Annotated in this window: 44 protein-coding genes and 4 tRNA genes (1 of these 48 running past the window's edge); 23 read left to right on the top strand and 25 right to left on the bottom strand. The window is 42.7% G+C overall.

The features are described from left to right. Positions 1 to 334: 334 nt before the first annotated feature. The 10 genes from Q0788_RS04940 to Q0788_RS04985 form a co-directional block, all read right to left on the bottom strand. The gene (locus Q0788_RS04940; protein ID WP_296209777.1) at positions 335 to 652 is read right to left on the bottom strand and encodes a DUF6122 family protein; all 318 of its coding nucleotides are present in this window, start codon (positions 650 to 652) and stop codon (positions 335 to 337) included. Positions 653 to 861: 209 nt separating this feature from the next. Further along, positions 862 to 936 (bottom strand) — tRNA-Thr (locus Q0788_RS04945). A 103-nt stretch (positions 937 to 1,039) separates the two neighbouring features. Continuing rightward, positions 1,040 to 1,113: transfer RNA gene (locus Q0788_RS04950), tRNA-Gly, on the bottom strand. A gap of 84 nt (positions 1,114 to 1,197) precedes the next feature. After that, a tRNA-Tyr gene (locus tag Q0788_RS04955) sits at positions 1,198 to 1,281 on the bottom strand. A gap of 67 nt (positions 1,282 to 1,348) precedes the next feature. Then, a tRNA-Thr gene (locus Q0788_RS04960) sits at positions 1,349 to 1,424 on the bottom strand. 192 nt (positions 1,425 to 1,616) lie between these two features. Next, positions 1,617 to 3,113 carry an anthranilate synthase component I gene (gene trpE, locus Q0788_RS04965; RefSeq protein ID WP_298808374.1) on the bottom strand — a complete coding sequence of 499 codons (1,497 nt, stop codon included), beginning with the start codon at positions 3,111 to 3,113 and terminating at the stop codon, positions 1,617 to 1,619. Positions 3,114 to 3,287: 174 nt separating this feature from the next. After that, positions 3,288 to 4,511 (bottom strand): FHA domain-containing protein, encoded by a 1,224-nt coding sequence (locus Q0788_RS04970; RefSeq protein ID WP_298808376.1) that lies wholly within the window; start codon positions 4,509 to 4,511, stop codon positions 3,288 to 3,290. 157 nt (positions 4,512 to 4,668) lie between these two features. Further along, entirely contained in the window at positions 4,669 to 5,520 is an 852-nt protein-coding gene (locus tag Q0788_RS04975; protein ID WP_298808377.1) for an RsiV family protein, read from the bottom strand. A 202-nt stretch (positions 5,521 to 5,722) separates the two neighbouring features. Further along, the gene (locus tag Q0788_RS04980; RefSeq protein WP_057758477.1) at positions 5,723 to 7,318 is read right to left on the bottom strand and encodes a peptide chain release factor 3; all 1,596 of its coding nucleotides are present in this window, start codon (positions 7,316 to 7,318) and stop codon (positions 5,723 to 5,725) included. Between the two features lie 205 nt (positions 7,319 to 7,523). Beyond that, positions 7,524 to 8,426, bottom strand: coding sequence for a hypothetical protein (locus tag Q0788_RS04985; RefSeq protein WP_298808378.1), 903 nt, complete (start codon positions 8,424 to 8,426; stop codon positions 7,524 to 7,526). A 268-nt stretch (positions 8,427 to 8,694) separates the two neighbouring features. Between Q0788_RS04985 and Q0788_RS04990 the strand changes: the two genes are divergently transcribed. The 4 genes from Q0788_RS04990 (at position 8,695) to Q0788_RS05005 (ending at position 13,849) form a co-directional block, all read left to right on the top strand. After that, a complete protein-coding gene (locus tag Q0788_RS04990) occupies positions 8,695 to 9,108 on the top strand; it encodes an Ohr family peroxiredoxin (RefSeq protein WP_298808379.1) in 414 nt (137 codons plus the stop codon). A gap of 267 nt (positions 9,109 to 9,375) precedes the next feature. After that, complete coding sequence (gene polA / locus Q0788_RS04995; RefSeq protein WP_298808380.1) at positions 9,376 to 12,354, top strand: DNA polymerase I; 2,979 nt, start codon at positions 9,376 to 9,378, stop codon at positions 12,352 to 12,354. A gap of 364 nt (positions 12,355 to 12,718) precedes the next feature. After that, positions 12,719 to 13,177 (top strand): hypothetical protein, encoded by a 459-nt coding sequence (locus tag Q0788_RS05000; RefSeq protein ID WP_298808382.1) that lies wholly within the window; start codon positions 12,719 to 12,721, stop codon positions 13,175 to 13,177. A gap of 288 nt (positions 13,178 to 13,465) precedes the next feature. Continuing rightward, complete coding sequence (locus Q0788_RS05005; RefSeq protein WP_298808383.1) at positions 13,466 to 13,849, top strand: hypothetical protein; 384 nt, start codon at positions 13,466 to 13,468, stop codon at positions 13,847 to 13,849. Positions 13,850 to 13,962: 113 nt separating this feature from the next. Here the strand turns inward: Q0788_RS05005 and hemH are convergent, their stop codons facing one another. After that, positions 13,963 to 14,982, bottom strand: coding sequence for a ferrochelatase (hemH, locus tag Q0788_RS05010; protein WP_298808385.1), 1,020 nt, complete (start codon positions 14,980 to 14,982; stop codon positions 13,963 to 13,965). A gap of 468 nt (positions 14,983 to 15,450) precedes the next feature. Between hemH and Q0788_RS05015 the strand changes: the two genes are divergently transcribed. From Q0788_RS05015 to Q0788_RS05030, 4 genes are all read left to right on the top strand, one after another. After that, positions 15,451 to 16,821: a homoserine O-acetyltransferase gene (locus tag Q0788_RS05015; protein ID WP_298809017.1), complete on the top strand. Its 1,371-nt coding sequence runs from the start codon at positions 15,451 to 15,453 to the stop codon at positions 16,819 to 16,821. Next, entirely contained in the window at positions 16,818 to 17,426 is a 609-nt protein-coding gene (gene metW, locus Q0788_RS05020; RefSeq protein ID WP_057758464.1) for a methionine biosynthesis protein MetW, read from the top strand. The genes Q0788_RS05015 and metW overlap by 4 nt, the downstream gene beginning before the upstream one ends. A gap of 413 nt (positions 17,427 to 17,839) precedes the next feature. After that, entirely contained in the window at positions 17,840 to 18,421 is a 582-nt protein-coding gene (locus Q0788_RS05025; protein WP_057758462.1) for a tetratricopeptide repeat protein, read from the top strand. A gap of 229 nt (positions 18,422 to 18,650) precedes the next feature. Then, the gene (locus Q0788_RS05030; RefSeq protein ID WP_298808387.1) at positions 18,651 to 19,709 is read left to right on the top strand and encodes a rhodanese-related sulfurtransferase; all 1,059 of its coding nucleotides are present in this window, start codon (positions 18,651 to 18,653) and stop codon (positions 19,707 to 19,709) included. A gap of 149 nt (positions 19,710 to 19,858) precedes the next feature. On the opposite strand, the gene serA is transcribed toward Q0788_RS05030, so the two are convergent. Further along, a complete protein-coding gene (gene serA, locus Q0788_RS05035) occupies positions 19,859 to 21,085 on the bottom strand; it encodes a phosphoglycerate dehydrogenase (RefSeq protein ID WP_057758460.1) in 1,227 nt (408 codons plus the stop codon). A 336-nt stretch (positions 21,086 to 21,421) separates the two neighbouring features. On the opposite strand from serA, the gene Q0788_RS05040 reads away from it, so the two are divergent. Then, positions 21,422 to 22,858 carry an FAD-binding oxidoreductase gene (locus Q0788_RS05040; protein ID WP_298808389.1) on the top strand — a complete coding sequence of 479 codons (1,437 nt, stop codon included), beginning with the start codon at positions 21,422 to 21,424 and terminating at the stop codon, positions 22,856 to 22,858. Positions 22,859 to 22,950: 92 nt separating this feature from the next. Here the strand turns inward: Q0788_RS05040 and Q0788_RS05045 are convergent, their stop codons facing one another. Beyond that, on the bottom strand, positions 22,951 to 23,580 hold the full coding sequence (locus tag Q0788_RS05045) for a BLUF domain-containing protein (RefSeq protein WP_298808392.1): 630 nt from the start codon (positions 23,578 to 23,580) through the stop codon (positions 22,951 to 22,953). A gap of 537 nt (positions 23,581 to 24,117) precedes the next feature. On the opposite strand from Q0788_RS05045, the gene Q0788_RS05050 reads away from it, so the two are divergent. The 4 genes from Q0788_RS05050 to lspA all read left to right on the top strand — a co-directional run bounded on the left by Q0788_RS05050 (position 24,118) and on the right by lspA (position 30,431). After that, a complete protein-coding gene (locus Q0788_RS05050) occupies positions 24,118 to 25,755 on the top strand; it encodes a carbon-nitrogen hydrolase family protein (protein ID WP_102094613.1) in 1,638 nt (545 codons plus the stop codon). Between the two features lie 179 nt (positions 25,756 to 25,934). Further along, entirely contained in the window at positions 25,935 to 26,483 is a 549-nt protein-coding gene (locus Q0788_RS05055; protein WP_298808394.1) for a protein disulfide oxidoreductase, read from the top strand. 449 nt (positions 26,484 to 26,932) lie between these two features. Further along, on the top strand, positions 26,933 to 29,794 hold the full coding sequence (gene ileS / locus Q0788_RS05060) for an isoleucine--tRNA ligase (RefSeq protein WP_298808396.1): 2,862 nt from the start codon (positions 26,933 to 26,935) through the stop codon (positions 29,792 to 29,794). After that, positions 29,787 to 30,431: a signal peptidase II gene (gene lspA, locus Q0788_RS05065; protein ID WP_298808398.1), complete on the top strand. Its 645-nt coding sequence runs from the start codon at positions 29,787 to 29,789 to the stop codon at positions 30,429 to 30,431. The genes ileS and lspA overlap by 8 nt, the downstream gene beginning before the upstream one ends. Positions 30,432 to 30,583: 152 nt before the next feature. Here lspA and Q0788_RS05070 read toward each other — a convergent pair whose 3' ends face one another. Beyond that, positions 30,584 to 31,240, bottom strand: coding sequence for a cold shock and DUF1294 domain-containing protein (locus Q0788_RS05070; RefSeq protein WP_298808401.1), 657 nt, complete (start codon positions 31,238 to 31,240; stop codon positions 30,584 to 30,586). A 183-nt stretch (positions 31,241 to 31,423) separates the two neighbouring features. Between Q0788_RS05070 and Q0788_RS05075 the strand changes: the two genes are divergently transcribed. Next, positions 31,424 to 31,921: a peptidylprolyl isomerase gene (locus Q0788_RS05075; RefSeq protein WP_201607374.1), complete on the top strand. Its 498-nt coding sequence runs from the start codon at positions 31,424 to 31,426 to the stop codon at positions 31,919 to 31,921. Between the two features lie 65 nt (positions 31,922 to 31,986). Then, positions 31,987 to 33,027 carry an aldo/keto reductase gene (locus Q0788_RS05080; RefSeq protein WP_298808405.1) on the top strand — a complete coding sequence of 347 codons (1,041 nt, stop codon included), beginning with the start codon at positions 31,987 to 31,989 and terminating at the stop codon, positions 33,025 to 33,027. A 173-nt stretch (positions 33,028 to 33,200) separates the two neighbouring features. On the opposite strand, the gene Q0788_RS05085 is transcribed toward Q0788_RS05080, so the two are convergent. Continuing rightward, on the bottom strand, positions 33,201 to 34,001 hold the full coding sequence (locus tag Q0788_RS05085) for a 1-acyl-sn-glycerol-3-phosphate acyltransferase (RefSeq protein ID WP_201578967.1): 801 nt from the start codon (positions 33,999 to 34,001) through the stop codon (positions 33,201 to 33,203). Between the two features lie 306 nt (positions 34,002 to 34,307). On the opposite strand from Q0788_RS05085, the gene hflX reads away from it, so the two are divergent. The 4 genes from hflX (at position 34,308) to Q0788_RS05105 (ending at position 38,543) form a co-directional block, all read left to right on the top strand. Next, positions 34,308 to 35,735: a ribosome rescue GTPase HflX gene (gene hflX / locus Q0788_RS05090; protein ID WP_298808411.1), complete on the top strand. Its 1,428-nt coding sequence runs from the start codon at positions 34,308 to 34,310 to the stop codon at positions 35,733 to 35,735. Positions 35,736 to 36,110: 375 nt separating this feature from the next. Continuing rightward, positions 36,111 to 36,545, top strand: a complete 435-nt coding sequence (locus Q0788_RS05095) for a CidA/LrgA family protein (RefSeq protein WP_160021507.1) — start codon at positions 36,111 to 36,113, stop codon at positions 36,543 to 36,545. A gap of 16 nt (positions 36,546 to 36,561) precedes the next feature. Beyond that, positions 36,562 to 37,251: an LrgB family protein gene (locus tag Q0788_RS05100; RefSeq protein ID WP_298808416.1), complete on the top strand. Its 690-nt coding sequence runs from the start codon at positions 36,562 to 36,564 to the stop codon at positions 37,249 to 37,251. Positions 37,252 to 37,736: 485 nt separating this feature from the next. Then, entirely contained in the window at positions 37,737 to 38,543 is an 807-nt protein-coding gene (locus tag Q0788_RS05105) for a lytic transglycosylase domain-containing protein (protein ID WP_298808419.1), read from the top strand. A gap of 171 nt (positions 38,544 to 38,714) precedes the next feature. Here Q0788_RS05105 and tsf read toward each other — a convergent pair whose 3' ends face one another. From tsf to Q0788_RS05155, 10 genes are all read right to left on the bottom strand, one after another. After that, complete coding sequence (tsf, locus tag Q0788_RS05110; protein ID WP_057758434.1) at positions 38,715 to 39,596, bottom strand: translation elongation factor Ts; 882 nt, start codon at positions 39,594 to 39,596, stop codon at positions 38,715 to 38,717. Between the two features lie 373 nt (positions 39,597 to 39,969). After that, positions 39,970 to 40,761, bottom strand: a complete 792-nt coding sequence (rpsB, locus tag Q0788_RS05115; protein WP_057758431.1) for a 30S ribosomal protein S2 — start codon at positions 40,759 to 40,761, stop codon at positions 39,970 to 39,972. A gap of 465 nt (positions 40,762 to 41,226) precedes the next feature. Next, positions 41,227 to 41,676 (bottom strand): chemotaxis protein CheX, encoded by a 450-nt coding sequence (locus tag Q0788_RS05120; RefSeq protein WP_057758429.1) that lies wholly within the window; start codon positions 41,674 to 41,676, stop codon positions 41,227 to 41,229. A gap of 35 nt (positions 41,677 to 41,711) precedes the next feature. Then, a complete protein-coding gene (locus Q0788_RS05125) occupies positions 41,712 to 42,161 on the bottom strand; it encodes a chemotaxis protein CheX (protein ID WP_057758427.1) in 450 nt (149 codons plus the stop codon). Positions 42,162 to 42,191: 30 nt separating this feature from the next. Continuing rightward, positions 42,192 to 42,554 (bottom strand): response regulator, encoded by a 363-nt coding sequence (locus tag Q0788_RS05130; protein ID WP_057758425.1) that lies wholly within the window; start codon positions 42,552 to 42,554, stop codon positions 42,192 to 42,194. Positions 42,555 to 42,615: 61 nt separating this feature from the next. Further along, on the bottom strand, positions 42,616 to 44,799 hold the full coding sequence (locus tag Q0788_RS05135) for an ATP-binding protein (protein WP_298808424.1): 2,184 nt from the start codon (positions 44,797 to 44,799) through the stop codon (positions 42,616 to 42,618). Positions 44,800 to 44,881: 82 nt separating this feature from the next. Next, on the bottom strand, positions 44,882 to 45,745 hold the full coding sequence (locus tag Q0788_RS05140; RefSeq protein WP_298808427.1) for an ABC transporter substrate-binding protein: 864 nt from the start codon (positions 45,743 to 45,745) through the stop codon (positions 44,882 to 44,884). A gap of 355 nt (positions 45,746 to 46,100) precedes the next feature. After that, on the bottom strand, positions 46,101 to 47,360 hold the full coding sequence (locus Q0788_RS05145; protein ID WP_191114724.1) for a multidrug effflux MFS transporter: 1,260 nt from the start codon (positions 47,358 to 47,360) through the stop codon (positions 46,101 to 46,103). 355 nt (positions 47,361 to 47,715) lie between these two features. Then, positions 47,716 to 48,528 carry a crotonase/enoyl-CoA hydratase family protein gene (locus Q0788_RS05150; protein ID WP_114701169.1) on the bottom strand — a complete coding sequence of 271 codons (813 nt, stop codon included), beginning with the start codon at positions 48,526 to 48,528 and terminating at the stop codon, positions 47,716 to 47,718. A 223-nt stretch (positions 48,529 to 48,751) separates the two neighbouring features. After that, a complete protein-coding gene (locus Q0788_RS05155) occupies positions 48,752 to 52,354 on the bottom strand; it encodes an ATP-binding protein (RefSeq protein ID WP_298808434.1) in 3,603 nt (1,200 codons plus the stop codon). 607 nt (positions 52,355 to 52,961) lie between these two features. On the opposite strand from Q0788_RS05155, the gene cysM reads away from it, so the two are divergent. The 4 genes from cysM to Q0788_RS05175 form a co-directional block, all read left to right on the top strand. Beyond that, positions 52,962 to 53,918, top strand: a complete 957-nt coding sequence (gene cysM, locus Q0788_RS05160; RefSeq protein ID WP_298809018.1) for a cysteine synthase CysM — start codon at positions 52,962 to 52,964, stop codon at positions 53,916 to 53,918. 142 nt (positions 53,919 to 54,060) lie between these two features. Then, positions 54,061 to 54,885: a 3'-5' exonuclease gene (locus Q0788_RS05165; protein WP_298808437.1), complete on the top strand. Its 825-nt coding sequence runs from the start codon at positions 54,061 to 54,063 to the stop codon at positions 54,883 to 54,885. 61 nt (positions 54,886 to 54,946) lie between these two features. Continuing rightward, positions 54,947 to 56,518 (top strand): 23S rRNA (uracil(1939)-C(5))-methyltransferase RlmD, encoded by a 1,572-nt coding sequence (rlmD, locus tag Q0788_RS05170; RefSeq protein WP_298808440.1) that lies wholly within the window; start codon positions 54,947 to 54,949, stop codon positions 56,516 to 56,518. Positions 56,519 to 56,941: 423 nt separating this feature from the next. After that, positions 56,942 to 57,671, top strand: the beginning of a protein-coding gene (locus Q0788_RS05175) for a bifunctional (p)ppGpp synthetase/guanosine-3',5'-bis(diphosphate) 3'-pyrophosphohydrolase (protein WP_298808443.1). The gene runs 1,808 nt beyond the window's last position; 730 of the gene's 2,538 nt are visible here — the first part of the coding sequence; the start codon lies at positions 56,942 to 56,944; the stop codon falls past the right edge of the window.

The raw sequence follows: 57,671 nt of genomic DNA on the forward strand, positions 1-57,671 counted from the left end.
CCGATTGTACCGACGTTGACGTGTGGCTTGTTACGTTCAAACTTGGCCTTTGCCATGGGTATTTCCTCTTTTTTTGGTGAATGATCAATAAAAAGCTGTTTAATGGCTCATAATAGAATTAAATCATCATAAACCTAGCTATCAACCGCACGAACCACTGCTTAAACAATGCTCCGAACTAATTCTTGTATCCGTTATTATACGCTGACTTGTCTTAAATAGTCATACATCTCTCAATCGAAATCAACTTCTCTCTCACTAGTAGATATAAAGCTCGATTGATTATAACCTTTCTTATAACCGTATAATTATCTTGATATGCAAGGTCGCGATATTAGCTGACCGACATCATCAAACAATCCGTAAAATCCGTTAACATATGGAACAACAATCCAATTCCAATGATGTTAAAAGGCTTACGAAGAAAGAGTAAAACAAAATACACTAGCATCGCATAATAAGTATGTAACGGATGAAAATTAATGCTACATCTATTTGCCTGAAATATTGGGTTTGCTACCAGATGATCTATATCAACCAACATGGTCGCAAGCAAAATCAGATATGCTTTTTTCCACTCTTTTCTAAAAAACGCAATCGCGATAAAAAGAGGAAAACCAAAGTGCAAAAAATAATGTATGAATGTCTGCATACTGACCTATTAGTTTTAGTCTTCTCTATATAAGACCATCAAAACCAATATTTATTAATATACTGACAGCACTAAAAGGCAACACCTCAGTGTCACCTTTGAATCATTGTCTACCGCACTACTGTTATATATTTCAATATTCTATAATTTCGATATCGACGCAAAGTTATATAAATAGCAAAACAAGCATAAAAGGTATAAACAATAAATGGAGCTCATATCGAGAATTGAACTCGAGACCTCTCCCTTACCAAGGGAGTGCTCTACCGCTGAGCTATATGAGCGTATATTGAAACCTTTGATTTGCACTAAAAAAAATATCACGATGCAGCAATAATTACTGACTCTCGTGATGATTTATTGTTATGCTTTGCGATGGTGTATATATGGAGCGGGTGGCGGGAATCGAACCCGCGTCATTAGCTTGGAAGGCTAAGGTGTTACCATTATACCACACCCGCATTTACTCTTATTCAGGATAACTCTAATCGAGAGTTATGAGATATAGAGAGTATGCTTGGCGCTATGACAAACTTTAGAAAATATGGTGGTGGGGGAAGGATTCGAACCTTCGAAGCTTTCGCGACAGATTTACAGTCTGTTGGGTTTGACCGCTCCCCAACCCCACCTTAGGTTGCTTTGAACAAAAATGACTTACATTTAAGACAAATTCATAAAAAGCTACTTTAAGAGAGATGGTGCCGACTGCCGGGATCGAACTGGCGACCTACTGATTACAAGTCAGTTGCTCTACCAACTGAGCTAAGTCGGCTTGTTCTCTTAAAGTGGTGGCTATTCTATCAAATTTTTTGAGATGCGCAAGTACTTTTTCATCTTTTTTTAAATTAATTTGATATAAATATTTAAGTTACTGATTAAGCTAGTTTTTTTATAAATAAAAATATGACGATAAATTGGCTTTTTACTTGCAGCCTTTATTTTTGCCATATCACCGGCCATTTAATTAGCGAATACGTAAGCCATTACAGGCCATTTCTACCGCTTTTATTAAGGCCAATGCTTTTTTATTGGTTTCATCCCATTCTTTTTCTGGCACAGAATCAGCAACAACCCCTGCTCCGGCTTGAATATGTATTTCACCACGGCGCATCACGGCAGTACGGATAGCAATGGCCGTGTCCATATTACCATTCCAACCTAAATAACCGACTGAGCCACCAAACACCGTTCGACGTACTGGTTCTATCTCATCGATAATTTGCATGGCGCGGATTTTGGGTGCACCCGATAGCGTCCCAGCTGGGAAAGTGGCACAAAACACATCTAATGCATCCTTATCAGCTCGTATCGTACCCTCAACATTAGATGCGATATGCATTACTTGTGAGTAGCGCTCTATAAACATCTTTTCTGTGACTTTGACACTGCCATACTCGCAAACGCGGCCAATATCATTGCGACCTAGATCAATGAGCATCAAATGCTCGGCTGTCTCCTTCTCATCATTTAACAGCTCTTGCTCAAGCGCTAGGTCTTCGGCCTCATCTCGGCCACGTTGCCGTGTCCCTGCTAGCGGCCTTACCGTAACCTTGCCATTTTCGATGCGGGATAGGATTTCAGGAGAAGCACCGATAATATCAAAGCGTTTGTGGTCATCGAGTGTATAGCCATGTACCAAAAACAGATACGGTGATGGGTTTAGATAGCGAAGCGCACGATAGACGGCTAGAGAGTCGCCTGTATAGTCCGCTGTCAAGCGCTGCGCTGGCACTACCTGCATGACGTCACCTGCGGCAATGTAATCCTTTATTTTATCGACATCGCTACAGTATTTTTCGGCACCTGTTTGCGATATAAATTTAGGCGTAGGCATTACAGGTGCTCGCAAGTTGGACGGCTCTGCTAGCTTTTCCTCGATTTGTTCTAGCTCACGGATAGCTGAACTGTAGCCATCCTCAGACTGGCAATCAGCATAGACGATGATTGATAGCGTATTCTCTAAATTATCAAATACAATAACGCTCATCGAAAGCATCAGCCACATATCTGGCATCGACATTGGATTGGGCGCATCAGACAAACCGACACTTGGCTCAATAACACGTACCATATCGTATCCAAAGTAACCGACTAGACCGCCGCTAAAGCTCGGCATGGTCGGCACATCTTCAGCAGTCGGCATTTGATACTGCGCCATCAGCTCACGCAGGTAATCAAAGGGATTCTCTACTGCCTCTGTATCGATATGATCGTTTCGTTTGGTCGTCATATTGCCATCAGCGTACTGCAAAATCAGATCGCTACCCAATCCAATCATGGAGTATCTCGCCCAGCGCTCACCGCCTACTACAGACTCAAATAGATAGGCAGAGCCATTCAGATCACGCACTTTGGAGAATACAGATACGGGAGTCTGCGCATCCATCAGACGCTTTTTTACTAGCGGTGCGTGACTAAAGCCTCTATCTCTAAAAGCTTGGTATTCTTCAAAAGTCATCATAATAGCGCTCTCTTAGCACCTTATAGGCAATAATAAAACTATAAGGTGCTCTATAAAATATAGCGCCAATATTCGCTAAAATATCGACGCTATAATGAGTCATTTGTTTAAAAAACAGTACGCACACAAAGGCCTCTGTCAAAAATTACGACAAAGACCTAGTGTAGAGTTGAATTATGCACCGCCCATATTAAACAACCATAAGGCCAAACCGATAATTAGAATGGTCACAAATACCCATATGAACCAGCCGCCGCTCGCTTTTTTCTCTACATGACCTGCATGAGCAGGGTTGCTGATTTCTTGATCCATCGCATTATTGCCCTCGGTACCAAGATCGCGCGGCTGCCCTAAATTAGCCGTGCCTGAAAACTGTGCACTAGCTGCTTGTTTGGCTTTTAAAACTTCAGGGTCAGCTTCCTCTTGTAACTCTGTTTTTGTCGTTTTGTCGTGTTCGTCTTGGACTGCTGGCTCTTCATGCACTGCTGGCTGCTCTTCTACCACTGGCGCGCTATCAGTAGATGCTGTCTGTAATGGCTCTGTAGACGTCACAGCCTCTGTTTCAGTTGCTGTTGGTACAGATGTGTCATCTACCCATTCTGTGGCAACTGGCGTTTCTTCTACTGGCGTAGGCGATGTCGCATCCGCGTCAGACAGTACTTCATCAATCCCTGTTTCTTTGACAACTGGCTCTGTAGCAACGGCTTCTTCAGTAGCTAGCTCTTCAACAGCTGGTTCAACGGTTTCGTGCGTAGGGGTTACTGATTCTTCGGTCATATCTGAGCCGGCATCTACAGGTAAAGGCTCTACAGGTACAGTATCATCTGTAGCAGGCAACATTTCTTCGATGCCAGTTTCTTTGATCACTGGCTCGTTGCCTGTTTGTTCTATGATCGGCTCTTCTTCATGAACCCTTTCTTCAACTACTTGCTCTTCGGTCACAGGTTCACTAGCAGGAGCTTCTAGCACAGTAGCCGTGTCAGCACTCTCATGTGTATCTGCTACTGGCTCTTCTGTGGTCACTGGCGCTAGCGTTTCACTCTCTGACGTCGTCACAGGTACAGTAGATTCCTGTACTTGAAAGCTAAAACTTGCAAAGCCAAGCGTATCGTTTGCCTTTAGATGACTAGATTCATTACCTTCGATACGTTGTTCATTGATAAACGTGCCATTAGAAGAATCTAAGTCCTTCACATACAACTGACCATCTAGCACACTGAGCACTGCATGGTTGCGAGAAACCTGCTTACTACCTAGCACTACGTCGTTATCACTACCACGACCTATAGATAAGCTATCACTAACTGTCAGCGTTAAGTCACCTAGCGCTTCGGTCAATGCATTCAGCTGCCAAGTTGTACTTGCTGCCGTATTCATACTATCTGTCTCGTTTGTCATGTTATAACTCCTTATTTTTCTATTGAATATCCAATGATGCTAAAAATAATAACTCTAAAATATTACTGCCAATTTATGATAAGTATTGTCGCTATTTCTTTAATAGAATTTGCCTAGTACAGTTTATTAAGTACTTTCCTCAAACACCATACAGTATTTACTTTGGTATAAAGTGAGGTTTTATAACTTTGTCGAGCTTGCTATAGGGGATATTAAGGACAGGCATACCGTAAGCATATGGACCAATAGAATAATGCTGATAAAGAATGCTAACGCCTGTATCTGTCAAAGTCACATTATTGCTCAACGTAAATGGCCAGTTTTTCTCATAACTGCTCACGTCTTCGGCAACCGTTTTAACCCACACTTTATAAGCATCATAGGCAAGCGCTTCAAAACGAGGTTTCTTACCTGAGATAAGCATGTCGTCAAGCGTGACTTGCTTTTTGGTACTTGGATCAAATATCAGGTACTCGCTATAAGGCATGCCGTGAGCACCGCCAGTATAGACATAGGAGCTGATCTCAAACAGTTCAAAATCATCGACATGACCTAGATAATTGGGCGCTACCATCAGATTATAACCCCACGACACATCATCAGGCATATCTTGAAATTGTGAGCTCACAAAGCTATCAAGAGCAGCCGTAACTTCTTTTTCGCTGATTTTACCCTTAATAGGTGCTGACTCTGTCATCTGACTATTGGCGACTAAGTTATCGATACGGGCATTGGCAATCTCATCTATCCAGTTTTGACTGCTTTTGAGATATTTAACTTCAATCTCTGGACAGTTATCACGCTTGTCACACATCTCTTGTATATTACTGGGTAGTTGATACGGTAGATATTCCGTACTGCTAATGAAACTTCCTGCATTTACCGACATACTAACGGCACTTAACAGTAGGCTGCTAGTCAACATAGCAATTGAACGTCTCTGGCTTACCTTTATCGAAAATAGATCAGCCGATATAGATTTATCATCAGTTTGAGTCGTAGTGTGCATATGTCCTCTTTTACAAATATAAAATGCCATCCAATATTCTACCGTAACAATTGCAATGTATTGTAGGAAGACTGTTCACGTTTTTGAGGTGGTGTAAGCGAACGGTTATCTGACTCTCACTATTTGAGTCGTAAACACAGGCAATAAAAAAGACACGGCTGGCGTGTCTTAATCAATGAACAATATAGAAATATAAATAAATTTAATGTTCGCGAGTGCTACTAAAAGTCACTTCTGGATAGCGGTCTTGCATCAGCTGTAGATTGACACGTGATGGCGCAAGATAGGTTAGATAACCGCCCCCATCTAATGATAATTGGTCATGGGCTTTTTTCTTGAACTTCGCCAATGCTACTTCATCATCGCAATGAATCCAGCGTACCGTAGCTATCGATACTGGCTCAAAGGTACATTGAACTTTGTACTCTTCTTTGAGACGATGCGCGACGACTTCAAACTGTAGTACACCGACTGCACCCAAAACCAAATCATTATTAATCTGCGGCATAAATACCTGCGTCGCACCCTCTTCACTCAACTGCTGTAGGCCTTTTTGCAATGCTTTTGATTTAAGCGGATCTTTTAGCACCACACGGCGGAACAATTCAGGAGCAAAATGCGGAATACCCGTAAAGCTCAACTCTTCGCCTTCAGTGAAGCTGTCACCGATAGAGATGGTGCCATGGTTATGCAAGCCAATGATATCACCTGGATAGGCTTCTTCTAGTGCCTCGCGGTCACCTGCTAGAAAGGTCAACGCATCGGCAATACGTACGTCTTTACCCAGACGCACATGTTTCATTTTCATGCCCTTCTCGTACTTACCAGAGCACACTCGCAAGAACGCAATACGGTCACGATGACGTGGATCCATATTGGCCTGAATCTTAAAGACGAAGCCCGTAAAATCTGTCTCGGTGGCTGATACTTCACGCTCAGTCGTTGGATGAGCTTTTGGCGGCGGTGCATATTTGACCAAGGTATCAAGTACCATGTTTACCCCAAAGTTACCCAATGCCGTACCAAACAATACTGGCGTCATCTCGCCAGCCAAAAATGCTTCAACACTGAACTCTTCTAACGCCATCTGTACCAGCTCAAGCGACTCTTCAAAAGCGTCAAACATTAGCTGTCCTAGACGCTCACGGATATCTGGATAATCGTAGCCTTCTCGGGTCTCAGAGACCGTCATCTTGCCGCCATTACCTTTTTCGTAAAAGTAAGTTTTATTTTCAGTCAAATGATAGACACCGATGAAGTCTTGACCCATACCGATAGGCCAAGTCACTGGGATACATTTGATTTTCAACACTGCTTCGATTTCACTAAGCAACTCAAGCGGCTCACGAATCTGACGATCTAGCTTGTTGACGAATGAGATGATAGGCGTATCGCGCATACGACATACTTCCATCAGCTTGATGGTTCGTTCTTCCACACCTTTTGCACCATCGACCATCATCAGCGCACTATCCACTGCGGTCAAAGTGCGGTAGGTATCTTCACTAAAGTCGGCGTGACCTGGGGTATCTAGTAGGTTGACCATGTGGTCTTTATACGGAAACTGCATGACAGACGTCGTAATCGAGATACCACGCTCTTGTTCCATGCTCATCCAATCTGAGGTTGCATGACGATCCGTCTTACGGCCTTTTACTTCGCCCACTACCTGAATCGCTTGACCCCATAACAGGAGTTTTTCGGTCATGGTGGTCTTACCAGCATCGGGATGCGAGATAATGGCAAAGGTGCGACGCTTAGCAACTTCTTTATTTAATTTCTTTGGATCTACGCTCATAATTTTCAGCTTCAACAGTTATGTGATTTAGAAGTGACTCTAAATAAATAAAATAAATAATGGGCGTATTGTAGCGGATTTAGCATCAGGGTGCAGAATTAGCGTATAAAAAAACACGCCCCGTTATTTCAACGAAGCGTGTTTTTGGGCTTTTAAATTGCGATTATCATGCTTGAGTAGCACGACTAATAGCCACCAATCCATCTCAATAGTAGCGTTCGATTTGCTCAGCTAAGAAGTCGCCAGCTACCTCATTGACGATTGTACAATCGACTACGTCAAAACGACTGTCTGTATTCGGATCAGTGCTACCTTTGGCGACATAGTTTGCTTCATAGACGTCCTTTCCGTACTCAACACCGCTATATTCATAAGCAGGCTGATCATCGTACTCAAAAAACATAACTTGCGCGGCTTTTTGCTGATTGCCTATGCCCACTCCGAATTGAGAAGTTCTATGATCTCTATCTGCACTAAAGCGGGTTTTGGCCACTTCAATCCATCTTTCTATTGAGGCGTATCCAGTCTTGTTTTTCTCATTAAATGCCAAAAATGAGCGCTCACTGGTTACTACGGGGATGTAACAAACTGACCCTTCAGGAAAAGCAACATTGGTCGGAATTTCAGAATAGTTGTTTAAGTCGGTAATAATACCGTATCTATTGTTCACGTTTGTACTAGCAACATAGCTGTTCGCACGTAACCCTGATAAATTGAGCGCCTTATAAGTGGTTTGGTAGTCTAGCTGGTTGTTGGTGTTTTTTTCATAAATGGGGCGTTTAACCGTCCGATTATTAACCTCAATGTCTTTATTTTCAAGTCGACCCTCGAAGTCATCTGCCAGCACGGTTCTGTCTAAATCATTCAGGCTTTGGTTGCTATAATTGTTGATGAGATTGGTTGTTTTGATCTCGCGCGCACCAGTACGATACGTTTCATCAATTCGCGCAATCGCCGTAGCATTGGCTTTGCTATCATAACTATTAGCAAAGCTTGTCAATGTAATCTCGCTACTAGCCGTCCCATAAGCGCCGTCTTCTTCCTCGCATCCTATCAAAGCAAGCGTCGTCAAAAAGCAAACACTAGGTATCGCAATCCATCTATTCATCAAACAATGTCCTTATGATTCAGATTTCTATTATCCGTACTGATAATGTATATATGGCTCATTACCGCTATTGTACCTCTTTGGCGGCTGTACGATAAGCTCGTAAATATAAAAACGAATAAAACTGTGTCCGAAATCTCATTTACAAACTAGCAGTATATATTTACTCTCTATGCACTGAGCTGCGTGAGCGATTTGTTATGCTAAGTTTCATATTAAGACTTACCACTCAAATATAAACATAAAAACTCACAACAAAGGATGTGTCATGAAATCTCTATATTCTACCAAATCTACTGTTACGGGCGGCCGCATGGGTACAGCAACCTTAAGCGATAGCGATCTTGAAATCAATATGGTACCACCAGGCGGTAATGAAAAAGGTAATAATCCTGAGCAATTACTCGCTATGGGTTATGGTGCTTGTTTTGATGGCGCCTTAGGCGTAGTCAAAAAGATGGAAAGCGCAACATTTGGCTCAACTGTTGAGACCTCTGTAGACCTATTACAAGGTGACAATCACGAATATAAGCTTGCCGTAAAAATCCATGTCATCGCTGACAATACAGACCTATCTGCTGACGAGATCCAAAGATTGGTCGAAAAAGCGCATGAAGTATGCCCGTATTCGAAAGCGACTAGCGGTAACATCGATGTCGAAGTCTCTTCAGAAGTAAAATAACGCATTTAGAGACTCGTTATTAACGTCTATTAAATTATAAATAGTCGATATTCATCAGATATTAAAAGAACTCAGTTTATCTGGGTTCTTTTTTTATTTTTAGCAATTTATTTATCCTAGACATGAAATATCGAAAACTCCAATATAGATTTCAATAAAAAAGAACACGATAGAACATCTCGTAACGGTTAAGCAGTTCGGCACGCGCTAATTTTATCGTTATAATAAGCGTATATATTTTTATCTAATAGCTGATAAGTGACTTTTATGACTGATGACATAGCTGACAATACCACCGATAACAACCACAACTCTCACCAAGCGCTTGACCCCAAAGCATTACCAAACTTCGATACCATGCCTAACGTGGCGCTGATGGATACCAGTCATGTAGACAAAGATCAGCCGCCTTTTATTTTGGTTGATGGCTCCTATTATCTGTTCCGCACTTATCACGCCCTACCAAAAACCATGCAAAACTCGCAGGGCCTAATCACCAATGCGATACGCGGTACACTCAACGCGCTACTCAAGCTGATGCGTCGCTATCACCCTACCCATATGGCTGTCTGCTTCGATACCAAATCACCGACTTTTCGTCATCATATGTCTGCTGATTACAAAGCTGCTCGTCCGCCCATCGATGTCGAGCTAGTAGAGCAAATCCCTTATATTCATCGTTTGGTTACTGCCTTAGGTATTCCACTGTTGCGTATTGAGGGTGCAGAAGCGGATGATATCATCGGTACACTTGCCCATCGTGCTGTCGAGCAAGGCCATCATGTGGTCATCTCAACGGGTGATAAAGACATGATGCAGTTGGTCAACGACTGCGTAATATTGGAAGACAGCTTTACAGGTAAAGTCACGGATACACCAGCGGTAATCGATAAATTCGGTATTAACCCAAATCAAATGATCGATTTCTTAACGCTAATGGGCGATGCCTCTGACGGTATCAAAGGCGTACCTGGTATCGGTAAAAAGACTGCTAAAGACCTACTCGTTGAGTATGGTGATATCGAAAACATGCTCAAACATATTGGCTTTATCAAAGGTCGCGGGGCGAAAGGTCTGATCGAACACGCTGACGATATTCCTTTTAATCGAAAGCTTGCCACCATCGTCACTAACTTAGCAATCGGTCAAGATTGGAATGACCTAAAAATCAATACTGACCCTTGTGCGCATATAGATGAATTGCGTGACTTATATAATGAGCTTGAGTTTAGAAATGAGCTGGCATCGCTTGATCATCCAAATCACCCTGCCAATGGCTCTAAAAGTGTTGCTGATAGCCAAGCCGATACGGAGTCACAGGCACAGGTGGCAAAATCACTCCAATCAACCAAGAGCGACAACATCAAAGACAGCGCTAACCATGATAAAGCATGGCACACTGTACTCGATGAGCCAGCGTTTGATAGCTTGGTCGAATTGTTAGAAGCTGCTCCGCATTTTGTCATTGACACCGAAACCACTAGCGTTCATTGGCGTGACGCACAAATTGTCGGTTTATCCTTTGCGTTGCAAGCACACGAAGCCTATTACATTCCACTTACGCATAGCCTAGAAGGTGATGAGCTAACTGCCAAGCAACTTGATCGCGATACAGTTTTAGCTCGCTTAAAACCTGTCTTAGAGAACCCAAATATCGGTAAAATCGGTCAGCATCTAAAGTACGATGCGCACATCCTCGCTCACTACGATATCGACCTAGTTGGCGCCATACATGAGCAGCCAAATAACTGGGCAATGGATACGATGCTTGCCAGCTATGTCATCAATGCGGCAGCTACTCGCCACGGTATGGATGATTTGGCACGTCATTATTTGCAAACGCAAACCATCAGCTTTGAAGATGTGGCAGGTAAAGGTGCTAAGCAAGTTACCTTTGATCAAGTGGCCATCGATATCGCGAGCGATTATGCTTGTGAAGATGCTGATATTACCTATCAATTATTTGACGTGTTCAGCGTTGAGCTGGCTAACGATGCCAATAATGCCAAATTGCTACACGAGCTAGAAATCCCAACGGCAGAGATACTTTGCCAAATGGAAGCGCATGGTATTTTGATTAAACGTTCATTCTTAAACGAGCTATCAAAACGCTTCGATGAAGAGATTATCGCACTAGAGAAGCGTGCCTATGAAGTAGCAGGTGAAGAGTTTAACTTAGGCTCTCCTAAGCAGCTCGGTGAGATGCTATTCGAAAAGCTAGGCGTGGCTGGTGGCAAAAAAACCAAGTCTGGTCAATACTCGACTGGTGAGGCTGTACTATCAAAAATTGATCATCCATTGGTCGATATTACGCTAGAGTATCGCGGACTGTCCAAGCTCAAAAGCACTTATACTGATGCGCTGGATAATGTCGCAGACAGCGAAACCGATCGTGTACATACTAGCTACCATCAGGCATTAACGAGCACTGGGCGTTTGTCATCGACAGATCCTAACTTACAAAATATTCCAATTCGTACTGCGACTGGTCGCTTAATTCGTCAAGCTTTTATCGCACCAGAAGGTCGCGTTATTTTGGCAGCGGATTATTCACAAATTGAATTGCGTTTAATGGCGCATTTCTCAGGTGATAAAAACCTAACTCACGCCTTTAACGAAGGGTTAGATATTCACGCGGCCACTGCTGCCGAAGTACTTGGTAAGGATGTCGCTGACGTCACCTCAACCGAACGTCGTAATGCTAAAGCCATTAACTTTGGTCTACTATATGGTATGAGTGCCTTTGGACTTGCCAAGCAGCTACAGATGAGCCGCGGCGAAGCACAAGACTATATCGATATGTACTTTGAGCGCTATCCGGGTGTCAAAAACTATATGATCAATACTCGTGCCAGCGCTCACGAACAAGGCTATGTCGAGACAATATTAGGCCGTAAACTCTATACGCCTGATATCACTCACAGCAACCGAATGGTCAAGCAAGGTGCTGAACGCGCGGCGATTAATGCGCCACTTCAAGGCTCAGCAGCAGATTTAATCAAGCTTGCTATGATTGCCGTGGATAAGGTGTTGCCAAAAGAGCAAGCTAAAATGCTGCTACAAGTCCACGATGAATTGGTGTTCGAAGTCGATGCAGATAAGGTTGATGGGATTAGCCAGTTGATTACTGATGCGATGCAAGATGTATTAACGACTACGGCAGTAGAAAAAGGCTGGAACGTTGACTTTGCAGTACCTTTATTGGTCGAGACTGATAGTGGTCAAAACTGGGATGAGGCGCACTAGACATTAACTGTCATTTAATTAAGCATATAAGGTACAGTTATTCATATACCTTGCAGATATGAGAGTTTTTGATAACTGATGCTACAATAAGTCATTATATATTGTTTATATTAACAATCACTTATGACCAGTTAGTTATATTTCATAACAGTAATATCTAGGTATGGGGTTTATAATAGGACATCTGTTAAACCCTAACTATTCGATATTTTTGCTTTAAAGTGAGCCTTTGGGCTCACTTTTTTGTTTTTAACACATTCTTTTTGATACGCAGGAGCCAGTTATTTTGAGTTCAGATGGCATCATTGAAGTCCCTGGCATTATCCTTTTGATAATATGCCTATTGCGCAGTTCACAATATGTTATGAAAAGTCATGTCAAACAAATTAAGGCTTTTTGGCTAGCAGCCGTACTTATATTTGTCTCTGTCATTCGTCGAGAGTTGAACTATCTACCAGACTTACTGGTTCCAAGCGACTTTTCGATGCTTGGTCAGTCTTATGACTGGTGGGAGGACAGCGTCCTTACCATTATCTATCTCGTCGCACTTGGTTTACTGGCCTATTCGAGACATTATCTATGGGCAGTGCTAAAAAACGTGCCCGTTTCGCTCTATCTTAGCGTTACTGTACTGGCTATCATTCAGTACATGGGCGAGAACGCTATTATGTTTCCTCATACATTTGGGGAAATTGTCGAAGAGCTGGCTGAGACTGCAATCTACGGTATTGCCTTGACCTATTTATGGCGATTCAAACTGGCTGACTATCAGTCGTATCTGGTTCAGAAGTTAAATTATAAGTTCGACCACGCCAATAATTAAAACTATAAGTTTGATTTCTTATTTAGCGACTTTGCTACCCTACAAAGACTTAGCATAAATCTCATAAACAATTACGGCTACTCATTTTGAATAGCCGTTTTGCGTTCTAATCACCGTCTTACATTTTTTGAACATCCTGTCACACCTTACTACTAGTGAAAAGTTGAATAAGCGTACAAACTGAGAAGCATATAATCTACATTGCAATGAGCAATGCTTTAACAAGCTAGCGCGATATTTTTACTTCTAATGATGGCAACATCTAATAACTACAACAAGGAATTATTCATGGAAAACTCAAAAAACCCACTACCAGAAGAGATGGATCATATTGACGGTAATCGTCGTGACAATAATAACAACGTCGATAACTCAGATAATTTAGATAACAATAATCAGGATGAACAAGACAATCAATTGGTTGATTTGGACAATCCTATGCTGCATACCATTGATAACGATGATGTGATTGATAATAGTGCGGGATTTAACAACTCAGAAGTCGGTAGTGATGCGACCCAAGGACTAACACCTGCGCATCGTCAAAATATCGATGAGTCTCGTGTCGATGAGATTTTGGTTCAAGACAATCTTGATGACAGTGATTATCCAGATGCGATGGATATTGTTGATAGAGAAGCAGCCGAACGTAGCAACGATGATGATTTTTAGAACTTAATACGATTGTTGACCTACCCCTCTAAACCAGAAAAGCACGCTTAACTATATTAAGCGTGCTTTTTTATTCTACTATTCAACTCACCAATACAACTACGCTCGACTAACTAAACCCAGCCATCTAACGTGCCAGCCCAACCTTTTACTAGAGGCAAGCTCAGCGCTTCAAGCAATGCAATATGTGTTTCATCAAGGTTTAATGCAGGAATATAATGGTACTCTTGCCCGCCTGCTTCAAGAAAATTATCACGGTTTTCAATGGCTAGCTCCTCTAGTGTTTCTAGACAATCTGCCGAGAACGCCGGACTAATCACCTGTACCGAGCGCACACCTGACTGACCCCAATCTTCCAACACTACATCGGTATACGGCTTGACCCACTCTTGCTTACCAAAGCGTGACTGGAAACTGATAATCCATTCGTCATCGTTCAGGCCAAGTTCATGTGCCACTTGCGCAGCGGTACATTTACAACGCTTAGGATAAGGATCGCCTTTATCGGCATAAGGCTGCGGGATACCATGAAAACTAAACATCAATTTTTCAGGCTTGCCATGCTTCTCTTGAAAACGGCGAATAGAGTTGGCCAAAGCTTGAATATATAGTGGATGGGCAAAGTAGTCTTTGACAATCGTATAGTTTGGCAAGTTGCGTTGCTTGAGTGTCCACTTCGTCAGCGCATCATATACCGCACCGCCTGAAGAGGCAGAGTACTGCGGAAACAATGGCAGTATAACAAAGTGATCAACCCCTTCACCACGTAGCGCATCCATGACGTCAGGCAAACCAGGATTACCATAGCTCATCGCAGGATGCACAGAGACACGAAATGGTGCCACACTATCGACCAAACGTGGTTCTAATAGCTCAACTTGGCTTTTTAGTATTTTACGAATCGGTGAATCACCTTCCCAGATACTGGCGTAAGCCTTTGCTACGCGCTTAGGACGACTTGGTAAGACAAATAGATTCAGAATAATAGCCCATAGGAATTTGGGAATCTCGATCACTCGTGGGTCTGACAAAAACTGTTTGAGGTAGCGACGTACGGCAGGTGCCGTTGGCTCATCTGGGGTACCAAGATTCACTAACAAAACGGCAATACGTGGGGGCAATTTAGGTTTCATAGCAGCACTTTATTAGCAGTAAGTTATTAAGGGTGAGGTCAAAATAATAAGAGACGATACTGTTAAGACACAGTTGAATGAACACCTCATTAGTGTAGCATTTTATCCATTAATGACGCGGGCTAAAAGCGCCCCTATACAATTTGATACGCAGTTGCTATTTATTAACTCTTGATTACTTGATACTGACGGCTTACTCGTTATTCATTTCTAGCGCACCTTCTATAAAAACTATGATCGATACGCTCGAAAGGCGCGCTCGACGGTTGTACTCCAACGCGCATCACCATACAATAGGCAGGCCCAGTTTATAAAAACCGTGTAGGTAAAATAGCCTGTTAACAACGTGCCATTTTGCTTTTATTTTATTGATGATTGTAGTCTTGCGAGGTAGCTTTGAACGCACGCTCTGATAATACCAGTGACCAGCATCCTAATTCACAACCTCATCCTAATAGCTCAGCCAATATTGACAGTGCTGCAGGGTCGGTGGGTGTCGTTACGCCTCAGAATTTTCATTTCGCTGAGCCCTTAACGTTAGAATGCAACCGTACCCTGCCCTCGTTTGACTTGATGGTAGAGACTTACGGTACGCTCAATCGCGATAAATCAAATGCGATTCTGATTTGCCACGCGTTATCGGGCAATCATCATGCAGCCGGCTTTCATAGTGCTGATGACAAAAAAGCAGGCTGGTGGGACAATATGATTGGCCCTAATAAAGCGATTGATACCAATCAGTTTTATGTGGTCTGTGTCAATAATATCGGCAGCTGTTTTGGTTCAACAGGGCCTACCACTATTAACCCTGATAGCGTTGGTTCGGATAGTGTTAGTTCGGACAGCCTTGATGCAAATAGCAGCGATGAGCCGCAAGTGTATGGCCCTGATTTTCCGCTGATCACCATCAAAGATTGGGTAAAAACCCAAGCAATGCTTTCAGATCGTTTAGGCATCGACGTTTGGCACGCCATTGTCGGCGGCTCAATGGGCGGTATGCAAGCGCTACAATGGTCTGTTGATTATCCAGAGCGATTAAAGCGCTGTGTGGTCATCGCCAGTACGCCAAAGCTATCTGCTCAAAATATCGCCTTTAACGAAGTAGCGCGCCAATCTATATTATCCGATCCTGACTTTAAAGATGGTCGCTATATACAAGAAGGCACTTATCCTCGTCGCGGACTGATATTGGCGCGTATGGTTGGCCATATTACCTATTTAACTGATGACGCGATGAAAGCCAAATTTGGCCGTGATTTAAAATCAGGTAAATTCATGTATGGCTACGATGTCGAGTTTCAGGTCGAAAGCTACCTACGCTATCAAGGCGAGCGCTTTAGTGAAAACTTCGATGCCAATACCTATCTGCTCATGACCAAAGCCTTAGATTACTTTGATCCGACGCGCGACTACCCATCAACCGTAGTAAAAGACACTACAGAGTCGGCAGTGCAAATAGAAGACTCAATCGCAGCGTCAGTCAAATCTAGTAAAGCGAATGCACAGAGTGAGTTAGAAGATGCAGTAACGACGATTGAAGATATTGAGTCTGATCGTCAGCAAGAGCTTTCTGCGCTCAAAGCAGCCTTTGCTCATACACAATGCCAATATCTGGTTGTGTCATTTACCACTGACTGGCGATTTTCACCTGAGCGCTCGCAAGAGATTGTCGATGCGCTGATGGCCACTGGCAAACCAGTCAGCTATATCAATATTGACGCGCCGCACGGACATGACTCATTCTTGTTTGATATTCCTCGCTACATGGGTGCGGTTAAAGGGTTTTTGACTGCACCATTTATTACCCCTAGCCGCCCAGCCACAGGAGAGCGCTCATGAGAATGGACCACCAACTGGCAGAGCGCTGGATTGCGCCGCAAGCACATGTACTGGACTTAGGTTGTGGTAATGGCGAGCTGCTTGCCCACTTACAGCAAAAACTAGGCGTGACAGGTTACGGACTAGAGATTGATGAAGACAAAATTAATGAAGCAATTGGCAATGGCTTATCAATTGTCGAGCAGGATCTCAACGATGGTCTAGCGCGCTTTGCTGATAACAGCTTTGACACGGTCGTCATGGCACGTGCCCTACAAGCAGTAAAAGCACCTGATGAGTTGTTGCTTGATATGCTGAGAGTTGCCCGTGAAGCAGTTATTACCTTCCCTAACTTTGCGCATTGGCAAAACCGTATTCATTTAGGGCTAAAAGGTATGATGCCTGTCTCTGAAGCACTGCCTTACGAATGGTACAACACACCAAACATTCACCTATGTACTTTCAAAGATTTTGAGCTGTTATGTGCGCAGCATGATATTCATATTATTAATCGTTTTGCCGTTAGCGATTCTGAAAAAGGTCATACACCTTTGATGAAGGCGTTAATTAGGCAAGCGCCTAACTTGTTAGCAGACGTTGCTATCTACCGAGTGACAAAAAAATAACCGTTAAATCATTAGCTATCTTGAGACTTTAGAGACTACTAAACAGTGCTCCACGGGCTGGTATTAACCTTAATAGATTGTTAACTTAATATGATTTTTTAGTAACTATCTGATTTTGTTAAGGACAATCAGGTACAAACGTCTATTAGACCTTGTAATTAGTATTTGAGTTTCGTAAGTTTGGGTGTTAAGCTAGCAAAATATTGTCAGCCACCCCACTATTACGACCGTTTGTCTAATCAGTTAGGGTGAAATCTCTGATTTAGAGATGACAACCCCCTTTTGCTAATGATTAGGTAAGTTCATATCGCAAGATTCCACCTAATTGTTATCGCCGTCTAACTGTCTTTAGCGAGACAATGTTTAGCGGTACAATTTTTTTTGCTTATTAACTGCCTAATTTTGGAGCTGCTATGAAATTATTAAAAGCTGCGTTGTTTACTGCATTATTTTCTTGTGCTGGTTTAGCCAATGCTGAGTTAATATCAAACGTACCGCTTGATACCTCACGTTTTGAGCTTATGCCTGTGAGCGAGTTGTCTAGTCGTGCCGCCCAAGGTAACGATCACGCTCAGTTCTATTTGGCCAAGCGTTTGCAAAAAGGTGAAGGCATTGCGCAAAATACCCAACAAGCAATCCAGTGGTACACCAAAGCCGCTCAGCAAGGCGTTGCCCCTGCTCAGTTGAATCTTGCTATCATGTATTTGCGCGGCGAAGGCGTACAGCCTAATTTGCAACAAGCACGTCTATGGTTAGAAAAAGCTGCAATGCGTGGCGATAACCGTGCCAGTTACACGCTTGCGCTATTAGATGAAAAGCAAAAAAATCTGGTCGATGCCTATAAATGGTATGACTTGGCTGCCCGTGATGGCATGCTAGATGAAAAAGTCCGTAACAAGGCACGTGGTAAAATTGGTCAGTTGGCATTGAACCTATCAAGTGATGACATCGCCAGTGCTCGTAGCAAAGCAGATACTTGGTTCCAGAGTAAATAGTATCTAACTTTCGTACTACGAATTGAATATAAAAAAAGCTCAGTATTTTACTGGGCTTTTTTGTTTTCTATAACATCAAGCCAAGCATTACAAACTATTCAAAACCCATCTAAAATTTGCTACACTACGCGCGCATTAACCAATTCCACAATTGAGATAATGTTATATACCTATCTACTTTTTTATTATCATTGCACTAGGTTTGCGACCTAGCCAGCAGGAGAAAGACATGAGCATCAACAAAGAACCCGCGATAACTGACAACAATTCAGCCCCTGTATACGATAGTGTAACTAATAATATCGTCGTTGCCGCACTATATAAGTTCACGCGCTTTGCTGATTTTGAGCAATATCGTGAGCCTATCCTAAACACTATGCTCGATCACGATGTGAAAGGTACATTGTTACTTGCAAGCGAAGGCATTAATGGTACGATTTCTGGTACGCGTCAAGGTATCGATACCGTACTTGCCTACCTACGTAGTATTGAGGCAATTGGTACGTTTACCTTCAAAGAATCCTATACTGATGCACAGCCTTTTTATCGCACTAAGGTGAAGCTGAAAAAAGAAATCGTTACTATGGGTGTAGAGAATATCGATCCATTGGAGTCCGTTGGTCGCTATGTAAAACCAAGCGAGTGGAATGCGTTAATTTCAGATCCTGAAGTCACCTTGATCGACACGCGTAACGACTATGAAGTGCAAATTGGTACTTTCCAAAACGCAGTCAACCCAAACACTGAAACGTTCCGCGAGTTTCCAGAATACGTCTCAAAAGAGCTTGATCCAACTAAGCATAAAAAAGTCGCGATGTTCTGTACAGGTGGTATCCGCTGCGAAAAATCTACTGCCTATTTACGTGAGCAAGGGTTTGAAGAGGTCTATCATTTAGAAGGTGGCATCCTAAAATACCTCGAAGAAGTCCCTGCCAGTGATTCTATGTGGCAAGGCGATTGCTTTGTTTTCGACAACCGTGTATCGGTCAATCACAACCTAGAAAAAGGCAGCTACGAGCAGTGTTTTGCATGCCGTATGCCGATCACTGTCGATGACATGCAAAACCCTGCCTATATCAAAGGCGAGTCATGCCCACACTGTATCGACAAGGCAACCGATGAGCAAAAAGCCCGTTTCCGCGAGCGCGAACACCAAATGCAGCTAGCCAAGAAGCGTGGGGAAGCCCATATCGGTAGTGACGTGATGGATGTAATCGAAAAACGTAAAGCCGCTAAGACAGAAGCGCGTTTACAAGCGGAAGCTGCAAACAACACTAAAGCCAATTAAACTTAGCATTAGTACAATAAAAAAGAAGTGAAATAAAAAAGAGAGGCTCTAATCAATAGAGCCTCTCTTTTTTTATGACAAATCTTCAATGCGTATCAAAACTATTAGCACTGATATAGTTAATCCAATCTGAAAGCGGATTGACTATATTAGAATAAGATACGTACGCGGATAGTCTCTTCTACATCTTTTAATTGGTCTAGTGCAGCGGTCGAATCATTGTAATCGACATCCATCACTAGATAACCAACATCACCTTCTGTCATCAGGCTCTGCGCTAGGATGTTAATGCCAGCTTCAGCAAACAAACGGTTAATCTGAGACAGTACGCCTGGCACGTTTTTGTGAATGTGTAGTAGACGATGCGAGTTTTCTTTGAACGGAATAGAAACTTCTGGGAAGTTAACCGCAGTCGCCGTATCACCTTGGTCAGAGTATCTAACAAACTTATCTGCTACTTCTAGTCCGATATTGGCCTGTGCTTCTTGTGTTGAACCACCGATATGCGGCGTCAAAATCACATTATCAAACTTACGTAGTGGTGACTCAAACTCTTCGTCAGCTGATTTTGGCTCTTTTGGGAACACATCGATAGCCGCGCCCAAAATTTTACCAGACTCAAGCGCATCTGCTAGATCATCAATTTCAACACACGTACCGCGAGCCGCATTGATAAAGTAACTGCCTTCTTTCATTTGAGCGAATTGCTCAGCTTTCATCATATAGCGAGTGCTTGGTACATCAGGTACATGCAATGTCACGATATCAGCCGTTGATAGTAGCTCTTCTAGGCTACCAACTTGTACCGCGTTGCCTAGTGGCAATTTGGTCACGGCATCATGATAGATGACTTTCATACCGAAGCTTTCTGCCAAGACAGACAGCTGCGATCCGATAGAGCCATAACCTACGATACCGATAGTCTTGCCACGCACTTCATGTGAATTGGTCGCAGACTTACCCCAGCCGCCGCGATGTACGGTTGCATTCTTTTCGGGAATACCACGGTACAGCATAATGGCTTCTGCCAATACTAGCTCAGCTACCGAACGGGTGTTCGAGAATGGCGCGTTAAAGACAGGAATACCAAGATCACGAGCGGCGTCTAGATCTACTTGGTTGGTACCAATACAAAAGCAACCAATGCCGATAAGCTTGTGTGCGTGCTCAAGCACTTCACGCGTCAACTGAGTGCGCGAACGAATACCGATAAAGTGAGCATCTTTGATCTTTTCGATCAGCTCGTCTTGATCTAAGGCGTGACTGATATTCTCGATGTTGTGATAACCAGCTCCTTCCAATACTTTTAGGGCATTGTCATGTAGACCTTCAAGCAATAAAAACCGGATTTTGTCTTTTTGTAGTGATAACGCCATATGAGAACTGTCCTATAATTGTTTTATAAGATTACCTGTTGGATAATCTATGATGGATGAAACGAAAACAGTCCCGATATCTTACACAAAATTTGAAGTCGATGTTAGCAGATTAGATGAATTATTGGTTATCAAGCCTGAAAAATTTTTATGCTATAGTGAATTATTCTGTTTGAAACCGATCGAATCAACTATTTCTTACTTACCTCTTATTATAGGTAAAAATTATCACCCACTTATTACTTCTACGAGCTGACTCATCACTGAATTTATAGTTATTTCACTATATAATAAGCAGTCCCAGCATCGTGCTTACGCCAATATTGAGATTTGACCATGACGCCAACTACCGCTCAAAACACATCCGAAACCAATGCCGTGCAAACCATCTTGAGCACGCTCACTGATACCCATGATTTCGACCCGACCCAAATCAAAACCGATGCTGAGAGTCTAGAGCATTGGGGCAAAGACTGGACCAAGCACTTTGCTCCTGCTGCTGCTGCCATCATCTTTCCAAAGACCACTGAGCAAGTACAGACTATCGTCCTGCTTGCCAATGAGCACAACGTCGTTCTAACCCCAAGTGGTGGTCGTACAGGTCTGTCTGCCGGTGCCGTCGCCGCCAATGGTGAAATCGTCGTCAGCATGGATAAAATGAACCATATCGGACAGTTCTATCCTGCCGATCGAATAGTTGAAGTCGAAGCCGGTGTGGTTACTCAGCAGTTGCAAGAATTCGCTGAATCAAAAGGCTTGTATTACCCTGTCGACTTTGCCTCAGCAGGCTCTAGTCAAATCGGTGGCAACATCGGTACCAATGCTGGCGGTATCAAAGTCATTCGTTATGGCATGACCCGTCAATGGATTATGGGGCTGACTGTTGTCACTGGTAAAGGCGATATCTTGCAGCTGAATCGCGGCATGGTAAAGAACGCCACCGGTTATGACCTGCGCCAATTATTCATCGGTAGTGAAGGCACACTTGGCCTTGTCACTCATGCGCAAATTAAGCTTGAGCGTCAGCCACAAGACTTAAACGTCATGGTGCTTGGTATGGACAGCTTTAACGATGTGATGAACGTACTCTCTGCCTTTCAAGCACAAATTGATTTGACGGCATTCGAGTTCTTTGACGATGTAGCGATTGATAAGCTGATGGCACATGGTCAAGTACAAGAGCCGTTTGAATCACGTACCAAGTTCTATACGCTATTAGAGTTTGAAGCGCCTTATGAGCCAATTATGGACAAAGCGATGGCCATATTTGAGCATTGTATGGAGCAAGGTTGGGTTGTCGATGGGGTGATGAGTCAAAACCTAACGCAAGCGGCAGAGCTGTGGAAGCTACGTGAGTATATTTCTGAGACCATCTCAGTATTTACCCCTTATAAAAACGATGTGTCTGTGCTTATCAGCCATGTACCAACCTTTATCGAAGAGATTGATCATATTGTCAGCAGCAACTATCCAGACTTTGAAGTGTGTTGGTTTGGACATATTGGCGATGGTAACTTGCATCTGAATATTTTAAAACCAGAAAACATGAATAAAGATGATTTCTTTGCTGAGTGTCAGGTCGTCAATAAATATGTGTTTGAGACGGTACAGAAATATGGCGGTTCGGTGTCTGCTGAGCATGGGGTTGGTATGACAAAGAAGCCGTACTTGCACTATAGCCGCAGTGAGACTGAGATTGAATACTTAAAAGAAGTCAAAAAAGTCTTCGATCCAAACAATATTATGAACCGTGGTAAGATTTTTGATATGTGATGAGCATACTAAACTCTTAACCCAAATAAAAAAGACGCTAACCCGAGAGGCTGGCGTCTTTTTTTGGCTTTATAATTTGCAAAAACTATAATCTATAAATATAACAGTATCAGTGCGACGACCAGTAATATGCTCAAAAACCCTTGAATAATCAGAAACGCCTGATGCGGAGCCGCGATATGGCGCACCATATTACCCAATGCATTATAAGTAATGCCTGCCGCCTTAATATGGGGTGGACTATCAAAAGTTTTGATAATTTGCAAAAACTGCTCAGTTCGATCAGACGACCAACCATGCGGCGCAAATGGTAAAAACGGAGATAGTTGTACAGCCTGTTTTTTGGTCGCGGGCGACCACAACCAACGCTCCAAAAACAGCAAGCGCATACGCCAGTCGGCAAAGCTGCGATGATTGATGACTTGTAATAGCAACACTTCTACATTTTTATGACGATTATCTACAAAGATACGCTCTTGCAGATTAAATACGTCTGACTTTTTACCTTCAATACATTGCAGAAAATGACCATTGCCGTAGCATAGCGTGCCTGTGATGTTATGCTGCTGATTGTAGTTACGTGCGTGGCCTTCTACTTCATCAAAAATAGAGGTGCTCAAACGCGAGCCAAGAGTCAGCGTACTGACATAAACCAATTGAACCAAAGCGGAGTCATCTATGTCATTCCACTTCATGATTCTATTGGTATGATTTAAAGGCATAATAAAATAATCCTAAGAAGCCGATGAGATACGGCTAAACGAAACAAGCAACACAATACTATGCCTGAGTTGAACCAAAAAATTGACTCACAAAAACGTAGCAAATATTTACTACGTGAGACTGTTATTACCGTTACAGCTTGCTATGATAACAAGCAAAACAAAAGGTGCTGATAGATATTATTTAGATTCTATATTGAGATAATAAATAGCAAGAAAGTTGCAGGTACAATGATAATGCAGAGTTAGGCGCTTATCGGTGCTCACAAACCTAATAGGTATAAAGCAATATAGAATGCGGCGTTCGCTATCCTTTAGCCCTCTATGTTAGCCAAAAACAGTACTAAATATAATGAGTAAAACGGTCTAAGATATCAACATAACCTATTGTAAATACGGCAATAAATTATTGTAACGACAATATCTTCCTATTGGAATGTTTTTATTACTTTTTTGCACAAAAATCGGTACATCAACGTGCCATGATCCCATTATTTAATCACACTACATTCAATAGCTATTTAAAACAGGAAACTTATGAGTAAGATGGAAAAACTAGATGATTTTCACCTCACGATTGCTGAGATTAAGAAAAAAGATTACCCACAATTAAAAGCTTTAATGGATCGTGTCTATGTAAACTTGGGTGGCGCTTGGTCAAAGACAACCATTCATACTTTGATTGACGCTTTCCCGGAAGGTCAGATTGCTTTGTTTGATCATGATCAGCTGATTGGTATCGTGCTCTCTATGCGCGTTGACTATGCCAAATTTTCAAACCCGCACACCTATGACGATTTGATTGGGCAAAAAGAAATCATCAGAGACAACCCTGAAGGTGATGCCATTTATGGTTTAGATGCGCTCATCGACCCTGATTATCGTGGCTACCGTCTCGGTCGTCGTCTGTATGATGCACGCAAGGAGCTATGCCGACAGTTGAACTTCCGCGCTATTTTAGCTGGCGGACGTATACCTAACTATCATAACCACAAAGATCTGACTCCAGGCGAATATATTGATGCCGTTGAAAGCCGTGAAATTCACGATTCAGCTTTGTCGTTCCAGCTATCTAATGGCTTTATCGTTAAACGTATTTTGACTGCTTATCTGCCAGATGACAAACAGTCAAAAGGCTTTGCCACCTTGCTTGAGTGGGCAAATATTTATTATGAGCCTAAAGACTATAAGCCTAATACTCGCAAGTCTGAAGTACGTATTGGTGGTATTCAGTGGCAGATGCGTGAAGTCGAATCACCTGAAGAATTACTACAACAGGTTGAGTTCTTTGTCGATATCATGGCTGATTACAACTCAGACTTTGCCTGCTTACCTGAGTTTTTCAATGCGCCATTGATGGGTCTATGTGAAGAAACCGATCAAAATATTGCCATTCGATTTTTGGCGGGTTATACCGAGTGGTTCAAAAATGAAATCTCGCATTTAGCCGTCAGTTATAACGTCAACGTCATTACCGGTTCGATGCCATTACTAGATGAAGACGATACCTTATACAACGTCAGCTATCTGTGCCGCCGTGATGGCACGGTTGAAGAGCAACGCAAAATTCATATTACTCCGCATGAGCGTAGCGCTTGGGTTATCGAAGGTGGCGACGAAGTCAAAGTATTTGACACGGATGCGGGTCGTATCGGCATCTTGGTCTGCTATGATGTTGAGTTCCCTGAGCTTGCACGTCTAATGGCACTTGATGACATGGATATCTTGTTTGTGCCCTTCTGGACCGATACCAAAAACGGCTATCTACGTGTCCGCCACTGTGCGCAAGCCCGCGCTATCGAAAACGAATGCTATGTGATGATTTGCGGTTCAGTCGGTAACTTACCGCAAGTTGAGAGTTTGGATATTCAGTACGCTCAGTCGTCGATTTTCTCCCCGTCAGACTTTGCGTTCCCACATGATGCGATTATGGCAGAGACCACTGCCAACACGGAGATGGTTTTCTTCTCTGATGTAAACTTGGACAAGCTGACTCACGTTCGTCACGAAGGCTCAGTACATAACTTAATCGATCGCCGTGATGATTTGTTCAGTTTAAAATGGAAGCGCAAGGCCAAAGTGCCAGCGAGCAAATTAAGTGATGAGCAGCGCCGTGAAAATTCAGGCAGCGTACTTATTGGTGATCCATTACAAAACCGAGCGCAAAAGCCATAATAGGTTGACGTAGTACACTTATAGTAGACTTTATAAATAATACGGCTGATTTTTTTCAGCCGTTTATTTTTATCTACTGTCTACTCTTCGTGCAATGATCATATAGGCAATCACGATAAGATAAGTAGTGACGATAAGCCATCATCTGAAAATAACTTGTAAACTAAAAAGCGGATGTCATGACGACTGATATTGAGCAAAAAGAAGTAAAGCCAAAGAAGCAGCCGAAGCCGAAGATAATTTCGATACTTAAAACGATAATGCTATACGGTCTCATGTTTGTCGTGATCTATAGCGTGGTCAATTGGTGGCGACAGCCTATCATGCCTGCCAACCCTCAGTTGCAACTGACCGATTACCAAGGACAAACTATCGATCTAGCAGCGATGAGCCACGATCGGCCTACACTGGTATACTTCTGGGGTACGTGGTGTTCAGTCTGTAGTTTTACTTCGCCCACCATCAATAAGTTAGCAGCAGATAATTATCCCGTGGTCACTGTTGCCGTACAGTCAGGCTCAAATCAAGAATTACGCAGCTATCTCGATCAACATCAGTTTGATTTCACCACCATAAATGATCAACAAGGCAATATCTTTGCAGATTGGCAAGGACAAGTCACTCCGTCCTATGTGGTATTAGAGAATGGCGAGATGACACAAGGTCTAACAGGGATTCAGCCATTATGGTCATTGAAACTGCGCTTATGGTTAGCATCTGTTTTTTAGCAGTTGAGCCGTGCTTTATGCTTCAATAAATAAGTATTCAAGGAGCTTATAGCTACGTCCGTGCTGAGGATATACAACACAGATAAACGATTGATATTGGACAAAATTGGACTGACCTCGCACAGCTCTTTTTACCCTACCCTTTTTGTCATATAATAGCTGCCGATCTAAATATTTTTTTGAATTATTTTACTAGCATATTTTATGTTGCAATCGTCTCGTTACCATTTATTATTGACGTAACTATTTACCGACTAATGAGCGACAATGGGTATTTATTGACATGATGGTTGATAAACCGACTATGATGAGCAATATACCTACTATTAGTAATTAAGCATTATCAATACCGCGTAACCCTCAGTACTATATTGAACTACATTGAACATCGAGCCTTGTATCCGGTTTTAAACCGACACACAAACCTACCTTTTAAAAAGATACCTTCTATGACTGATAAGAGCACTGACACACCAAGCCAAGATTACAAAGACACGCTGAACCTTGCGGATACGCCATTTGCGATGCGCGCAAACCTTGCCAAACGCGAGCCAGATTGGCTTGCTGCTTGGGAAGCAGATGACGTCTACGGTAAAATTCGTCAGGCGCGTGCTGGTTCAACCAAATATATTTTGCACGATGGCCCTCCATACGCCAACGGTCAGATTCACTTGGGTCACGCAGTCAATAAAGTACTAAAAGACATTATTATAAAATCAAAAACTTTGTCGGGGTTTGATGCGCCTTACGTCCCTGGTTGGGATTGTCATGGTCTGCCAATCGAACAAAAAGTCGAAGCTAAGGTTGGTAAAGTTGGTCAAAAAGTGTCTGCGACCGAATTCCGTGGTCTATGCCGCGAATATGCGAGCACTCAGATTGAACTGCAAAAAGCAGACTTCAAACGTCTAGGCGTGTTCGGTGATTGGGACAATCCTTATCTGACCATGAACTTTCATCAGGAAGCTAATATCGTACGTGCGCTTGCCAAAATCTATGACAATGGTCATGTGACTCGCGGTATGAAGCCAGTCAACTGGTGCTTGGACTGTAGCTCTGCCCTAGCAGAAGCTGAAGTAGAATATCAAGACAAAGTCTCTGACGCGATCTATGTCAGCTTTGATGTGCTCGGTACGGACAAAGTAGCCGCATTGGCAGATATCGCAGATAACATCGCTGCTGTTATTTGGACCACCACGCCATGGACACTACCTGCCAACCAAGCTATCTCAGTACATCCAGAACATAACTATAGCGTGGTTGCTACCGAAAAAGGCAATCTGGTACTCGCAGCGGATCTTGTCGAAACTGCATTGAGTGAGCTAAAACTAGAAAATAATGGCATCTTAGCAACTGTATCAGGCAGCGAGCTTGAAGGCCTACATGCCCAGCATCCACTGATTGAAGACCGTCAAGTACCGCTCATCTTGGGCGATCATGTGACTACTGATAGTGGTACTGGTCTGGTACATACGGCCCCTGGTCATGGTTTAGACGATTATATCGTTGGTCTAAAATACAACTTACCAGTGGAAAATCCGGTAAGCGGTACGGGCGTTTATTTAGATAGCGCTGCTGTATTTGCCGGCGAGCATATCTATAAAGCCAATCCAAAAATCATCGCTGCCCTACATGAAAATGGCCATCTAATCAGCCATACCAAAATTGAGCATAGCTATCCGCATTGCTGGCGTCATAAGTCGCCAATTATTTTCCGTGCTACGCCTCAATGGTTTATCAACATGGAAACCAAAGGCTTACGTGCTCGCGCGCTTGCTGACATTCCATCAGTAAGTTGGACGCCAGCGTGGGGACAAAACCGCATTGAAGCCATGATGACGGGTCGCCCTGACTGGTGTATCTCACGCCAACGTACGTGGGGCGTGCCGATTACTTTCTTTACGCACAAAGAAACGGGCGAGCTGCATCCAAACACGCTTGAGCTGATGGAAACTGCCGCGCAAAAAATCAATGAGGGCGGTGTTGAAGCGTGGTTTGACGCCAGCTGTGAAGATTTCTTGGGTAGTGAAGCGGCTGATTATGATAAAGCAACGGACACATTGGACGTTTGGTTTGACTCAGGCACGACGCATTTTGCCGTACTTGAGCAGCGCGATGAATTGACCAACCCAGCTGACATGTATTTAGAAGGTTCTGATCAACATCGAGGCTGGTTCCAAACGTCATTACTGACGTCGGAGGCCATGTATGAGCGCCCACCGTTTAAGCAAGTATTGACCCATGGTTTTGTGGTCGATGAAAACGGTCGTAAGATGAGTAAGTCATTGGGTAATATCATCACGCCGCAAGAAGAGATCAACAAAACGGGCGCAGACATGCTGCGTCTGTGGATTGCATCCAGCGATTATCGTTATGAGATGAGCGCTGGTAAAGCATCATTTAAAGGGGCAATAGATCAATATCGCCGCATCCGTAATACACTACGCTTCTTACTTGCCAATACCGATGACTTTGATCCAGCGACTGATAGCATTGATATCAATGAATTGGTCAGCCTTGATAAATTTATCATTGAGCGTGCGCAAACCGTACAAGCACAAATCATGAGCGCTTATGATGCGATGGACTTTCACCAAGTCACCCAGCATGTGACGGCGTTTTGTTCGCAGGACTTGGGTAGCTTCTATCTAGATATTATCAAGGATCGTCAGTACACCACGCAGGCGGATGGCCAGCCTCGTCGCTCTGCACAGACGGCCATCTACCATATCACTCATGCGCTGATTCGCTGGATCACACCGATCTTGTCATTCACGGCGCAAGAGGCTTGGGAAGTACTGAACCAACGTGAGGCTGATAAAGGCGGCTATGTATTCACTCAAGAGTGGTACGAGTTCCCAGCATTTGAGCTAAGCGCCATCAGCAATGATGACTGGCAGCGTATTATGTTTGCCAAAGATATGGTAAACAAGCATATCGAAACCGCACGTGGCGAAAAAATTATCAATGCCAACTTGTCTGCCGATGTGAGCCTATACGCTGACGGTGCCATGTATGAAAGCCTCGCTAAGCTTGATGAAGAGCTTCGTTTTGTACTAATTACTAGTAACGCTGCACTAAAGCCAATGAGCGAAGCACCTGCTGATAGCATCGCACAGACAGATGAAGCGACCGACACCAATACTGAAGAGGCTGTAGATTTAGTGGTCCAAGTAAGTGCCGCTACTGGTACTAAGTGCGTACGCTGCTGGCACATTCGTGATGACATCGGCACAGATAGCGCGCACCCTGAAATTTGCGGTCGCTGCGTGACCAATGTCAGTGGTGACGGCGAGGTGCGCCATTATGCCTAACCCAACAGACTCATCTGACAACCAGCACAATAAGCCGTCGCAAGCTGAAGTCGATAAATCGCCTCAGCCTGCTCATGCGACTACAGGTAGCTCGACCACACCTAGAAGCCGTCTGAATAAAGTGCCAAAAATGGTCGCTAACGGTAGTCGTGCTTTTATGTGGTATGCGCTGGCGCTGATTATCATTGTCATAGATCAGTGGACCAAGTGGCTGGCTGAAACCAAGCTGACCTTTCATGATCCAGTGCCAGTGATCGAGCCATTTCTTAATTGGACACTCGCTTATAATTATGGCGCAGCATTTAGCTTTTTGGCAGATGCGGGCGGTTGGCAGAAGTGGTTCTTTTCAGGGCTGGCATTACTCATGTCGCTATTTCTAATCATTTATTTGATTAAAGCACCACGCAAAGCTACGCTGTTATCTTTTGGTCTAGCCTTAGTCTTGGGCGGAGCAGTTGGTAACCTCATCGATCGTCTATTACATGGTCATGTGATTGATTTTATCCATGTGCATTATGCTGATGTTTGGCATTATCCGATTTTCAATATCGCGGATATTGGTATTTCTATCGGTGTATTATTGATTGTCATTGATATGCTGTTTTTGGAAAAGAAGCGTGAAATGCCACGGTCATAACCGTCTATAGATAGAGATGTTAATTGAATTTATAAATAAAAAAGGTGGGTTACGCAGTCGTCACCCATCTTTTTTGTCTTCTATTTTATTTATTTCTATATACGTCGATGCTACTAATCATTGCGGTATCTGTATCGTTCTTATAGCAAACATCATAATAAGTTTGTCAAAGTCTCTAACCCACCACCTGCCAATAAAAACAACAAACCTGCCATATTGACGACAACCGTCAAATAATAAGTCACTCGAAACTCAGGCTTTTGTGATTTGTGACGCAGATACGTCTGAGCCAATAGCGCACCTACCCAACCGCCAAGCGCGCTTAGTATATGCAGTGTAGACTCAGACGTACGCCAGTCGCCACTTTGCGCAGCAGCTTTGTCTTTGGCATACATGCCATAAGTAATAATCCCTAGCACGACGTACCAGCCGACCACTAGCCAGCTTAGTTTATCTGTCGCTGCTAATAAAGCCAAAACACCATAAAAAGCCAGTCCAAGAAACGAGCGTTTCTTTTGGCCCGCTTCAAACTCTGCCTGATGGCTACGTTTCTGATTACGCTGACGGATTTGCTGATTTTTTTGTGCCATTTTTTGCTGTACAAACCCAAGCTCTTGTACTTGCGTGGCTCGCTTGCATCCCTCCGCATTTTGTCCAATGCTAAAGACCACTGCCTCACCGATGTTAGGACGGCGCTGAGCCTTAAACTCACTCACATGAAAGAAGACAGACTCGCCCGCTTCAGTTTCAATAAAGCCAAACCCTTTATCGTCCTGCCATTTTTTGACAGTGCCTTGTTGTTTATTCACTACCGACACCTCATATCTTTTAGAATTGCCAATTATAGTACACCATCTGCGTTACATTATTGACGCTTACATCTGGTCTTAGATGGCTTATTATTTCTTACACTATAATACTGCAATTAAAAACACTTTAATCAAACTCATTATTTTCTATTCTTTTACTCTAGCAACCGATGGCTTTTTATTATGACTCAATCTCAATTTATTAATCCAAACGAAGACACTCGTATCGCTCACGGCAGCCTCGTTAAGCTGCACTTTGAAGTTTCACTAGAGAACGGCACCATCATCGACTCAACTTTTAATCGTGATGCACCTGTGTCTTTGACCATTGGTGATGAGAGCTTGTTACCTGGTTTTGAGCAAGTACTGATGAATCTACGCGCCGGTGACACTCGTACCGCACACCTTGAGCCAGAGCAAGCTTTTGGCGAGTGGAATCCTGAAAACATCCAACATTTTAGCCGTACTCAGTTTGCGCTAGTCGCTGATAATCCAGAGATTGGCATGATGGTTGAGTTCGAAGACAAAGGCAAAAATACCTTGCCCGGTACGATCAGTGCCATCGATGATGATCAAGTTGAAGTAGACTTTAACCACCCTCTCGCAGGACAAGACGTATTATTCAAAGTGAAAATATTTAAAGTCACACCGCCAGGTGTCACAGGTATCAAATTGATGTAAACATCAATAAATACAACTCATCTAAAAATAAATATTGATAAAAAACAGTCAAAAGGGAGACTTATATGCTGTATCAAACGTTACCGCAACTCGATGAAAAAGTATCTAAAATCTGTCTAGGCACGATGACATGGGGACAGCAAAATACTGAGTCCGAAGCACATGAGCAAATGGACATGGCGCTCAGTGAAGGTGTGAACTTTTGGGATACCGCCGAGATGTACCCGTCACCACCAGATAAAGACAAACAAGGTGATACCGAGCGATTCATGGGTACTTGGTTTAACAAGACCAAACAGCGTGACAAAGTTATTCTCGCAAGCAAAATATCGCCAATGAACTTTTTGCGTGATGGTCAAACGCGCTTTAATGCCGAGCACATTAGCAGCGCTATTGACGGGAATTTGGAGCGTCTACAGACAGACTATATCGATATCTATCAACTGCATTGGCCAGAGCGTCAGACCAACTTTTTTAGTCAGCTTGGTTATACCGAAGAGATGGCATCGCAACCGCTAGATGATTTGACACCGTTTTTAGAGACCATTCAGGCCTTAAATGATGAGATCAAAAAAGGTCGTATTCGTGCTTATGGCTTATCGAATGATACTGCGTGGGGACTCATGCGTTATTTATGGGAAGCTGATAAAAATGGCCTAATTCCACCGCTTACCGTGCAAAACCCATATAGCTTATTGAACCGTTTATACGAAGTTGGTATGGCTGAGATTGCCCATCGTGAAAACGTGGGCCTACTTGCGTATTCACCGCTTGGTTTTGGTGTGTTGTCTGGTAAATATCTTGATGGTAAACGTCCTACTGGCGCACGTCTCACAATGTACGATCGTTTTGGTCGTTATGTGAATGAGCAAGCCAAATCAGCCACTGAACAATATGCCAAGATAGCTGCTGATGCAGGTCTGGACATGGCGCAGATGTCATTGGCTTTTGTAAACTCTCGTCACTTTGTCACCAGCAACATCATTGGAGCAACGACAACCGAGCAACTCAAATCAAACATCGATAGTGTCAATGTGGAGCTAACGGCAGATGTATTAGAAGCGATTGAAGCGGTGCATACACAGCAGCCTAATCCATCGCCATAATTGGTCTTTCATAGAGATTGAATTTTAATAGAGCCTGCTGAATAAATAATATTATGTGTGCTCTATTAAATCTGCCAAAAAAAAGAGCGCAAATCGTTTCGATTTGCGCCCTTTTGCTGACTGGCTAAGATTAGCTAAACTAGCTCAACTCTAACTAGTTCAACTGTAAATAATCAGTCTTCAACTGGTGTGCTAAGGACTCTTGAGTGCAACTCAGCCAATCCTTCATTCATGCGTGCTTGTAATAAATTGGTCAGCTCGCTTTTGTTACGACCTTCTGGATCTATAGGCGCGAGTGGCAATACATAAGCGGTCACGTTTTTGCTATCGAGCACTTTTTTCATACTTTCTTTCATTGTCAGCTTACCATAGTATGGCAATGCGTCGCTTAGTGTGCCGTCTTTATTGACATAAGCGATGATGATCGGTCTGATAGGCACATCAGCGTCAATAGCTGCTTGCAGCAATGTTCCATGAATGCGCTTTACTTTTTTACCACTGGTGGTCGTCGCCTCAGGGAAGAAAATAATCGAAAAACCTTTAGCTAAAAAATCAGCAATCTGCGCCGATACTGAGCTTGCATCACCGGAGCCACGCTCGATGAAAAGCGTCCCTGCGGCATGAGCAAGTTTGCCAAATACAGGCCATTCACCGATCTCAGCCTTGGATAAAAAGAACGCTGGGCTCACAGTACCAACGACAGGAATATCCATCCATGACACATGATTCGATACCCACAAGCCATGGAACTGCTCTACAGGTTCCACTTCTACTACTTTTACCCCAAAAGAGCCTGCCATCTTGCGGCAGAATGTCTGGATATAGCGCGGTAGGGTCTCGCGTGGTGGCTGCTTAAATGCACCGATACGCTTTGCCGCGCGTATGCCGCCGACCATGGTCGTGGTCATACCAGCAACCTGGCGGCCTCGGCTCAACTGTCGTCTGAGTGAAAAGCTTGATTTAGCTTGGCTCATCTTCGCCCTCATGATTAAATAACGGGTGTTTAATAGTCAAAAAACGAGCCCAGTATAACAAAGTTCGCACACTCAGTGATAGCTTGTTCACTCAGTGAGTGCCGACTTTTATACAAACGGGTAATAAAGCAGATTTATAAAAAATTATCCGCAGCAAATGCTGTAACATAAAACCATCGCTAATTATGCTAATACGCTTTAATATCAAGTGATAAGACCATATATAGATAATCATATGAACGCTACGTCAAAGCTTCTTGAGCTGATCATAGCGAGACATTTACTTTATTAAATAGGTGATACTCTTTGGATTATTTTGAAAGACATGAAGGTGGCGAACGCGCCATTTTAGTACATTTAGACATCCGCCAAATTCAAGATCCTGATGATCTTAGTGAATTTGAGCTGTTGGCTGATTCAGCAGGTGCCGATCGTTTGGCATTAGTCACTGGATCACGCTCACGCCCTGACGCCAAATACTTCGTTGGTAGCGGAAAAGCAGAAGAAATAGCAGAACTAGTACGCGAACACGAAGCTGACATCGTACTGTTTAACCATAGCTTGTCGCCGTCACAAGAGCGTAATATCGAAGCGTTAGTGAAGTGCCGCGTGTTGGATCGTACTGGTTTAATTTTAGACATTTTTGCGCAGCGCGCTCGTACTTACGAAGGTAAGCTGCAAGTAGAGCTGGCTCAGCTTAACCATCTATCAACGCGTCTGGTACGTGGTTGGACGCATTTGGAACGTCAAAAAGGTGGTATTGGTCTGCGTGGGCCGGGTGAGACTCAGCTTGAGACCGATCGCCGTCTACTACAGACTCGCGTCAATCAGTTAAAAAGCAAACTAGAAAAAGTCCGTCAGACCCGTGCGCAAGGTCGCGCCCGTAGACAGAAATCTGATGTACCGACTATCTCACTGGTCGGCTATACCAATGCGGGCAAATCTACTTTGTTCAACCGTTTGGTCGATGAGAACATCTACGCTGCTGATAAGCTATTTGCGACGCTAGACCCTACCCTGCGCCGTTTAGACTGGCAGGGAGTTGGTCGTGTCGTCTTGGTCGATACGGTTGGTTTTGTCCGTCATCTGCCGCATGAGTTGGTTGAGTCTTTTCATGCAACCCTAGAAGAAACACTAGAAGCAGACTTGTTATTGCACGTCATCGATTCCTCTAGCGAGGACATGCACGAGCAGATACAGGCGGTCAAAGAAGTATTGGCAGAAATCGATAACGATGTACCTGTGCTCAATGTCTACAACAAGATTGATTTGACTGAAGAGCCTGCACATATCGGCTATGCTAGCGAAGGTCAGCCAAACCGCGTCTATGTCTCTTCTAGACAGAACCTAGGCATGGAAGAGCTAACGCTTGCCGTACAGCAACTACTGACAGGTAAACTGACGACGTTTGATCTGACCTTGCCGTATGATGCTGGACAGTTCAAAAACACTCTATATGAACTGGGTGTTATTGAAGAAGAAAGCTACGACGATACGGGTCGTGAATGTCTGACGATTCGTTTGCCAAGTGACCGCTTAAGACAGCTACTCGGTCAAGCCAACTTAAAACCTATCGATGTGTTGCCGCTGGCACAAGCAACACTACTGATGCCGGTACTTGAAGAGTTTGAGAAGGTTGATGACGTTGAAGAGCCAACCATGACAGAGGCTGAGGAAAAAGCATTTGACGAGTTTGATGCATTACATTCAGAAACAGCTGATTCAGAAAAATAATAGTCGTTTCTGTAAAATAAGAACTATGCTTAAAGTGAGTTATTTGCGGCAGTAACTGAATGAACGTTTGATTCATACTGTTAGATCACAAACCCTTATATAGTACGTTAAAATAGAATAGACGATATCCATTGATATCGTCTATTTTTTTTGGATATGACCAGTCACAGTGCATAGGCTTTATTAGTTGCCCCACTCTCTATATAATCGCCTGTTATACATTCAACAAATATTGATAGATAGTGTTAATACTTTAAAAGTGAATCATTGCTACCATTAGTATTTATAGCATCATTTTCTACGTTGTGTTCTTGGTGCAATCACGCATTTTTTTTGTACACCATCCATTTATATCTGACTTGGCCAGAATTGCTTATGAAGTCTGCTCACTCTCCCCATCTCCCACTATGGCTTGCGTTAATTCTAACGTTGACTATGGTTATCGTTGTCCGAGAAACGGCGGTTGTTCTCTGTCAAATGGCAGGCATCGAAAAAGCGGCTAATATTGTCGGCTTGGTTGCGATGTTTGTTATCTTGATGGCGTGGCGACTGCTTAAAGGGTTGCCGAGCTGGCTCACGCAGGCCAGTAATACGTTACTAGTCGATAGTGGTTTTGCCTTCTTACCCGTTTCTGCTGGTGCAGGCTTGTTGCTATTTGCTCTAGGAGATGAGCTATTGGGTGTGATGATAACGATGATCGTTAGTACGCTCATACCGCTGTGGGGACTAGCATTATTGGCCAATCGTTGGCTCAATCACGCTGCAAACACTGATAGTACGACTACCACTGAGCAAAAGGGACAGCCGTGAGCTGCGGAGAAATATTATGACTTTTGACAGCGTATTTATGGCAACCCTAGCCGCAATATTATTGACATTAGCAGCACACGTAATTGCACGTGTATTGGCACGTAAATTATCATGGCTACCGATGGTCATTACCGCACTTGTCCTAGTACTTGTTTTCCTATTTTTACTGCAGTGGGATTACAACAACTATTACAGTGCAGCGAAACCTGTATTTGACCATCTGTTGGGATATGTGACAGTACTTCTGGCTGTACCACTGGCGGCGATGAACTTTAAAGGCTTACCAGTCAAAAAACTCACTCTAATTGTCGCTATTGCTAGTGTCGTTGGTGCATTACTGCCTATGTCACTGGCCTATTTATTTTCGCTCAGTCATGAGACCCTATTGGCCTTCGCTACCCGTTCTGTGACTACACCGATTGGCCTGAGTATCGCAGATTTAATCAAAGCACCATTGGCAATGGCTAACCTAATTATCATCGTCTCAGGTCTGATAGGTGGTACGGTCGCGCGATTTTTGTTCCGCGGTATCAATGATGACCGTGCTAAAGGTCTAGCACTGGGGTTAGCGGCTCACGCGTTTGGTACAGTAGAGGCATGGCAAATCAGTCATACAGCAGGACGTTATGCAGCATTTGGCTTGGCAGTGAACGGGTTAGTTACCGCGGTTTGGGTGCCTATCTTTATCAGCGCTATTGGTATCTAGTCATCACTGAAAGTCTACCTACACTATTCTTATATTTTTAAAAACCTAACCATTAATAGGCTTATCTACTGTTAATTTTATATTGAAAATCACCTCGACTATTCAAATGTCATTATTATTTCTTAAAAAATTGAGACACTTTATTTGTCTGAATTCATAAACGAAAAAACCGACTACAAATGGCTCATAAAGTAACCCAGAGAATTTAGCATATTGATTTACCTAAGATTATTTAACAATGAAAATCTGATTTTACAACTTAGTTTATCAATCTGATGCGCCAAAAAGTTATTATATGTTATAGTAAGCAACTATTATTTTTTGTATCTATTGCAAGTGGTTCCTTATTGAAAGTGATAATTGCTCAGCTGCTGTCCTCACAGTAGGCTAAATAATTCTGCAAAATCAGTAACCGCTTAAGCGCCTAAATCAATGCATATGTAGGCAAAACAATTTGCTGTTATTCGATAAAAAGTGATTTTACTATGATAAATACGGCTACTTTAATGACTCGCTGCTTATCTCCCCTTTTACTAAGTGCCATTGCTCTTTCGACCTTTTCTGTCGCTGCCAATGCAGGCAACATGTATATCTACAAAGACAAAGGTGGACAAGTATTATTGACCAACGTCAATCCTAGTGGAAATTTTGATAAGTTTACGAAAAAAGTAAAAGTCACTTATTATAAAGACTCTAAGATGTATGACGGAAGCAGCGATAGCTATGGTAGCAGTGCCGCTAGCAACAGCGGAAGTCGCAACTCTTACGACAGCTACATTCGTGTGTCCGCTGAGCGCAACGGTGTGGACCCTGCCCTAATGAAAGCAATGATGCACACTGAATCAGCTTTTAATCCAAACGCACGCTCACCAGTGGGCGCACAAGGCCTGATGCAGTTGATGCCAGCAACTGCGCGCCGTTTCAATGTCAGCAATCCTTGGAACCCTGCAGATAATATCGAAGGATCAGCCAAATATATTGCATGGCTCATGCGCCGCTTCAACAATAATGTCGAACATGCTGTCGCAGGCTACAATGCGGGCGAAGGCAATGTCGATAAATACGGTGGCATCCCTCCGTTCAAAGAAACACGTAACTATGTTCAAAGAGTGATGAGCCGTTATCATAGCTTGTATAAGAACGATGCAGGACTGTTTGGTGCGAGTATCAGTGCTAACAATCAAACCAGTAGCACCAGTACAAGTAATGGCTTACAAAATGTCAGTTATGCTACTAGCAGCAATGTGAATAGTGCTAGCTATGCCAACTCAGCCTATGCGGCTTTACGCTAAGCCAGTTATCTAAAAGTCAGACATAAAAAAGCCCATTGATTCATTAATGGGCTTTTTTATGTCTGGAGGCTTTATATCTTGATGCTTTATATCTTGATGCATTAAGAGTGATAAAGCCAAACTGTGAGCCACAATTAAGTACTCACAGCCTGATCCAACACTATTTGCTACTTACTTGTTAGCAGCCTGAGTTGCAGCAACTTCAGCAGCGAAGTCTTCTTGCTTCTTCTCGATGCCTTCACCAACTTCTAGACGTTTGAAGCCAAGTACTTTTACGCCTTCAGCTTTTAGGACTTCGCCAACTTTCTTGTCGTTGTCCATAACGTATGGCTGACGTAGTAAAGTTACTTCGTCTAGGTACTTACGTAGACCACCTTCAATCATTTTTTCAACGATGTTGTCAGGCTTGCCAGACTCACGAGCTTTCGCTTCGATGATGTCTTTTTCGCGTGCCAATACGTCAGCAGCAACATCTTCGTCATCTACAGCAACAGGGTTGAATGCAGCGATATGCATAGCAAGGTTCTTACCAGTGTCAGCGTCGCCACCTTCAAAAGATACCACTACACCGATACGCAGACCATGACGGTATGCAGCGATGTTAGCACCTTCAAGTGTTTCAACACGGCGAATCTGGATATTTTCACCGATTTTTTGTACTAGAGATACACGTGCTTCTTCAACAGTCTGACCTTCGCCATAAGACAATTCAGAGATAGCAGCAACGTCAGTTACGTTGTTTTCTAGTGCAAGGTTAGCAACTTTTTCTGCAAATGCAGTGAAGCTGTCATCTTTTGCAACGAAGTCAGTCTGGCAGTTAACTTCTAACAAGAATGCTTTGTTTTCGCCTTGAGCGATGATGATAGCGCCGTCAGCTGCGATGTTACCCGCTTTTTTAGCTGCTTTAGCTTGACCAGATTTACGTAGGTTATCAATGGCAACTTCAACATCACCGTTTGATTCTTCTAACGCTTTTTTACATTCCATCATGCCAAGACCAGTACGGTCACGCAATTCTTTTACCATTTTGGCAGATACTTTTACTTCTGTCATAAGAGTCACCTTAGTATAGTTATGTATAGGAGTGCTGTATTTCTAAATGCTGTATTTCTATTCGATATCTTGGTATTACTTAAAATCTAGCAGACAGCTCGTCTTGAACGATTACTAATATAGCCATCAATGATGTCAAACAAATAACATCTGTACAATATAGCGATATGACCAGTAGGAGCGATAATACTCGCTCAATAGCTGCTCGCTCTACGAATGGCATATTAATAAGGCTTTATTCAATAACAAGGCATGACGAGTAAAACTACATCATGCCTATTATGAGCTTATACGCTGTTCAAAACATTATATGGATGCTGATAGATACACTATCAAGACATCCTTACAAAGTTAAACTTTTTAAGTCAGCTACTTATTCTGCTGGAGTTGCAGCAGCTTCTTCTGCAGCTGGCGCTTCTTCAGTTGCAGCAGGTGCTTGCTCAGCTTTACCACCAGCTTGAGTTTGTGCGTATTCTTTACCAGCGATGATAGCATCAGCCATAGAAGTTACGTACAAAGTCACAGCACGGATAGCATCATCGTTAGCTGGGATGATGTAGTCAACGTTGTCTGGGCTAGAGTTAGTATCAACGATACCGATAACTGGAATACCCAAGTTCTTGGCTTCTTTAATAGCGATAGCTTCGTGATCTACGTCTACTACGAAGATAGCGTCAGGTAGGCCGCCCATGTCTTTGATACCACCTAGTGAACGCTCAAGTTTTTCCATATCGCGAGTACGCTCTAGCGCTTCACGCTTAGTTAGCTTAGCGAAAGTACCGTCTTCTGCTTGCTTTTCTAGCTCTTTTAGACGGTTGATTGACTGACGTAGAGTTTTCCAGTTAGTCAACATACCACCTAACCAGCGATGGTCAACGTATGGCATACCAGCGCGAGCTGCTTGCTCACGTACGATACCGCTTGCAGCGCGTTTAGTACCAACAAATAATACTTTGTTTTTCTTAGCAGCTAGGCCGTTTACGTAAGTCAACGCTTCGTTGAACGCTTTTACGGTGTGCTCTAAGTTGATGATATGGATTTTGTTACGTGCACCAAAGATGTATGGACCCATTTTTGGGTTCCAAAAACGTGTTTGGTGACCAAAGTGAGCGCCTGCTTGTAGTAAGTCGCGCATTTCGATTTTGGTTGGATTCTTTGTAGCCATGAGAATATATCCTATTGGTTGGGTTATGCCTCCACATCACAAAAACAGCCTATTTAGCGACACGCATCTGCTACCGGTTAGTTTTCATTAGTAAAGCACTAACAGATCACAAATTAATCAAGTCGCCAAACACCCAGCAATTTTTTGCCATGATGTGTGTGTCATTGGTTGGTTTAAAAAAAGAAGCTATCGCTAGATTGAAGCAAATGCCCAAATCTAAACTATAAAGTGAATTATAAAAAATAGCTGCGCTGTATTTTATCACATAATGTCTTGGAATCTCCAGCAGTTTGTTTGTAGCGTATCAATAAGATAAAAACAAACTATGGCGATAATAAAACAAAAAAAAGCGACACATTTGCATCGCTTTTTTCATGATTATCTTTTTAATAGCTATTTTTCAAGCAAGGTTAATGCTGTCGCTCTTTTATAGTTATCACTCGTTTATAGAGCATTGACTATAACTTATGCAATGCAAATACCAATAACCGCCTTGTAACCACGCCACGTAAATGGTGTGATATAGCTTTGACGATCTTTAGGTAAATAAGACACGCTTGGTGCACTCTCTACAATGTGCGGCGGAGAGATAATAAACTCTGAACCAAACTCTGTACGAGCATTACCTGAGATTGTATTGGCCATTTCACCCAACAAATCTTTCATCATAGTGATTGAAGAGTCAGGCTCGCCCATCACTTTGATGACTTCTCGCAACATCACGCTTGGTGCACTGACATAGACGCAACCTTCTAAAGGCCCTGATATCTTGATGACACCACTATAATCAAAGCCAATCGCGCTTTTGTTGTTGTTCAAGTAAGGGGTATCAATTGACACTTCCGAGCCATCAATTTGCGCAAAAAACGCATTGATCGAGCTTAGAAATACACCCAATTTTTCTACTTTAACCATAATATATTAATATCCATCTGTATTACGTGGCAGCATTAGTCTTGCAAACAAACCACAATCTCGCCTACTTGAGAATGCCAAGTGATGGGGATGATAAAAGAACGCTCATCGTTCGGCAATACAATACTTTGCGGTGCACCTTTGAACACAAATGGTACAGAGATATGAAACTCTGAGCCAAACTCTTTGCGTGCATTGCCTGCAATTGTATTGGCCACTTCCCCAGCCAGATCTACATAGTTCTCTTCACTTTTATCGGTCTCGCCCATGCTGTCTAAGATTGAAGACAGCAAGTCACGCGTCGCCGAAAAATATACCACGCCTTTTTGGCCACCAGATATACCAATCACGCCCGTATAATCGTGGACTTTTGGCTGTTTGTTTTCTAGTAAGTAAGGGGTATCGGCAATAAGCTCTTCTCCCCCAAACTGGTCAAAATAATTACTAATAATACTTAAAAAAATCTGTAGCTTTTGCTCTTTCATAATGACATCTGCTTTGGTCGATGAATGGTATTAGTCTTGCATCAGCTCATACAAAGACTCTACAAGCTCCTCTTCTGAAAAAGGCTTGCACAAAAATCCGCTAGCACCTAACGACAATGCTTCAATGCCGGTGGCTTTATCCGATAACGCTGATACCACTAAAATGCGTACTTCAGGATCAATCGCGATGATTTTTTCAATACATTCTAGTCCATCCATTTGTGGCATGGTTAGATCCATGGTGATCACATCAGGACGATGGACATTGAACTTTTCGATGGCTTGAACACCGCTAGTCGCTGTCGCAACCAACATGAATTTTCCTGAATCGTATGCGCGCTGAATACGGTTTCTAATAATATTTGAATCATCAACAATCATTAACTTATGCATAACTTATCTACTACCTTTAATGAAGTGCTTGTCGTCCCTGACAATATAATTACTATTTTGATTAAGCTTTAGGTAAAGTAATGACAAACCGTGTCATCTGACCCAGCTCGCTATTTACGTTAAGCTTGCCATCATACTCTTTTACTTTTGCTTTAATGATATCAAGTCCAACACCGCGACCACCGTCTTCATCTGAGTGCTCTTTGGTAGAGAATCCAGAAGAGAACAGCTGTTTGAGCAAGTCACCTTTGCTAAGCTGATTTGCTTCTTCCGTACCGAAACTACCTTCTTGAATCAGTTTATTACGGATGCTGTCGTAGTTGATACCTTGTCCGTCGTCTTGAACAACCAGCATAAAGTTTGAACCGTTGTCTTGCACTTCCAAATCAATGGTCCCAACGTCAGTTTTGCCAGTAGTATGACGCACACTTGGCGACTCGATACCATGGACTACCGCATTACGCAGCAACTGAATACTGATTTCTTTGATTGGCTTTGCAAGATGTGCCGGAATGCTGGTTTGGGTTAGCGTCGTACTTTTTAGCTGTACTTGCTTGCCTTGTCTTGCAGCTATCTCTTTTGTAAATTCATTGTAAAAGGACAATAAATCGTCATCTGTTTCATTGTCTAAGTCGATATCTAGCCCACCATCGAAGTCAGCATTGCTAGCTGCATGGTCTGCTACTGGACTTTGGGTAGCAATTGGCGCTTGTACGGTTGACGACTTAGCTGCTGTCGGTGCTGAGCGGTTGATACGCTCACCCAACGTCGCAATCGTGTTCGATAAGCTGAGCAAATCATCCAAATGTACTGCCAATGGTAAGAAGTCATTACCAGACAACTGACCTTGGTTTTGTAATGCATGTAACTTGTCTTCAGCATCAGAAGCAATCTTCGTAAAGCTGTGTAGTTTTAGTGCTGATGCTTCACCTTTTAAGCTATGCATTTCACGATAAATAGCTTTTAATTTGCCTTCAAGCTCGTATTGTGAGCTACCAGGATTTTTCAAGATGTTATTCATCTTCTCGATATGCGCTTGGGTATTACCAATAAACTCATTAATAATCTTTGGGTTCACATTCAAGATAGTCGTTAACATCTCAATCTGCATATCGTTTTGCGAACGCTCTTTTTCTAGGCGCTGTTCTAAGTAGACTGCATCTGATACATCATTCACGTTGACCAAGATACGAGCAATGTCTTTATTGTCATAAACACGTGAGAATTTAAAATCTAAGAAGCGGTTATCAAGACTCTTATCGTCAGACAGGTTATGCAGCATGACCTTATTCAACGGGTTAAGTGAATCTACCAATTTTTCTTTAACGCGAGGGTTATAGAGCTGCTCAATGAATTGCTGTGTGGTCTTGAGGTCTTTATCAGAGATACGGCCACGCAAAACATTGGTAAAGTTTTCCCCTGCCAAACTATCAGAGCCGATGATATTGTTAAGCGCTCGAGAATGCTGTTGACCAATATTCAAGTCTTTATCCAGTAAGAAAAGACCCGTATTTACTGTTTCCATAATTTCTTGCGTTTCTTGGCGAGCGGCAAGTGCTTCAGCATCCGTCTCACGTAGACGACGTACAAAGAAGAATACGAAGATTAAGAAGTAGGTAAAGATAGCGGCAACACCAAGTACCTGAATAAGACGAATGGTAGTTGCTTGACGCTTTGTTTCTTCGTAAACTTCATTAGTCAGCTCATCAAGCGCATCGTTCATACTCAAGCTAGAAGTTTTTGCTTGTTCATATGCTAATGCCAACTCGTCTGAAGAATCTATCCGAATATCACCAGCACCTTCAAGGTAATTTGCAATTAGTGGTTTTAGCTCACTCCAATCTTGCTGTGCTCTTTCTAAGGCTGCCAATTCAGTTGATGTTTTAATACTTGGAATTTTATGAGCGTTTCCAGAAGCGTCAATGTACTCCGAACCTTCACGCATACTAGAAAGCAATTGATCAATACCTTGGGTATTATTGTCTAGTCTTTCTCTTACACGCTTCTGGTGAGGAGAATTAATATGTTCACCAATACTACCTTGTAAGTCGAACAAGTCTTTGATGATAGCTTGAGCATTATTAGCTGTTTTATTAGATATATTTACCAATGTGGTGTTGCGTTCAAGAACACTTGAAGTATAAAACGTAAATGCAAGCAGTATCCCAATCAATGCCAAGAAGGCAGCAATCGACAAGATCAAACCACGATAACGCGAGTTACCGTTTTGAGTTGATATAGTCATAGCATAGTCCTTTCAATGTATAGATAAATTTATATTTATGGTTGTTTAAAAATAATACGTTCCATAACTACTACGCTTAGGGTTACTGCAACATTTCCTGTTGCTGCAAAGATGCTTTTGTCAAATCTGTACCAAACCATTTAGTCGTTAACTTTGCGTAAGTACCGTCTTCTTTTAACCCTTTCAACCCTGTATTCACTTTTTTCAGCAGGTCAGGCTGAGCTTTATCTACTAGAAATACTTTGCGAGCACCGTCCGCTCTAATGCTTTCATAGTCAAAGTATTGTGGCTGCAGATTGGGTAGATCATTCAATGTATAACGGAGTACACCAGAATCATCTACGACAGCATCAACTTTATCTTGTGCCATCGCTTCTACCGCTGCAAATGTAGTCGGATATTGCTCTAAAGAACCTAATTTATATTTACCTTGTGCGAAGTATTCATAAGGTTCTGAACTGGTCAATACACCTACTCTTAAAGTACCTAAATCATCTAATGACTTAATATTTAACGACTCGTCTAAATATACAAGGCTAGTAGGAAGAGGCGCATAAGCATCTGAAAGCAGATATTTGCTAGCACGCTCGCTACTGTAAGTAAGACCTGCTGCTACCATGTCTCGACTTTTATTGTCCAAGTTATCAAACAACCCTTCCCAAGGATCATTATAAACTTCAACTTTAAAACCTTGATTTTCACCAATATATTGCATCAGTTCTATATCGAAGCCTGTTACATTTCCATATTCATCTTTAAATTCATAAGGAGCATAATTAGCTTCAGTACCGACCTTAATAACTGGAGCCGTATCAGGCAAATTACTTACAAAGCTATCTGTGTTTTCCTTTACTGGTGTGCTTACACTTTCTTGAGTAGCAGAATTACCGCAGCCGAAGAGGCCAATACTCAACAGAATCGGTAACGCTCGATATAACTGCATCATAATCTATCCTTGAAACTTCACGTTGTTTTACATTTTAATGAATGACAATCTAGCAAGGTTAAGCAATGTCTATACATATTCACTTACAGAAAGTTACGATAGATAGTACTTGCCTAATTCTATGATTGCAATATTTATGTTTGGCTATCATCTACTAGCAGTTATATATAGCAAATTATGCATATGTTTCTGAACCACATATACTCGTTTATAATCAATAAACTCCATTATATAAAACGTCTATAAAATTTAATTTTGCTCTGAAGAAAAATAAATAAAGCGCACAAAAAAGCACTCATACGCTGTAAACGTATCAGTGCTTTTAAAATACAGCTAACTTAAAATCGAGACGCTCTTACTCTGCATCGTCCAAATTTAGATTACGATCAATCTTCCAAATCAGGAAAGAACCGAAACTCATTAGTGAGAACAGGGCAATACCAACTTTGAGAACTGGGTTGACTGGAAACAAGTTCAATAACAAGCCACCAAAGATACCGACTGAAAACATTAGCGAACCTTGTAGTGCACTTGCCATACCAGCACGGCGTTTCTGAAAAGCGAGCGCAATTGCAGAAGCATTGGGCTGGGTCAGACCCAATCCTGCTATACAAAAGAAAATACAAGCCAGCACCAGTGGCAACCAAGCATCCGTCCCTAAAAGCAAGCCAATCACGAATAGCAAACCCGCAGAGATAACCTGCATCATCGCCCCAAATCGCAAAATACTTAGTATTCGAAAGCGATTGGTAAGCCATTGGTTTAACTGAGTCAAACCTACAAAACCTGCCGCATTCATTCCGAACAACCAAGCGAAATGTGTCGCTGAGACGCCATAAGTATCCATAATTAGCTCAGAAGCCGAGCTGATATAGACAAACATCGCTCCCATTAACAATCCACCACCAATTGCTGGATAGTTAAAAGTCGGGTCTTTTAATAAATCCCAATATTGACTGAGCACTTCTCTTGCAGGACGTACGTTGCGATTTTCTTCGGTCAAAGTTTCAAAAAAGAAAAACTTAGTAAGTAACAAATTAAGAGCGCCAAATGCAGCTAAAAACCAAAAGATAGAATGCCAATCAAAAAACTGTAAGAATAGCGCGCCAAGCGATGGTGCCAATATGGGTGCTAAGCCCATCACTAAAATCATGATGGAAAAAGCTTTTGCCGTTTGTTTGGCAGTGAGGCGATCTCGAATCGCAGCACGAGTAACTACTGCACCGACGCACGCGCCCAATGCTTGTAGGGTCCGGCCTGCAAACAGTACATACTCATTATCAGTGGTCGCACAAAGGATAGAAGCGATAACATACAGCGTCATACCTATATATAAGGGTTTGACACGGCCGACACGGTCACTGAAGGGTCCGTAAAATAGCTGCCCAAATACCAAGCCCAAAAAATATGCAGGAACAGAGTTGGCCATAAAAGCCGTTGAAACACCGAAATCATCGGCCATCGATGGTAATGCTGGCAGATACATATCAATTGATAATGGACCTACCGCAACCATCAGCCCAAGCATCATAATCCATGCAACAGGCAAATCAGCAGAGCGCACTCGCTCAGAAGCGATAGGTTTGTTTGGAAGGGAAGGTTTTGAAGCAGACATATTTAGACCGTTTTATATAGTGGCTATTATTTTTAATATTTTATTTTTCGACGTTTAATTGCTTGCACGTGTTGTTAGGTAGGCTTTCGTCATTTTACTGGCTTATCCAGTAATTAAAATAGATACCTTTAACAACAATAGTGCATCTTTACCCACATCGGTGCAAGCAGACAATGCTATATCGTGCTATCTGCTTGCATTTCAATGGCTATAAGATAATGGCGAAACAACCGCTAACAATTAAAAATCGTCAAAATAATTATCAAAATATGTCTGGTATTCTTAAGTAGCAACCTCTTCTATTAAAGCGAGTCAAATAAAAAACAGAACTAGCAAAGTTGCTAGTAGAAAAAATTTAGCGGAATTGGCGTTTGCCAAATAAGGTGCTGGCCTGCTTTGCTTTTCTGAGGGCAAGCTTACGATTGCGACCAAGCATCATTTTAAGCTGCCATGCTTTCTCTTTATATAAAGTCTTAGCAGGTTGATCATACATTGCATTTATCACGCGTTTGCTTGCTAGCACCGCATCAGGAGAGCGCTCTGCGAATTCGGCAGCAAGCTTTTGTGCTTGTTCAAGAGGTGCTTCACTACAATGGCTAATCAAGCCTAACTCTTTGCCTTTGTTAGCATCGATGATACGGGCGCTCATGGCGAGCTCTTTTAGAGTATCTTCTCGTAGGACCCCAAATGCCGATTGAGTCAGTCCCATGTCTGGCACTAACCCCCATTTAGCTTCCATAATAGATAACTGACAATCAGGATGGCTGATACGTACGTCACAAGCCAACGCCAACTGTAGTCCAGCGCCGATACAATACCCTTCCAATACGGCTATGACGGGTACTGGCAGATCACGCCATACCAAGCATACTCGTTGGAACGCACTTTGCCATGGTTTAATCAATTCCCAAAGCGCAAATGCTGTATTCTTTGGATGATTTAAGTCTCCTAAATCAATACCTGCACAAAACGTTCCCTCTGCCCCATTTAGAATGACTGCTCGTATGGTTCTGTCTTTGCTAATACGACCTGCCAGCTTAATCAGCTCATTGATTACCTGAAAACTCATGGCATTTTTTTTATGTGGACGATTTAAGGTAACCGTCAGTATGTTGTCTGTAATACTAACTTGTAAGGTCTCATACTGGTAACTTGCAATCGCGTTCATAACAATCCTTATTAATGAATAAAATAAATATGGTGCTGATATTCACAATATTAGCAGGCTTGTCTTTGTTGTACCGTAGTAATAACTGACTGCCACGATACTATGGTCAATTTCATATACAGCAGATATAGAGTGTCTAGTTGATAGCGACTAGCAAATTTAACGAGGTTACTTATCGATCTCTGAACCTGAATGATTCTGACCTTATTACCTCATCTTCAACTTATATCATTTTCCACGTCATGTCATTTTCGCTTAAGCGATGATAATTAAGCTGCGGATAAGATGATAAATCTACCTTTTGCAGGTTGTCTAGCGCCGTTAATAATGCCTCATAATAAGGCTCAATCATTGCAAATTGCACAGGTGTCGTATGCTGTACATTCAGCAGACACTTATCTTCCAAGTCTTGGCTAGCCTGACGCAATTGCGGTACACCTGTATATCGACTACCGCCCAATATACGATGGGCAATTTGTGCCAGCATATTGCGGTCATGCGCTTCCCATGCCTGAATGAGTGCCTGTTTTTCATCATTGATAGTATCGATCATCATAATAATAAGCTTGGCCGCCAATTCAGGTTTATTCGCTGAACGTGTGAGCGCATCTTGCCAATCTAAAATGTTTGAGGTATCACTTTTGCTTATATTGTTGTTACTAAGGTCATTATTGATTTGCTCGTGTAAAGTCGTATTATCGTGAGCTGTTCTATCTTGAAAGCTTTGGTCTTGAGGGCTTTTATCTTGAGAGTTATCGATAGACTTTGTTGGTGGTTTTAATAGTGGCGATTGACCTTGTTTTTGTAGACGTAAGCTTTCATAGCGCGGCTGAATATCACGCGCAGTATCTCGTCTATAGCCTTCACGAGGCTGACTATCGCGCAGATAGTCATCACGGATTTTTTTCAGGGATAGTGGACGGGTAATTTTCGGCTCGCTACTGACAGAAGTACTATTACGATCTACCCCGTCTCCTCTTATTATTGGATAAGTAGCGGTTGAGTCATCTGAAGACATATCTGAACTGGCTTGAGTCTCTTGCCCATTTACATTGTTAGAGAGTAAGTCGTTCGATAAATCATTGTCATTGATTGAGTAACCGCGCAGCGAATCAATAGTAGTTAGCTCAGCCTCAACACTTTGTAAACTATCACCCTGTAAATCTGGATGCTGTAAGCCAAAGTTTTGCAAATCTGTATCGGGCAATGCGGTCAATTGTGGTGTGGTACTCTTACGACCAAGCCATTTCTGTAGCACTTGCAATAACTGCGGTTGGCTAATAGGTTTGCCGACATAGTCATTGATACCGCTAGCTATAAGTTTGTCACGTTCATCTGCTAACCCGTGAGCTGTCAGAGCGATAATAGGGATACGACTATCCGCATTTTCGATATTTCGAATCTGCTTAGCCGCCTCATGACCTGACATACGCGGCATTTGAATATCCATAAATATCAAATCAATATTGTCTTTGTCTTTGTCTTTGTCTTGCGTAGCCGCTTTATCGTCAGCGCTCGTGTCCTCATGATAGAACGCGCTATTTGTTTTCTTGTTTATCTCATCACGTGTTTCTGCTTTAGAAAGTTGCGTTTTATTCGATAGGCTTTGCTTATCGCTCTTAGCAGTTTTGATGTTTTTGGTTTGTTGTTTACTGATAATCTCAATAGCATCAAACCCACTGCTCGCAGTAACTACCTGAATCCCTAGCTCGCTCAATAGAGCATCAAGCACTAGTAAATTGGGCAAATGGTCATCAACTGCCAGTACCGTGACCCCTTTCCAGCGTGGTTCCTGCAGGCTTTGCGGCGTACTACGGCTTTGAGTATCGAGCATTGCATATAGCTGTCTTTTGTCTAATGGTTCATACAGTATGTTGGCATGATAGCGGTTGAGTAGCGCTTGATCGGCAGCCACTTGATAGCCAAACACAGCAAGCTTACCTTGATAATGCAGACGAATTTGCTTAAGAAGCGCCATCATATCGTCTTGCGTATCATCATCAACGATGACCCAATCCCAATAGTTACCATGCTCTTTTAATGACTCTAGCACACCCGGTAATGAGTTAGCTTGAGTCAACTTAATTGGTAAATACTGCAAGCTGGCTTTGAGTACTTGTATCGAAGCGGTATGATTGATCCAAACCAGTACATTAAATTCATCGGTCTCGCTTGCCAGTGGCGCTAATACTGGTAATTCGATCGTCTGCCCTGTGGCTGCTTCTAGCACGTCGACATGGGCTGGCATGCGAAACCAAAACGTCGCACCTTGGTTGGCAATATTCTCTTGAGCGTTATCATGAAACCCAATATCACCGCCCATCAAGCGCGTTAACTGTTTGGAGATGACCAGACCCAACCCTGTACCACCATACTGACGCGTGATTGATGGATCGCCTTGGCTAAAGCTTTGGAACAGCATTTTTTGATCTGCAAGAGAAATACCTTTTCCGCTATCTTGCACGCTAATCATCAGATAATTGTCACGGTGGTCATCTAAGCTCACACGCACCACCACATCACCACTATCCGTAAATTTAATGGCATTACCAACGATATTGGTCAATACTTGCTTAAGACGTAACGCATCGCCGTTGATGCGCATCGGCACATCATTGTAAAACAGTACTGCCATGCGTAAACCCTTCTCCGCAGAGACAGGAGATAGCATATCGACCACATCGTAAATGGTGTCATAAAGATCAAATTCATGACGATCCAGTACTAGCTTACCTGCCTCAATTTTAGAAAAATCTAAGACATCATTTACCAAAGCGAGCAAGTGTGCTGAGGACTTACGTATAGTCTGTACATACAAGTCCTGCTCAGGATTGAGCTCACCATGGCGTGCCAGCAAGTTAATGAAACCATCGATACTGTTCAATGGTGTGCGCAGTTCATGACTGATATTGGCTAAAAATGCAGACTTTGCTTGGCTGGTTGAAATCGCTGCATCGCGTGCATTTCGAATAGAAATGTTTTGCATCTCCATCTCATCAAATGCCAACCGTAAATCATCCTCAGTTTGCTCGGCATGGTCTTTGAGCTCTTGAAAGCTTCTATGTAAGCGGCGCAATGTTCTGACTAGATCTTGCTGTAATAAATTCAGCTCACCATCTGACTCAACGGGTACAGGTTGGTATAAATTATCAACATGGGTACGTTGCAACTGCAAACGCAGCTCATAAATGGGGGCAATCCAACGTTTCGAATAGATATTTAAACTCAGTAGTAGAATCAGGATAGTAAATAAACCGGTAATCACTAACGCCATCGCAATACGGTAGCGTGCAATATAGAGCGGCTCATTATCCATATCGACGAGCAACCACAATGTCTGCCCTTCAAACTCTCCTAACACACTGCCATACGCCGTACCTACAGGCGTTGGACGTTGTGACAAAAAGCTTGCGGAATCACTGATCAATGGCCATTCTTCATTGAGACCATAACCGACTGTTGCCAGTATTTGATTACCTTCATTAATAATAGCAATACGCTGTACATGCTGCTCGGACTGCATACGTCCGAGCTTATCTTGGATACCTTCTAGCGTCGTCATTGCCGCTTGCTGGGTCCTCTCTGCACTACTCCCTACTTGCTGGCGCTCTTGTTCTAGCAGCTCAGGAATCAGTTCAGCTATGACTGGTGTATAGCGAATAAGTACCGCTTCGGCCAATACTTCTTGCTCCGAGTCGCTCGCACGCATGGTTTCGTGAAATACCAAGATGCCGCCTACTGCTGCCAACACACAGATAGGCAAAAACACCAGTATGATCAGCTGACCATAAGCACTACTGGTATCGAAACGTTTTTTATATGCCATGCTAGGTCTACTCTCTACTAAGGTTCTTGCCGTGAATTTTTGTGATAACGTCAGTATTCGTGATACTTGTAGCGTGTCGTATTAGAACATCTGGGTAAGGCGCTACTCTTAATGAAGCTATTAATCGTTAATAAATTAACTGATTTTGACGGGCCAACTACTATACAGCTCAAGATTATCTTAACAGGATTCTATAAGTTCTGGTTAAGCATTCCATATGATGAACAACGTTATAATTAGAGTACCAACTACTCTATGTCAAAGAAAAAACGGCTTTAAGCGAACAGTCCTATTTTTGCAACCCTCAACGTAACATTGACATTGACCTAATACAGTGACTATTAATCCTTGATGCGATAAGCGCAGCTGAAAACAAAATGATATAATAAAGCCACTTTTTATTTACCACAATATATCGCTCATAGTCATAACATATGAGAGCGCACTCTAATGCCTTTCGTTTTTAGCTCGCTTATCACCGTAAACCTATAACCCAAGCGACTGTCTAAAATTATGATCAAACAATAAAAACAGCGCTTCCATCAAAAACAAGCCATTAAAAACATATTTAAAAAATAGAAAAGGATACTTTATGTCCACTACGGCCATGTCAAATGCTAACTTTATTACTCAAATCACTACCCTCGCTGATTGCGTTGGTCAAACGCCGCTGGTAAAACTTCAACGCCTGCCTGAGCAAGAGCACATTGCCAATGGTGCTACAGTATTAGCTAAGCTTGAAGGCAATAATCCAGCGGGCTCTGTAAAGGATCGTCCTGCTTTTAATATGATTTATCAAGCAGAACAGCGCGGTGATATCAAGCCTGGTGATATGTTGATTGAAGCCACTAGTGGCAATACTGGTATTGCATTAGCCATGGTCGCTGCGATGCGTGGCTACCCGATAACGTTGCTCATGCCAACCAACTCTACCCAAGAACGTAAAGATGCCATGATTGCTTATGGCGCAACGCTGATTGAAGTAGACGAAGGTATGGAAGCTGCGCGTGATTTGGCATTACAGATGCAAGCAGATGGCAAAGGGGTTGTATTGGATCAGTTTAATAATCCTGACAATAGCCAAGCACATTACCTGACTACAGGCCCTGAGCTGTGGGCACAGACAGAAGGTAAAATTACGCATTTTATTAGCTCAATGGGCACGACAGGTACGATTACCGGTGTGTCACGTTATTTAAAAGAGCAAAATTCAGACGTCAAAATCATTGGCCTACAGCCTGACGAAGAAGCTTCGATTGCTGGTATTCGCCGTTGGCCAGCGGCTTATATGCCAGGTATTTTTGATGCAGACTTGATTGATGAAGTGATGGATATCGATCAGCGTATTGCCGAAGTCTATATGCGTAAATTGGCGAAGACTGAAGGTATCTTTGCTGGAGTATCTTCGGGCGCAGCTGCGTGGGCAGCGACCCAAGTGGCAAAAGCAAATCCTAATGCTGTTATTGCTTTTATTGTCTGCGATCGTGGCGATCGTTATTTATCAACGGGTTTATATAACGTTGACGATAGTAATACGGATAACAGCAGCGCAGAAGTTAATTAATGCATAAGAAATGCCATTTAGTATCGTTAATTTGAAAGAAGTGCAAAGCGGCCAAGTGCAGATGCAATACTTCAAGCAAGGTTAGCGCTGTCATTCTTTTATAATGAATTAACTATCAGCTCATAAATAGTCAGGATTATCTATGTCACAAGCGCTACCATCCGACCCTATATTGGTTTTTGATATCGAGACTGTCGCCGATGTCGATGCAGCACGCCGTATCTATCCGCAATTGGCCGATCTTAACGATGCGGATGCGTTAAGTGCGCTGACAGCGATACGTACACAAGAGGCAGGGCATGATTTCATGCGCTTGCCACTACAGCGCATCGTCTGTATCTCAGCTCTGTATATCAAGGATGGGAAGTTATCGCTATTTTCTTTGACTGCCGATAAATTTAGTGAAAAAGAAATCCTAGCCAAATTCTTTAGAGCATTTAACGACATTGAGACACTGCCGCAACTTATTAGCTGGAATGGCTCAGGCTTTGACATACCTGTACTGATATATCGTGCCATGCAATATGATTTGTCAGCACCATGGCTGTTCGAAGAAGGCGAGCGTATTAAAAACATGCGCTTTGATAACTATGTTAATCGTTTTCATACACGTCATCTAGACTTGATGGATCGGTTTAGCCAGTATGGTGCTAGTCGCCGCGAAGCCATGGATATCGTCGCAAGTCTGTACGGATTACCCGGTAAAACTAACGTGGATGGCAGCATGGTTGGCGCGCTTGTTAGTAGCGGTGACTGGCAGACCCTATCTATATACTGTGAGTCTGATGTTATGAATACTTGGCTTATTTATTTACGCTGGTTACGTCTAACAGGACAGTTGTCTTCACAAGATTTTGATGCTTGGCAGCAGCAGAGCTATGACTATCTGGCAAAGTACACCCAAGCTGACGGTATTCCGCGACATCAAGAGTTTATCGCTGACTGGTCATCGGCACCCGAATTATAGAATTCGCATTATTAGTAGTTTTTATTCCCCTCTTCTAGTTATTTATTATTAAGGCAGGTTTATGCAACCCACCGATTCAAAAACATCTACAGCATCTGATATGGCAGCGCAAAACAGTAACGCTCAAGCGAATGAAGCTCAAACAAACGACACCCAAACGATTGTCATTCCGCCGAGTAAGAAAAAATCGAAGCCATCGTCAAAGACACGTCGTCGTCTAAAAGATGCAGAGCCAATTCCATTTAATATTGATGGCTTATCACATGATGGTCGCGGTGTTGCTGTTTATGGTAATGGTTTTGACGTTGCTGAAGGTCATGCTGAAGACAAGCACGGCAAAAAAATATTTGTTAGCTTTGCTCTACCAGGTGAAAGCGCTTTAGTAAAAATAACCAACAGCCGTGCTAGCTTTGAAGAAGGCGATGCCATTAGTATCACTGCCAACCCAAACCCTGAACGTGCATTACCACCCTGCCCGCACTTCGGTACTTGCGGCGGTTGCAACTTGCAGCACTGGCAGCCAGATGGACAAATAAACTTTAAACAGTCGGTACTGGCTGAAATGCTAATGCACCAAGCCAACGCGGAGCCTGACAATTGGCTCCCTCCTGTGGTCGGCGATCGTCTTGGTTATCGTACCAAAGCACGTTTGGGCGTGCGCTATGTCGTCAAAAAAGAAACCGCGCTTGTCGGCTTCCGCGAGCGTTCAAGTAACTTCTTGGCAGAGCTAAATGAATGTCATATCTTGGATCCGCGTATTGGGTTTGAGATTGAAAACCTAAAAACTCTTATTAGCACTTTAGAAAGCCGTGACAAGATTGCTCAGCTTGAGCTTGCAATGGGTGAGCAACTGCCAGAACTACCTGATGGCAATCAGCCAGTTGCGCTCATCGTACGTAATTTAGAACCGTTGTCAGACGCTGATATAGACAAACTAAAAGTATTTTTTGCAGCGCGTAATTGGCAGCTATATTTGCAGTCGAAAGGCGTTGATAGCATCCAACGTATTGCGTTGACAGACGCTGATGATTTGAGCGAGCAATTTGGTCGTTTATATTATCAATTGCCAGAGTATGATCTGACTTTTGAATTTATCCCTACTGACTTTACTCAAGTAAATTTATCTGTGAACCGTCAGATGACCAAGCTTGCCTGTGACTTGTTGGACTTAAAAGCAGGTGAACGCGTATTAGACTTATTCAGTGGTTTGGGTAACTTTAGTTTGCCACTAGCGCGCCTCGTTGGCGAGACAGGCTCAGTAGTCGGTGTCGAAGGCAGTGAAGCCATGACTGAACGTGCTGCTGACAATGCCCGTCGCAACGGTATCAACAATACTGAGTTTTATAGTCAAGATTTGACTCAAGACTGTACTGATAAGCCATGGGCCAACCAAGGCTTTGATGCACTGTTGATTGATCCGCCGCGCTCTGGTGCTTGGGAGATTATGCAATATTTACCAAAATTTAATGCTGAGCGCATTGTTTATGTCTCTTGTAATCCAGCGACCCTTGCTCGTGATACAAAAGCATTGTTAGAACAAGGCTATCGTCTGACTCATGCTGGCGTAATGGATATGTTCTGCCATACGGGCCATGTTGAATCTATCGCTCGCTTTGAAAAAGTAGCGGTTTAACATTGTTAATCTTCAAAAATGATTAATAGTTAATAACAACTGATAGTTGAACCTAATTAAAGAGACAATTAAGCGTTATTAAAATTATCTAAGATAACTCAAAGCTTTGATAAGTTTGTGCTAATAAATAGCCATTATTTGGCGTAATTGTCCACAGCCGTACAGAGGCTCGCTTGATTTGTCACTTTAAAATGAGATAATAGTAAACAATCTTCCTATGTTTTTGATGATGTTTCCAATCGCTACATAGTAAGCATTTGCACTCATAGCTTTATATATTTTACGCGCATTTTATAGCTGCTAAAAATAAAATTTTTAGCAGTTGTATTGGTTTATAGCTGACACTTTATGGATCGTTAATTCAGAGTGTGTGCATAGTAGATGAGGTTATAATCAATTCAAAATAGCTAAGAGGAGTCGGCTATGGTAAAAATTCGTGAAGGATTACCGCTGGTGGATGGACAGACCACGCAGGCCGATAGTGCAACACTTGCGGCGCAACTGGTGGCGAGCCAACGCTCTCACCAGTCAGCCAATAGCTATGCCCAAATTCCCCTCGACATCAAATACCAGTTGGCAACCCACAAGCTACATACTACTTTTGATCGCTCAGCTGCACACACTTATCATTTGCATGACCCTCACACTGAAGACGAGTATTTGGATGATACCAATGCGCTATCAAACAAAGAGCTTGAGGCGGTCGACTTGGATCAAGCCAACATTGACGTACCTACTTGGCTAGATAATGTGGCCAAACGTATTGGACAAGAGTCAGTACCCAACCTAAGTGCAGCTTGCGAGTTTATTCGCAGTCATATGAATACCAGTGAATCTGAGCGTTCAGGCGCTTATGTTACTGGTATCGGTATGACCGATATTCTGACCTATCTTTATCAAGATGAAGACGCATTGGTCGCGGCCATGCTGTATCGCAGTGCGCGCAAATCTATCATTAGTCTCGCTGAAGTGGAAAAACACTTTGGTCCAGATATTTTGACGCTCGTCAAAGACACTCTTGCAATGGGTAAGCTGTCGGAGATTATTGAGAGTAACAAGCGCTTAGAAGACCATTTCGTCAATAATCAACGTGATCAGCTATCAAATATTTATAGCATGCTCATCTCTGTTACTAACGATGTGCGCGTGGTAC

Origin of the sequence: uncultured Psychrobacter sp., assembly GCF_947500265.1 — a bacterium.
In the GTDB taxonomy this organism is placed as follows: Bacteria; Pseudomonadota; Gammaproteobacteria; order Pseudomonadales; family Moraxellaceae; genus Psychrobacter.

Coding starts and splice junctions, on each gene's coding strand:
- Q0788_RS04940 (WP_296209777.1), bottom strand. CDS start 652: ATGCAGACATTCATACATTATTTTTTGCACTTTGGTTTTCCTCTTTTT.
- trpE (WP_298808374.1), bottom strand. CDS start 3,113: ATGATGACTTTTGAAGAATACCAAGCTTTTAGAGATAGAGGCTTTAGT.
- Q0788_RS04970 (WP_298808376.1), bottom strand. CDS start 4,511: ATGACAAACGAGACAGATAGTATGAATACGGCAGCAAGTACAACTTGG.
- Q0788_RS04975 (WP_298808377.1), bottom strand. CDS start 5,520: ATGCACACTACGACTCAAACTGATGATAAATCTATATCGGCTGATCTA.
- Q0788_RS04980 (WP_057758477.1), bottom strand. CDS start 7,318: ATGAGCGTAGATCCAAAGAAATTAAATAAAGAAGTTGCTAAGCGTCGC.
- Q0788_RS04985 (WP_298808378.1), bottom strand. CDS start 8,426: ATGAATAGATGGATTGCGATACCTAGTGTTTGCTTTTTGACGACGCTT.
- Q0788_RS04990 (WP_298808379.1), top strand. CDS start 8,695: ATGAAATCTCTATATTCTACCAAATCTACTGTTACGGGCGGCCGCATG.
- polA (WP_298808380.1), top strand. CDS start 9,376: ATGACTGATGACATAGCTGACAATACCACCGATAACAACCACAACTCT.
- Q0788_RS05000 (WP_298808382.1), top strand. CDS start 12,719: ATGAAAAGTCATGTCAAACAAATTAAGGCTTTTTGGCTAGCAGCCGTA.
- Q0788_RS05005 (WP_298808383.1), top strand. CDS start 13,466: ATGGAAAACTCAAAAAACCCACTACCAGAAGAGATGGATCATATTGAC.
- hemH (WP_298808385.1), bottom strand. CDS start 14,982: ATGAAACCTAAATTGCCCCCACGTATTGCCGTTTTGTTAGTGAATCTT.
- metW (WP_057758464.1), top strand. CDS start 16,818: ATGAGAATGGACCACCAACTGGCAGAGCGCTGGATTGCGCCGCAAGCA.
- Q0788_RS05025 (WP_057758462.1), top strand. CDS start 17,840: ATGAAATTATTAAAAGCTGCGTTGTTTACTGCATTATTTTCTTGTGCT.
- Q0788_RS05030 (WP_298808387.1), top strand. CDS start 18,651: ATGAGCATCAACAAAGAACCCGCGATAACTGACAACAATTCAGCCCCT.
- serA (WP_057758460.1), bottom strand. CDS start 21,085: ATGGCGTTATCACTACAAAAAGACAAAATCCGGTTTTTATTGCTTGAA.
- Q0788_RS05040 (WP_298808389.1), top strand. CDS start 21,422: ATGACGCCAACTACCGCTCAAAACACATCCGAAACCAATGCCGTGCAA.
- Q0788_RS05045 (WP_298808392.1), bottom strand. CDS start 23,580: ATGCCTTTAAATCATACCAATAGAATCATGAAGTGGAATGACATAGAT.
- Q0788_RS05050 (WP_102094613.1), top strand. CDS start 24,118: ATGAGTAAGATGGAAAAACTAGATGATTTTCACCTCACGATTGCTGAG.
- Q0788_RS05055 (WP_298808394.1), top strand. CDS start 25,935: ATGACGACTGATATTGAGCAAAAAGAAGTAAAGCCAAAGAAGCAGCCG.
- ileS (WP_298808396.1), top strand. CDS start 26,933: ATGACTGATAAGAGCACTGACACACCAAGCCAAGATTACAAAGACACG.
- lspA (WP_298808398.1), top strand. CDS start 29,787: ATGCCTAACCCAACAGACTCATCTGACAACCAGCACAATAAGCCGTCG.
- Q0788_RS05075 (WP_201607374.1), top strand. CDS start 31,424: ATGACTCAATCTCAATTTATTAATCCAAACGAAGACACTCGTATCGCT.
- Q0788_RS05080 (WP_298808405.1), top strand. CDS start 31,987: ATGCTGTATCAAACGTTACCGCAACTCGATGAAAAAGTATCTAAAATC.
- Q0788_RS05085 (WP_201578967.1), bottom strand. CDS start 34,001: ATGAGCCAAGCTAAATCAAGCTTTTCACTCAGACGACAGTTGAGCCGA.
- Q0788_RS05095 (WP_160021507.1), top strand. CDS start 36,111: ATGAAGTCTGCTCACTCTCCCCATCTCCCACTATGGCTTGCGTTAATT.
- Q0788_RS05100 (WP_298808416.1), top strand. CDS start 36,562: ATGACTTTTGACAGCGTATTTATGGCAACCCTAGCCGCAATATTATTG.
- Q0788_RS05105 (WP_298808419.1), top strand. CDS start 37,737: ATGATAAATACGGCTACTTTAATGACTCGCTGCTTATCTCCCCTTTTA.
- tsf (WP_057758434.1), bottom strand. CDS start 39,596: ATGACAGAAGTAAAAGTATCTGCCAAAATGGTAAAAGAATTGCGTGAC.
- rpsB (WP_057758431.1), bottom strand. CDS start 40,761: ATGGCTACAAAGAATCCAACCAAAATCGAAATGCGCGACTTACTACAA.
- Q0788_RS05120 (WP_057758429.1), bottom strand. CDS start 41,676: ATGGTTAAAGTAGAAAAATTGGGTGTATTTCTAAGCTCGATCAATGCG.
- Q0788_RS05125 (WP_057758427.1), bottom strand. CDS start 42,161: ATGAAAGAGCAAAAGCTACAGATTTTTTTAAGTATTATTAGTAATTAT.
- Q0788_RS05130 (WP_057758425.1), bottom strand. CDS start 42,554: ATGCATAAGTTAATGATTGTTGATGATTCAAATATTATTAGAAACCGT.
- Q0788_RS05135 (WP_298808424.1), bottom strand. CDS start 44,799: ATGACTATATCAACTCAAAACGGTAACTCGCGTTATCGTGGTTTGATC.
- Q0788_RS05140 (WP_298808427.1), bottom strand. CDS start 45,745: ATGATGCAGTTATATCGAGCGTTACCGATTCTGTTGAGTATTGGCCTC.
- Q0788_RS05145 (WP_191114724.1), bottom strand. CDS start 47,360: ATGTCTGCTTCAAAACCTTCCCTTCCAAACAAACCTATCGCTTCTGAG.
- Q0788_RS05150 (WP_114701169.1), bottom strand. CDS start 48,528: ATGAACGCGATTGCAAGTTACCAGTATGAGACCTTACAAGTTAGTATT.
- Q0788_RS05155 (WP_298808434.1), bottom strand. CDS start 52,354: ATGGCATATAAAAAACGTTTCGATACCAGTAGTGCTTATGGTCAGCTG.
- cysM (WP_298809018.1), top strand. CDS start 52,962: ATGTCAAATGCTAACTTTATTACTCAAATCACTACCCTCGCTGATTGC.
- Q0788_RS05165 (WP_298808437.1), top strand. CDS start 54,061: ATGTCACAAGCGCTACCATCCGACCCTATATTGGTTTTTGATATCGAG.
- rlmD (WP_298808440.1), top strand. CDS start 54,947: ATGCAACCCACCGATTCAAAAACATCTACAGCATCTGATATGGCAGCG.